The sequence below is a fragment of the Rhizobium sp. GR12 genome, from assembly GCF_036596185.1.
In the GTDB taxonomy this organism is placed as follows: Bacteria; Pseudomonadota; Alphaproteobacteria; order Rhizobiales; family Rhizobiaceae; genus Agrobacterium; species Agrobacterium nepotum.
The window spans coordinates 1-44711 of the sequence record NZ_JASXTH010000023.1 but is presented as its reverse complement, the minus strand read 5'-3'; the positions used below and the strand labels follow the sequence as shown (position 1 = coordinate 44711).

At 60.3% G+C, this 44711-nt stretch carries 55 protein-coding genes and 1 riboswitch; of the genes, 33 read left to right on the top strand and 22 right to left on the bottom strand.

Features of this window, described 5'->3' with window-relative positions; genetic code table 11:
* Positions 1–144 precede the first annotated feature (144 nt).
* Positions 145–804, bottom strand: a complete 660-nt coding sequence (locus QSK43_RS26125; RefSeq protein WP_045024205.1) for a glutathione S-transferase family protein — start codon at positions 802–804, stop codon at positions 145–147.
* A gap of 81 nt (positions 805–885) precedes the next feature.
* Positions 886–1401, bottom strand: a complete 516-nt coding sequence (locus QSK43_RS26120; protein WP_045024231.1) for a MarR family winged helix-turn-helix transcriptional regulator — start codon at positions 1399–1401, stop codon at positions 886–888.
* 144 nt (positions 1402–1545) lie between these two features.
* On the opposite strand from QSK43_RS26120, the gene QSK43_RS26115 reads away from it, so the two are divergent.
* Positions 1546–3078: an MDR family MFS transporter gene (locus tag QSK43_RS26115; RefSeq protein ID WP_045024203.1), complete on the top strand. Its 1533-nt coding sequence runs from the start codon at positions 1546–1548 to the stop codon at positions 3076–3078.
* 44 nt (positions 3079–3122) lie between these two features.
* Here the strand turns inward: QSK43_RS26115 and QSK43_RS26110 are convergent, their stop codons facing one another.
* Both QSK43_RS26110 and QSK43_RS26105 read right to left on the bottom strand, forming a co-directional pair.
* Positions 3123–3422, bottom strand: coding sequence for an addiction module antidote protein (locus tag QSK43_RS26110; protein ID WP_332305903.1), 300 nt, complete (start codon positions 3420–3422; stop codon positions 3123–3125).
* Positions 3419–3718 (bottom strand): type II toxin-antitoxin system RelE/ParE family toxin, encoded by a 300-nt coding sequence (locus tag QSK43_RS26105; RefSeq protein WP_045024201.1) that lies wholly within the window; start codon positions 3716–3718, stop codon positions 3419–3421. Before QSK43_RS26105 ends, QSK43_RS26110 begins: the two co-directional genes overlap by 4 nt.
* Positions 3719–3968: 250 nt before the next feature.
* Between QSK43_RS26105 and QSK43_RS26100 the strand changes: the two genes are divergently transcribed.
* From QSK43_RS26100 to QSK43_RS26090, 3 genes are all read left to right on the top strand, one after another.
* Positions 3969–4985 (top strand): ligase-associated DNA damage response exonuclease, encoded by a 1017-nt coding sequence (locus tag QSK43_RS26100; protein ID WP_332305902.1) that lies wholly within the window; start codon positions 3969–3971, stop codon positions 4983–4985.
* 1 nt (position 4986) lies between these two features.
* A complete protein-coding gene (locus QSK43_RS26095) occupies positions 4987–6612 on the top strand; it encodes a cisplatin damage response ATP-dependent DNA ligase (RefSeq protein ID WP_332305901.1) in 1626 nt (541 codons plus the stop codon).
* Positions 6613–6742: 130 nt separating this feature from the next.
* A complete protein-coding gene (locus QSK43_RS26090; protein WP_332305900.1) occupies positions 6743–7708 on the top strand; it encodes an alpha/beta hydrolase family protein in 966 nt (321 codons plus the stop codon).
* Positions 7709–7752: 44 nt separating this feature from the next.
* On the opposite strand, the gene QSK43_RS26085 is transcribed toward QSK43_RS26090, so the two are convergent.
* On the bottom strand, positions 7753–10443 hold the full coding sequence (locus QSK43_RS26085; protein WP_332305899.1) for a heavy metal translocating P-type ATPase: 2691 nt from the start codon (positions 10441–10443) through the stop codon (positions 7753–7755).
* A 167-nt stretch (positions 10444–10610) separates the two neighbouring features.
* On the opposite strand from QSK43_RS26085, the gene QSK43_RS26080 reads away from it, so the two are divergent.
* Both QSK43_RS26080 and QSK43_RS26075 read left to right on the top strand, forming a co-directional pair.
* Entirely contained in the window at positions 10611–11519 is a 909-nt protein-coding gene (locus QSK43_RS26080; protein ID WP_332305898.1) for a L,D-transpeptidase, read from the top strand.
* 159 nt (positions 11520–11678) lie between these two features.
* A complete protein-coding gene (locus QSK43_RS26075; protein WP_332305897.1) occupies positions 11679–12404 on the top strand; it encodes a L,D-transpeptidase in 726 nt (241 codons plus the stop codon).
* A gap of 53 nt (positions 12405–12457) precedes the next feature.
* Here the strand turns inward: QSK43_RS26075 and QSK43_RS26070 are convergent, their stop codons facing one another.
* A complete protein-coding gene (locus tag QSK43_RS26070; RefSeq protein WP_332305896.1) occupies positions 12458–12916 on the bottom strand; it encodes a MarR family winged helix-turn-helix transcriptional regulator in 459 nt (152 codons plus the stop codon).
* Positions 12917–13109: 193 nt separating this feature from the next.
* Between QSK43_RS26070 and QSK43_RS26065 the strand changes: the two genes are divergently transcribed.
* The 3 genes from QSK43_RS26065 (at position 13110) to QSK43_RS26055 (ending at position 14894) form a co-directional block, all read left to right on the top strand.
* Positions 13110–13532, top strand: a complete 423-nt coding sequence (locus QSK43_RS26065) for an organic hydroperoxide resistance protein (protein WP_332305895.1) — start codon at positions 13110–13112, stop codon at positions 13530–13532.
* Positions 13533–13789: 257 nt separating this feature from the next.
* Entirely contained in the window at positions 13790–14173 is a 384-nt protein-coding gene (locus QSK43_RS26060) for an MbcA/ParS/Xre antitoxin family protein (protein WP_332305894.1), read from the top strand.
* Complete coding sequence (locus QSK43_RS26055; RefSeq protein ID WP_332305893.1) at positions 14133–14894, top strand: RES family NAD+ phosphorylase; 762 nt, start codon at positions 14133–14135, stop codon at positions 14892–14894. Before QSK43_RS26060 ends, QSK43_RS26055 begins: the two co-directional genes overlap by 41 nt.
* Before the next feature lie 32 nt (positions 14895–14926).
* On the opposite strand, the gene QSK43_RS26050 is transcribed toward QSK43_RS26055, so the two are convergent.
* Positions 14927–16441, bottom strand: coding sequence for an ABC-F family ATP-binding cassette domain-containing protein (locus QSK43_RS26050; RefSeq protein ID WP_332305892.1), 1515 nt, complete (start codon positions 16439–16441; stop codon positions 14927–14929).
* Between the two features lie 98 nt (positions 16442–16539).
* Between QSK43_RS26050 and QSK43_RS26045 the strand changes: the two genes are divergently transcribed.
* Complete coding sequence (locus QSK43_RS26045; RefSeq protein WP_332305891.1) at positions 16540–16719, top strand: hypothetical protein; 180 nt, start codon at positions 16540–16542, stop codon at positions 16717–16719.
* A gap of 107 nt (positions 16720–16826) precedes the next feature.
* Here the strand turns inward: QSK43_RS26045 and QSK43_RS26040 are convergent, their stop codons facing one another.
* Together QSK43_RS26040 and QSK43_RS26035 are read right to left on the bottom strand one after the other, a co-directional pair.
* Complete coding sequence (locus tag QSK43_RS26040; protein ID WP_045024184.1) at positions 16827–17249, bottom strand: YciI family protein; 423 nt, start codon at positions 17247–17249, stop codon at positions 16827–16829.
* Positions 17250–17348: 99 nt separating this feature from the next.
* Positions 17349–17795, bottom strand: a complete 447-nt coding sequence (locus tag QSK43_RS26035) for a MarR family winged helix-turn-helix transcriptional regulator (RefSeq protein ID WP_045024181.1) — start codon at positions 17793–17795, stop codon at positions 17349–17351.
* 150 nt (positions 17796–17945) lie between these two features.
* On the opposite strand from QSK43_RS26035, the gene QSK43_RS26030 reads away from it, so the two are divergent.
* From QSK43_RS26030 to QSK43_RS26020, 3 genes are all read left to right on the top strand, one after another.
* Positions 17946–18674 (top strand): DUF899 domain-containing protein, encoded by a 729-nt coding sequence (locus QSK43_RS26030; RefSeq protein ID WP_045024179.1) that lies wholly within the window; start codon positions 17946–17948, stop codon positions 18672–18674.
* Positions 18675–18698: 24 nt separating this feature from the next.
* Positions 18699–19187 (top strand): DUF1579 domain-containing protein, encoded by a 489-nt coding sequence (locus QSK43_RS26025; RefSeq protein WP_045024220.1) that lies wholly within the window; start codon positions 18699–18701, stop codon positions 19185–19187.
* A 91-nt stretch (positions 19188–19278) separates the two neighbouring features.
* Positions 19279–20058 (top strand): VOC family protein, encoded by a 780-nt coding sequence (locus QSK43_RS26020; RefSeq protein WP_332305890.1) that lies wholly within the window; start codon positions 19279–19281, stop codon positions 20056–20058.
* 46 nt (positions 20059–20104) lie between these two features.
* Here QSK43_RS26020 and QSK43_RS26015 read toward each other — a convergent pair whose 3' ends face one another.
* Entirely contained in the window at positions 20105–21001 is an 897-nt protein-coding gene (locus QSK43_RS26015) for a LysR family transcriptional regulator (RefSeq protein ID WP_332305889.1), read from the bottom strand.
* Positions 21002–21123: 122 nt separating this feature from the next.
* Here QSK43_RS26015 and QSK43_RS26010 point away from each other — a divergent pair, with 122 nt between their 5' ends.
* Genes QSK43_RS26010 through QSK43_RS26000 form a run of 3 tightly spaced genes read left to right on the top strand, consistent with a single transcriptional unit; the run spans position 21124 to position 22680 of the window.
* Positions 21124–21846, top strand: coding sequence for an SDR family oxidoreductase (locus QSK43_RS26010; protein ID WP_332305888.1), 723 nt, complete (start codon positions 21124–21126; stop codon positions 21844–21846).
* A gap of 10 nt (positions 21847–21856) precedes the next feature.
* Entirely contained in the window at positions 21857–22333 is a 477-nt protein-coding gene (locus tag QSK43_RS26005; RefSeq protein WP_332305887.1) for a carboxymuconolactone decarboxylase family protein, read from the top strand.
* Positions 22330–22680, top strand: coding sequence for an Atu4866 domain-containing protein (locus QSK43_RS26000; RefSeq protein WP_045024169.1), 351 nt, complete (start codon positions 22330–22332; stop codon positions 22678–22680). Before QSK43_RS26005 ends, QSK43_RS26000 begins: the two co-directional genes overlap by 4 nt.
* A gap of 63 nt (positions 22681–22743) precedes the next feature.
* Here QSK43_RS26000 and QSK43_RS25995 read toward each other — a convergent pair whose 3' ends face one another.
* Positions 22744–24306, bottom strand: a complete 1563-nt coding sequence (locus QSK43_RS25995) for a helicase HerA-like C-terminal domain-containing protein (RefSeq protein WP_332305886.1) — start codon at positions 24304–24306, stop codon at positions 22744–22746.
* A gap of 303 nt (positions 24307–24609) precedes the next feature.
* Between QSK43_RS25995 and QSK43_RS25990 the strand changes: the two genes are divergently transcribed.
* A complete protein-coding gene (locus tag QSK43_RS25990; RefSeq protein ID WP_045024164.1) occupies positions 24610–25005 on the top strand; it encodes a hypothetical protein in 396 nt (131 codons plus the stop codon).
* Positions 25006–25014: 9 nt separating this feature from the next.
* Here the strand turns inward: QSK43_RS25990 and QSK43_RS25985 are convergent, their stop codons facing one another.
* On the bottom strand, positions 25015–25446 hold the full coding sequence (locus QSK43_RS25985; protein ID WP_332305885.1) for a winged helix-turn-helix transcriptional regulator: 432 nt from the start codon (positions 25444–25446) through the stop codon (positions 25015–25017).
* Positions 25447–25550: 104 nt separating this feature from the next.
* On the opposite strand from QSK43_RS25985, the gene QSK43_RS25980 reads away from it, so the two are divergent.
* The gene (locus QSK43_RS25980) at positions 25551–26309 is read left to right on the top strand and encodes an SDR family oxidoreductase (RefSeq protein WP_332305884.1); all 759 of its coding nucleotides are present in this window, start codon (positions 25551–25553) and stop codon (positions 26307–26309) included.
* A 240-nt stretch (positions 26310–26549) separates the two neighbouring features.
* Here QSK43_RS25980 and QSK43_RS25975 read toward each other — a convergent pair whose 3' ends face one another.
* A complete protein-coding gene (locus QSK43_RS25975; RefSeq protein WP_332305883.1) occupies positions 26550–27377 on the bottom strand; it encodes an aldo/keto reductase in 828 nt (275 codons plus the stop codon).
* Between the two features lie 196 nt (positions 27378–27573).
* On the opposite strand from QSK43_RS25975, the gene QSK43_RS25970 reads away from it, so the two are divergent.
* Both QSK43_RS25970 and QSK43_RS25965 read left to right on the top strand, forming a co-directional pair.
* Positions 27574–28284: a helix-turn-helix transcriptional regulator gene (locus QSK43_RS25970; RefSeq protein ID WP_332305882.1), complete on the top strand. Its 711-nt coding sequence runs from the start codon at positions 27574–27576 to the stop codon at positions 28282–28284.
* Positions 28285–28331: 47 nt separating this feature from the next.
* Complete coding sequence (locus QSK43_RS25965) at positions 28332–28703, top strand: VOC family protein (protein WP_332305881.1); 372 nt, start codon at positions 28332–28334, stop codon at positions 28701–28703.
* 185 nt (positions 28704–28888) lie between these two features.
* Here the strand turns inward: QSK43_RS25965 and tam are convergent, their stop codons facing one another.
* A complete protein-coding gene (gene tam, locus QSK43_RS25960) occupies positions 28889–29659 on the bottom strand; it encodes a trans-aconitate 2-methyltransferase (protein ID WP_332305880.1) in 771 nt (256 codons plus the stop codon).
* A gap of 397 nt (positions 29660–30056) precedes the next feature.
* On the opposite strand from tam, the gene QSK43_RS25955 reads away from it, so the two are divergent.
* A complete protein-coding gene (locus tag QSK43_RS25955; protein WP_332305879.1) occupies positions 30057–30938 on the top strand; it encodes a branched-chain amino acid aminotransferase in 882 nt (293 codons plus the stop codon).
* A 246-nt stretch (positions 30939–31184) separates the two neighbouring features.
* Here the strand turns inward: QSK43_RS25955 and QSK43_RS25950 are convergent, their stop codons facing one another.
* Positions 31185–32072 carry a LysR family transcriptional regulator gene (locus tag QSK43_RS25950; RefSeq protein ID WP_332305878.1) on the bottom strand — a complete coding sequence of 296 codons (888 nt, stop codon included), beginning with the start codon at positions 32070–32072 and terminating at the stop codon, positions 31185–31187.
* Positions 32073–32167: 95 nt separating this feature from the next.
* Here QSK43_RS25950 and QSK43_RS25945 point away from each other — a divergent pair, with 95 nt between their 5' ends.
* The gene (locus QSK43_RS25945; protein ID WP_332305877.1) at positions 32168–32710 is read left to right on the top strand and encodes a GNAT family N-acetyltransferase; all 543 of its coding nucleotides are present in this window, start codon (positions 32168–32170) and stop codon (positions 32708–32710) included.
* Between the two features lie 4 nt (positions 32711–32714).
* Here the strand turns inward: QSK43_RS25945 and QSK43_RS25940 are convergent, their stop codons facing one another.
* On the bottom strand, positions 32715–33059 hold the full coding sequence (locus tag QSK43_RS25940) for a hypothetical protein (RefSeq protein WP_332305876.1): 345 nt from the start codon (positions 33057–33059) through the stop codon (positions 32715–32717).
* Positions 33060–33280: 221 nt separating this feature from the next.
* On the opposite strand from QSK43_RS25940, the gene QSK43_RS25935 reads away from it, so the two are divergent.
* Together QSK43_RS25935 and QSK43_RS25930 are read left to right on the top strand one after the other, a co-directional pair.
* On the top strand, positions 33281–33883 hold the full coding sequence (locus tag QSK43_RS25935; protein ID WP_003511955.1) for a superoxide dismutase: 603 nt from the start codon (positions 33281–33283) through the stop codon (positions 33881–33883).
* A gap of 261 nt (positions 33884–34144) precedes the next feature.
* Positions 34145–34990 (top strand): metallophosphoesterase, encoded by an 846-nt coding sequence (locus QSK43_RS25930; protein ID WP_332305875.1) that lies wholly within the window; start codon positions 34145–34147, stop codon positions 34988–34990.
* Here QSK43_RS25930 and QSK43_RS25925 read toward each other — a convergent pair.
* Positions 34979–35689, bottom strand: coding sequence for a helix-turn-helix transcriptional regulator (locus tag QSK43_RS25925; protein ID WP_332305874.1), 711 nt, complete (start codon positions 35687–35689; stop codon positions 34979–34981). The two genes, QSK43_RS25930 and QSK43_RS25925, sit on opposite strands and share 12 nt — an antisense overlap.
* Positions 35690–35822: 133 nt before the next feature.
* On the opposite strand from QSK43_RS25925, the gene QSK43_RS25920 reads away from it, so the two are divergent.
* The 6 genes from QSK43_RS25920 to QSK43_RS25895 all read left to right on the top strand — a co-directional run bounded on the left by QSK43_RS25920 (position 35823) and on the right by QSK43_RS25895 (position 40091).
* Positions 35823–36467 carry a LysE family translocator gene (locus QSK43_RS25920; protein ID WP_332305873.1) on the top strand — a complete coding sequence of 215 codons (645 nt, stop codon included), beginning with the start codon at positions 35823–35825 and terminating at the stop codon, positions 36465–36467.
* A gap of 205 nt (positions 36468–36672) precedes the next feature.
* Positions 36673–37107: a c-type cytochrome gene (locus tag QSK43_RS25915; protein ID WP_332305872.1), complete on the top strand. Its 435-nt coding sequence runs from the start codon at positions 36673–36675 to the stop codon at positions 37105–37107.
* Between the two features lie 223 nt (positions 37108–37330).
* Complete coding sequence (locus QSK43_RS25910) at positions 37331–38251, top strand: c-type cytochrome (protein WP_332305871.1); 921 nt, start codon at positions 37331–37333, stop codon at positions 38249–38251.
* Positions 38252–38453: 202 nt separating this feature from the next.
* A riboswitch (cobalamin riboswitch) is annotated at positions 38454–38694 on the top strand.
* Between the two features lie 168 nt (positions 38695–38862).
* The gene (locus QSK43_RS25905; RefSeq protein WP_003494386.1) at positions 38863–39045 is read left to right on the top strand and encodes a CbtB domain-containing protein; all 183 of its coding nucleotides are present in this window, start codon (positions 38863–38865) and stop codon (positions 39043–39045) included.
* Positions 39046–39055: 10 nt separating this feature from the next.
* Positions 39056–39772, top strand: coding sequence for a CbtA family protein (locus QSK43_RS25900; RefSeq protein WP_332305870.1), 717 nt, complete (start codon positions 39056–39058; stop codon positions 39770–39772).
* Positions 39773–39776: 4 nt separating this feature from the next.
* Positions 39777–40091 carry a hypothetical protein gene (locus tag QSK43_RS25895; protein WP_332305869.1) on the top strand — a complete coding sequence of 105 codons (315 nt, stop codon included), beginning with the start codon at positions 39777–39779 and terminating at the stop codon, positions 40089–40091.
* A gap of 168 nt (positions 40092–40259) precedes the next feature.
* Here the strand turns inward: QSK43_RS25895 and QSK43_RS25890 are convergent, their stop codons facing one another.
* Positions 40260–40826: a type 1 glutamine amidotransferase family protein gene (locus tag QSK43_RS25890; RefSeq protein WP_332305868.1), complete on the bottom strand. Its 567-nt coding sequence runs from the start codon at positions 40824–40826 to the stop codon at positions 40260–40262.
* Between QSK43_RS25890 and QSK43_RS25885 the strand changes: the two genes are divergently transcribed.
* Positions 40825–40950 carry a hypothetical protein gene (locus QSK43_RS25885; protein ID WP_332305867.1) on the top strand — a complete coding sequence of 42 codons (126 nt, stop codon included), beginning with the start codon at positions 40825–40827 and terminating at the stop codon, positions 40948–40950. The genes QSK43_RS25890 and QSK43_RS25885 overlap by 2 nt on opposite strands.
* On the opposite strand, the gene QSK43_RS25880 is transcribed toward QSK43_RS25885, so the two are convergent.
* The 3 genes from QSK43_RS25880 to QSK43_RS25870 all read right to left on the bottom strand — a co-directional run bounded on the left by QSK43_RS25880 (position 40929) and on the right by QSK43_RS25870 (position 42536).
* Positions 40929–41417, bottom strand: coding sequence for a GNAT family N-acetyltransferase (locus tag QSK43_RS25880; RefSeq protein ID WP_332305866.1), 489 nt, complete (start codon positions 41415–41417; stop codon positions 40929–40931). The two genes, QSK43_RS25885 and QSK43_RS25880, sit on opposite strands and share 22 nt — an antisense overlap.
* 205 nt (positions 41418–41622) lie before the next feature.
* The gene (locus tag QSK43_RS25875) at positions 41623–42036 is read right to left on the bottom strand and encodes a MerR family transcriptional regulator (RefSeq protein ID WP_045018046.1); all 414 of its coding nucleotides are present in this window, start codon (positions 42034–42036) and stop codon (positions 41623–41625) included.
* Positions 42037–42185: 149 nt separating this feature from the next.
* Complete coding sequence (locus QSK43_RS25870) at positions 42186–42536, bottom strand: hypothetical protein (RefSeq protein ID WP_332305865.1); 351 nt, start codon at positions 42534–42536, stop codon at positions 42186–42188.
* 129 nt (positions 42537–42665) lie between these two features.
* Here QSK43_RS25870 and dmeR point away from each other — a divergent pair, with 129 nt between their 5' ends.
* Together dmeR and dmeF are read left to right on the top strand one after the other, a co-directional pair.
* Positions 42666–42938 (top strand): Ni(II)/Co(II)-sensing transcriptional repressor DmeR, encoded by a 273-nt coding sequence (gene dmeR, locus QSK43_RS25865; protein WP_045017253.1) that lies wholly within the window; start codon positions 42666–42668, stop codon positions 42936–42938.
* Positions 42939–43021: 83 nt separating this feature from the next.
* Positions 43022–44017, top strand: coding sequence for a CDF family Co(II)/Ni(II) efflux transporter DmeF (dmeF, locus tag QSK43_RS25860; RefSeq protein ID WP_332305864.1), 996 nt, complete (start codon positions 43022–43024; stop codon positions 44015–44017).
* A gap of 111 nt (positions 44018–44128) precedes the next feature.
* Here dmeF and QSK43_RS25855 read toward each other — a convergent pair whose 3' ends face one another.
* On the bottom strand, positions 44129–44401 hold the full coding sequence (locus QSK43_RS25855) for a hypothetical protein (RefSeq protein ID WP_045017247.1): 273 nt from the start codon (positions 44399–44401) through the stop codon (positions 44129–44131).
* Between the last annotated feature and the right edge of the window lie 310 nt (positions 44402–44711).

Sequence of the window (44711 nt, the reverse complement as noted above, 5' to 3'; positions counted from 1 at the left end):
AACCACCGCCCGAAACAACAAAAGACCTCCGCCAGATGCAGTTCAACTGGGAGCCGATTTAAACCGGACAGTAGTGGGCTTGTCCCGAGGATGACGTCGAGTGCGGAGAGAGGTCTGCCAACTATCCCCATCTATCTCCTTCGCTCACGCCGCCTCGGCTGTGCGGCTATCCCACATGGACTTGAAGGCCGTGCGGGCCTGGCAGCGCTCCAGCCAGGCTTTAAGCGCCGGATGGGCGTCAAACAGCGGCTGATGGCCCTGCGCGTAACGCACGATTTCCGCCGCGTTGAGATCGGCGACGGTAAAACGGTCACCCACCAGATAATCGTGGCTGGAAAGATGCTGTTCCAGCACCCGGAAGGGGCGCCTGAGCAGGCGCGCGGCGACATCGATCACCGCCCTGCCGGTATCGCCTTCCGACAGCCCTTCGGCGACGGCGGAGGAAATCTTCAGCGAATTGATTTCAACTTCGGTTGCGGCGAAGAAGGACCATTGCAGCATCGCCGCATCTTCCTTCAGATCGACCGGGGCAAGCGGCCCGCCATATTTGCGGGCGAGATAGAGATTGATGGCCATGGATTCGTAAAGCACCATACCGTCATCCTCGATGCAGGGAATGGTGCCCATCGGGTTGATGGCGAGGAAGGCAGGGGACAGCGTGTTGAGCGGCGCGTCCGTGGCCAGGGGATCGGCAAGGCGGCGGGCCTGCACGACAGGCACATGCTTGAATTCCATGCCCAGTTCCCCCGCAAGCCAGAGCGTGCGCGTGGCGCGGGAACGATAGACACCGTAAATCGTCAACATCGAAGTCACCCTTTTATCTTTTCGCTGGCGGCACGTTAAGGTCTCGTCCATTTAAAGTGAAGTTGCGGACGGCGGGGCCAGCTATGATTTTTTCTGATCCGTCAGGAAGTCTGCGTCCGGGGAGAGCCGGTGCTCGAAACGGTCGATGAACCGTTCGAAAAGGCGTGCGAATGTCTCGACATCCTCCGCCGGCCAGCCATCCATCACATCCTTGATGACGCTCATCTTGGTCCGGCGCATCTCTTGCAGCAGGCTGGTGCCAAGCGGGGTGATCTCGACGATGCTGCGGCGGGCATCCTCCTGCGAGACGCCGCGTTTGAGCAGACCGCGCCCGACCATATCCGCCACCACCCGGCTGCCGCGCGAGGGGTCGATGCGCATGCCCTCGGCAATCGCGCCAACGGTTACATCGCCTTCCGCGCGGCGCAATATATCAAGAACGTCGATATGGGAGAGTTCGAGACCCGGAGCCACCTTGGCAAGCGCCATGCGGCCGATCATGCGCCGTCCGATCATGATGCGCATGCGCGTCATCGTATTGCCGATACGCTTTATGTCTTCGGGCAGATCCTCGTTCCAGTCTTCCTCAGTCGCCACGCTCAACCGCTCCTTTCCTTGCCAATTTTGCGATCACATCTAGCGCTATTAGCGCATATGTCAAAAACTTGCTATTGACATATATATGCTAATAGCACACAAATTGTCCCGGCAAAACCGCCGAAACCCTACGAGATTTTTTTCATGGATATGTCCGCTGCCCCCGTGGCGCCGCTTGTGTCGGATCATCGGCGCAGGCTCATCGTCTTTCTGTTTCTGATGCTGGCCATGTTCATGGCGACGCTCGACAACCAGATCGTATCGACAGCACTTCCCACCATCGTCGGCGAGTTCGGCGCGCTGGAGCGTTTCGGCTGGATCGGCTCGGCCTATCTTCTGGCAACCAGCGCGGTCATGCCGGTTTATGGCAAGCTCGGAGACCTGTTCGGGCGAAAATACGTGATGATCGCGGCGGTCATCATCTTCACGGTCGGTTCGCTCGCCTGCGGGCTGGCCTGGTCGATGGATAGCCTGATCGCGGCCCGCGTACTTCAGGGCCTTGGCGGCGGCGGCATCATGGTCTCCATCTTCTCCGTCAATGCGGATCTGTTCGAACCGCGTGAAAGAGCCCGCTACCAGAGCTATTCCAGTCTCGCCATCATGGCGTCCGGCAGTGTCGGACCGATCCTTGGCGGCACGATGAGCGATCTGTTCGGCTGGCGCTCGATCTTCCTCATCAACCTGCCGCTCGGGCTTATCGTCATCACCGGCCTGGTTTTCCTGCTGCCCTATCGCCGTCCCGCACGCCAGCCGAAGATCGATTATCTCGGCGCGGTGCTGCTGGCAGCAACGATTGCAAGCGTGGTCTTCTGGGCCGATAGCAGCCAATTGTTCGGGTCGCTTATCGCGGGTCCCAGCCTCGGCATTATCGCTTTCGCCGTCATCGCCGCCTTCCTCTGGGTGCAGGTGGAACGCCGCGCGCCGGAACCCGTGGTGCCGCTGAGGCTGTTCAAGGACAGCACCTTTCCGCTGTTGATGATCGTTTCGCTGACCAGCGGCGGCATCGGCATCGGCATGGTCAATTATTATGCCCTGTTCCTGCAAACGACGACCGGCCTTTCCCCCTCCCATGCCGGGCTTTTCTTCATCGCGGTCACCGGCGGCATCGTCATGGGGTCGCTATCGGCCGGGCGGCTGATCTCGATCACCGGCGTCTACAAGCCGTTTTCGGTGGCGGGGCTGACGATCAATGTTCTCGCCATGCTTTGTTTCACGCAGGTCCATGCCGGAACGCCGCTGGTGGTGATCGGCGTGCTGATGCTGGTACAGGGTTTCGCCGTCGGCCTCGGCCAGCAGGCGCCGATCATCGGCGTACAGAATTCCGCACCGAAGGCGGATATCGGTGCTGCCAGCGGCGCGGTGACGCTGACCCGCATGGGCGGTGCCGCAATCGCCATCTCGGTCTATGGCGCGATCATCACCTCCAGTCTCAAGGGCCTATCCGCCAACATTCCCGGCGTCGGCAGGATTGAGGACTTGACGCCGAAGATGCTGTCCGAACTGCCCGCAGCCTCCCAGACAGCGGTTGCAGCCCTATATTCGGATGCCTTCACGCCGCTGTTCTTCGCAGCCGCCGCAACGGCCGCCATCGGCCTTGCCGCAGCATTGATGCTGAAACCGGTGCGTTTGCCGGCTGCAGTGCAGGCGGCGAAGCCGGCGGAGAGCGCGGGAGAGTGAGGGCGGGGACTTTTGCTTGGACAAGAAAATCCGGAATGCCAGCCTTACGCGGCATTCAACGATTTTTCGACGGCCAAGCGGAAGCCCAGCGCATGCACGACTTTCTGCACGGTTTCGTAGCGAAGCTTCGAACCCGGCTTGAGGGCCTTGTAGAGGCTTTCTCGACCCAGACCCGAAACATCCGCGATGTGCGACATTCCGCGAGCCTTGGCGACTGCGCCAAGGGCGGCAATGAAGACATCGGGGTTTTCATCTTCCATCGCGACGGCCAGATATTCGATCATGGTTTCATCGCTGTCGAGGTAGTCTGACACATCAAATTTGCTGAATTCCGTCATGGTCATTTCTTTCCGATTGTTTGTGCCATGTCGATTGCAAGCTTTATGTCCCGCTTATGGGAAGATTTGTCCCCGCCGATCAGAAGAAAATAAACTTTTTTGCCAATGCGGGTGAAATAGACCCAATAACCCGGGCCGTAGTGGATGCGCATTTCTGAAACGCCGCCACCTACCGGCTCGGAATCGCCGAAATTCCCGTGCTCGGCCGCCGTAAGACGGTGAAGGATCCGTACCTTTCCGGTGCGATCCTTCAAAGTCTTCAGCCATTCGTCGAACTCTGCTGATCTCTCGAAACTATTCACAACAATATGTATCCAGCTGGATACGTTTTGCAATCGCAAAAAACATGATTTCCCTCTGAAATAAGCGAACGGATCGTGCGCAGGAGTTCCCCCCTCGATCTCTATACCGGGACTGTGACACACGACCGCCGGTGCAACGCCGGAATGACGGAGAGGTGAGGGCGCAACAAAAACACCAGCCCTGGAAATTTAGCGCTCGTTCCGCGTTATGCTCACAGCACTTTACATTCGCGCGGGCGGCCTTATCTCAATGAATATGAAGCCGGAACAGCTTTTGAATTCCACGCCGAAGGGCCTCTATTGCCCGCCTGGCGACTTTTATATCGATCCCGTGCGCCCGGTGGCGCGCGCGCTGATAACCCACGGCCATTCCGATCACGCCCGTGCCGGCCACGGGTCCGTGCTAGCCACCCGCCAGACGCTCGATATCATGCGCATCCGCTATGGCGAGGATTTCTGCGGTGGCGAGCAGGCGGTCGCATTCGGCGAGACGGTGGAGGTGAACGGCGTGACCGTCGGTTTCCACCCGGCGGGCCATGTGCTGGGTTCGGCGCAGATCTCCGTGGAAATGAACGGCATGCGCATCGTCGCCTCCGGCGATTACAAGCGCGGCATCGATCCAACCTGCACACCTTTCGAGACGGTGCCCTGCGACGTCTTCATCACCGAAGCCACCTTCGCGCTGCCGGTCTTTCACCATCCGCTGCCGCGTGTGGAAATCGGCAAGCTGCTCACCTCCATCAAGCAGTTTCCCGAGCGCACCCATCTGGTCGGAGCCTATTCGCTCGGCAAGGCGCAGCGCGTCATCCGGCTCTTGCGCGACAATGGTTATGCCGAGCCGATCTACATTCACGGCGCGCTGGCCCGGCTTTGTGATTATTACGTCTCACAGGGCATCGATCTCGGTGATCTCAGGCCTGCAACGCTCGAAAAAAGCGATCCCGCCACCTTCAAGGGCGCCATCGTCGTCGGCCCGCCCTCGGCCTTTCAGGAACGCTGGGCGCGGCGCTTCAACGAGCCGCTGATCGCCTTCGCGTCCGGCTGGATGATGGTGCGGCAAAGGGCGAAACAGGGCGGCGTGGAACTGCCGCTGGTCATATCAGATCATTGCGACTGGCCGGAACTGCTGGAAACCGTCAAGGAAATCGGGCCGCAAGCTGTCTGGGTCACGCATGGGCGCGAAGAGGCGCTGGTGCGCTGGTGCGAGTTGCAGGGCATTGCCGCAAAGCCCCTTCATCTTGTCGGTTACGAGGATGAAGGGGATTGAGATGAAAGCCTTCGCCACCCTTCTCGACCGCCTTGTCCTCACCCCATCGCGCAACGGCAAGCTGAAGCTTTTGACCGATTATTTCCGAGATACGCCCGATCCAGACCGTGGTTACGGGCTGGCGGCCATTGCCGGCGCGCTGGACCTCAAAAGCGTCAAACCCGCCATGCTGCGCGAACTGGTGCTGGAGCGGATGGATGAGGTGCTGTTCCGCTATTCCTACGATTATGTGGGCGATCTTGCCGAAACGATCTCGCTGGTCTGGGGCAATATCGGCGGCGCGGATGATATGCAAGCGCAGGACCCGCGTCTCGGCGAAGTGGTAACGCTGATGAATTCGCTCGGCCGCACCGAGGTGCGCAGCGCGGTGCGCGATCTGCTTGACCGGCTCGATACCTCCTCGCGTTTCGCCTTCCTCAAACTCGCCACCGGCAGCCTGCGCATCGGCATTTCGGCGCGGCTCGCGCGTCAGGCGCTGGCGGATTTCGCCGGTAAGGACATCACCGAGATCGAAACCCTGTGGCACGGGCTGACACCGCCCTATACGCCGCTGTTCGCCTGGCTGGAGGGCAAGTCCGATCGTCCGGTACTGGCGACACCCGCCATCTTCCATTCGGTGATGCTGGCGACGCCCGTTGCCGATGGCGATCTCGATGCATTGGACCCGGCCGACTATGCGGCGGAGTGGAAGTGGGACGGTATTCGCGTACAATTGTCGCGGGCGGGGGATACGCGCAAACTCTATTCCCGCTCCGGCGACGATATTTCCGGTGCCTTTCCCGATGTGCTTGATGCCATCGATTTCGAAGGCGTGATGGACGGCGAATTGCTGATCGGCGGCACGGCGCGCTCCAACAATCTCACCCGCACCTTTTCCGACCTGCAGCAACGGCTGAACCGCAAGACGGTGACGGCCAAGATGCTGGACGATTATCCGGCCTTCATCCGCGCCTACGACCTGCTGTTCGATGGCGAGAGCGATATTCGTGCGCAAACTTATCTGCAACGCCGCGGCCGGCTATCGGATATCATCGAACGCGCCCCGCATGACCGCTTCGACCTGTCGCCGCTTATCGGCTTTTCAAGCTGGACGGAACTCGACAAGCTGCGTGCCACGCCGCCAGATCCGGTGATCGAAGGCGTGATGATCAAGCGCCGCGACAGCGCCTATCAGGCCGGGCGCGCCAAGGGGCCGTGGTTCAAGTGGAAACGCGATCCCTACAATATCGACGCCGTGATGATGTATGCGCAGCGCGGCCATGGCAAACGCTCAAGCTATTATTCCGATTTCACCTTTGGCGTCTGGGCGGAAGGTGAGGATGGCGAACAGCTGGTTCCTGTTGGAAAGGCCTATTTCGGTTTTACCGATGCGGAGCTGGAAGTGCTGGACAAGTTCGTGCGCGACAACACCGTGGAACGCTTCGGCCCCGTGCGGGCGGTGCGCGCCACGCCCGATTTCGGTTTCGTGCTGGAGGTGGCCTTCGAGGGCATCAACCGCTCCACCCGCCACAAATCCGGCGTCGCCATGCGGTTTCCGCGCATTGCGCGGCTCAGGGCCGACAAGTTGCCGGCAGAGGCGGATCGCCTGTCGACGCTGATCGCGATGATCGACGGTGTGGAAGGGTAGCAGGGTGCTTCCGTCCAGAAATTGCCACGATGCCTGCGAATACATTGTTGTCATTCGCGAATCCGTGACTGGACAGTATCCCGCCGCAGTGCTGAACTGCTTCTAATGTTTTGATTGCTCAGGTGCGCATATGCCAGACAAACGCTTTCTCTCCTCAACCTTCGGACAGGAAGAGAGCGGCGTGACCTCAAGGAGCCTGACGCGGCGTAACCTTCTTGCCGGTGCCGTGGGCCTGTCAGCGGCGGCACTTTTGCCGCCGGGCGCGAGAGCGGGCATTGCCGCGCCCGAGGTTCTGCCGCTGGAAAGGCAGGATTATGGCGAGGCGCGCAAACGTTTCCACACCCATCTGCTGCGCAAAATGGCCGCCCCGGAAAAATCATCGCCGCTCGGCACACCGCCCGGTGCGGAACGGGTGACCTATCGCGGCGGGCCGGATGGCTCCATCGAGCTTGTGGCCTGGCTTTCCCATTATCAGCCCTCGACGGTACTGAAACCCGCAGTGCTTTTCCTGCACGGCGGCAACGCCACCGGCGACGGCCATTGGGCGATGATGAGGCCCTATTGGGAGGCGGGTTTCGTGGTGCTTCTTCCGTCCTTCCGGGGGGAGAATGGTCAGAACGGCAATTATTCCGGTTTCTACGACGAAACATCGGATGCGCTGGCGGCGGCGACCTATCTGGAAAACCTGCCCGGCATCGACAAAAAGCGGTTCTTCATCGCCGGCCACTCCAATGGCGGCACGCTGACGCTTCTGGCCGCCATGAGCCGCAAGTTCCGCGCCGCCGCGCCGATCTCGGCAGGCGTCAATTCATGGCGTTATTTCAACCGCTATTCGGACGAACTTTGTTTCGACGAAACCGACGAGCGGGAATTCATCATGCGCTCCTCGGTCTGTTTCGGCCCCAGCCTCAAATGCCCGGCGCTGTTGCTGCGCGGCACGGAGGAGCGTCCGTTCGATGCCGATCACCAGCTTTTCGTCGATCGCGCTTTTTCCTCGGGGTTCAAGGTCGGCAAAAAACTGCTGCCCGGCACCCACAATGGCGTGGTCCCGGGCGCTGTGGCGGAAAGCATCCGCTTTTTCAATCAATTCACATAAAGGGGCCGAAAGCCGCTCCAGCAGCTTTCGGCCCCTTTCTTAAATCAGGCGCTCTTCTTGAAGTAACCGAGCAGCCGCATGGCATTGGCGGTGACGAGAACCGTCGCGCCGGTATCGGCGAAGACGGCGAGCCACAGGCCGGAAAGGCCGGTGACGGTCGTTACCAGAAACACCGCCTTCAGGCCGAGTGCGATCGTCACGTTCTGGCGGATATTGCGCATGGTGGCGCGCGAAAGGCCGATGAGGCGGGCCGCGTCGCCGACATTGTTGCGCATCAGCGCCGCATCCGCCGCTTCCATCGCCACATCCGTGCCGGAGCCGATGGCGACGCCGACGCTGGCGGCGGCAAGGGCTGGCGCATCGTTGATGCCGTCGCCCACCATCACCACGGTCTTCTTTTCGGCCAGCTTGCGGATTTCCTCGACCTTGTTCTGCGGCAAGAGTTCGCCGCGCGCTTCAAGCCCGAGCTTGGCACCGATGGCCTTTGCCGTGCGGGCATTGTCGCCCGACAGCATCAGCGAGGAGATACCCATGTCCTTCAGTGCCTTGATGCCTTCTGCTGCATCCTTGCGCGGTTCGTCGCGCATGGCGAAGAGGCCGCTTGCCGCACCCTCGGCCATGACGACGGCCACGGTCTTGCCTTCGCTTTCCAGTGCGGAAATGCGCTCTGCAAGTTCTGTGGAGAGGGTGCCGACCTCGGTTGCAAAGCGCGGCGCGCCGATGAACAGGCGCTTGCCGCCGACGATGCCCTGCATGCCGCGACCGGAAATCGCCTTGATCTCCGAACCGGACAGGGGTTTTACGCCAGCCTTGTTGGCATGGTTGACGATGGCTCTGGCAAGCGGATGGCTGGATTCGTTCTCGATGGTCGCAGCTTGCGCGATCAGTCCGGCCTCGTTGCCGTCAAGCGCCACCACATCCGTGACGACAGGTTCGCCGAGCGTCAGCGTGCCTGTTTTGTCGAAGGCGACGGTTTCGGTGCGCGCCAGCATCTCGATAACCGCGCCGCCCTTCACCAACATGCCGTGGCGCGCCGCAGCAGAAAGGCTGGAGGCGATGGCAGCGGGAACGGAAATGACGAGCGCGCAGGGGCAACCGATCAGCAGCAGCGCCAGACCGCGATAAATCCAGGTGTCCCAGTCGCCAAGGCCGACAAGCGGCGGCACGACGATGGTGAGCGCGGAAATCGCGACGATCAGCGGCATATAGTAACGCGAGAAGTTCTGGATGAAGCGCTCGGTCGGTGCGCGGGCATCCTGCGCTTCCTCAACCAGCGTGATGATGCGGGCAATGGTGTTGTCTTCCGGCGCGCGGTCGACCCGGATGCGCAGCGAACCGTCATGGTTGATCGAACCCGCAAAGACGCGTGCGCCCTTTTCCTTGGCGACCGGAATGCTCTCGCCGGTCATCGGCGATTCGTCGACGCTGGATGCGCCTTCCATCACCACGCCATCGGCGGCGATGCGGTCGCCCGGCCGCGCCACGACCACCTGGCCGATGCGCACCTGATCGGCGGCGATCTGCCGAAGCGCGCCGCTCTCCTCCACCAGTGCCGTTTTCGGCAGCAGGGAGCCGAGGGCCTTGATGCCCGAACGCGCACGCGCGGCCGCAAAGCCTTCCAGCAACTCGCCAACGGAGAAGAGCAGCACGACGATGGCGGCTTCTTCCGCCTCGCCGATGAAGATCGCGCCGAGGGCGGCAATCGTCATCAGCATTTCGATAGTGAAGATCGCGCCGAAACGCGCGGCATTGAAGGCATTCCGCGCGATGGGGAACAGCGTGACCAGCGTTGCGACGATGAAGGCGTAGCTGCCCCATGAGGGGAAACTGAGTTCCGCCGCATAGGCGACGGCTACAAGAAGAGTACCGGTGAAGGTGTTGCGGGCCTTTGCGGTGCGCCACCATGCGCCTTTTTCATCCGCGCCATGGGCGTGCCCGACCTCAGTGCTCTCGGCTACCGGTGCCGTCTGCGTATGGTCATGCGAATGCTTCGCGTGGTCATGGTCGTGGCCGCCGCAATTTGCGTGGTCGTGTTCATGATCCGAATGGTCATGTCCGGCGTGGTCGTGCCCCGAGTGATCGTGGTCGTGATCATGGCCGCCGCACGATCCGTGGTCATGATCATCTTCCACCTTTCCGCGTGCAGCCTTTTCCTGCGGCAGCAAAGCGGGTTTGAAGCCGAGTTTGCGCAGCGTGTCCTCGATTTTTTCGACCGGTGTTTTGCTCTCAGCGAGCGACAGGTTCAGTCTCTCTCGTGCAACGGACACCTTGACGTCGGCAACGCCGGGCAGACGCGAAAGCGCGGTTTCGATCTTCGCCGCGCAGCTGCCGCAATCCATGCCGCCAACCGAAAAGGTCAGGGCATTGTTCTGCTCAATACTCGGTGCGGCTTCCGCATGGTGGTGGCCGCCGCACGATGAATGGTCGTGGTCATGTCCATGATCGTGATGTTCCACCGCGACCTTTTCGCGGGGAGCCTTGTCCTGCGGCAGCAGAGCGGGTTTGAAGCCGAGCTTGCGCAGCGTGTCCTCGATTTTTTCGACCGAGGTTTTGTTTTCGGCCAGCGACAGGTTCAGTCTTTCGCGGGCAACGGACACCTTGACGTCGGCAACGCCGGGCAGGCGCGAAAGCGCGGTTTCGATCTTTGCCGCACAGCTGCCGCAGTCCATGCCGCCGACCGTAAAGGTCAGGTCTCCTGATTCCCCGTTCAAACTGCCGCGTGTCGAAATATTCATGATTTCCGCTCCTGAATTCCACTCGACAGCCAATCTGGCACCTCTAGCAACTAGAGGTTCAAGAGCAAAAATGCGCCTGTCCGATTTTTTTTGAAAGGCACACACCAGCCTCGCGCCAGCCGCGCCATGCATCATGCCGTCAAACTTGGTTTCATGAAGCGGTTCAGATGACAGCACTCCTATTGAAAAACTGCCGCCGGGCGGCCTCTCTGGCGGGCCTTACGCTGCTGCCTTTGCTGAGCGGCTGCCTTTTCGTGACGGATACGAGCCGGATGAACCCGGATGTCTTCGTGCAGGAAACGGCACCGGTCTTCAATTTCAATTCCGTAAGCTCCAATCGCCCGCCGGAACTGCCGCCGCAGCCGGGCCAGCTTTCGACACGGCCGCCGGACCTGTTCAGAACCCGCTTCCATCAGGAGTATGGCCCGCCAGTACGCGGACAGGGCCTGAACGCGCCGAGGGCATCGAGCCAAAGTGCGCCGCTGGCGCCGGACCGGACAATGACCTATGGCCTGCCGGTCTCCAATCCGCTGCATCGGGTCATGTATGGCCCGATCCGCGACGACGACCGTTCCCTGCCAGCCATTCCCTATGGTCGCATCGATCCGCGTTATCTGAGGCAAGAGGTGAGTTACCAGACGGCGGAAGCGCCGGGCACCATCATTGTGGATACCAAGCAACATTTCCTCTATCTCGTGCAGTCGGGCGGCAAGGCGATCCGTTACGGCGTCGGCCTCGGGCGTGATGGTTATGCCTGGTCGGGTCGCGGCAAGATCCAGTGGAAGGCGAAATGGCCACGCTGGACACCGCCGGACGAAATGGTCAAGCGCCAGCCGGAACTCACCTCCATCTCCGCTGCCAATGGTGGCATGACGCCGGGTCTCAACAATCCACTTGGTGCGCGTGCGCTTTATATTTTCAAGGATGGCAAGGACACGCTTTACCGCGTGCACGGAACGCCGGACTGGCAGTCCGTCGGCAAGGCGACCTCGTCCGGTTGCGTACGCATGCTCAATCAGGATGTAATCGACCTATACGAGCGGGTGCCGCAAGGCGCGCAGATTGTGGTTATCTGACCACTTTCTAAAAGAAAGCGCTGTACAGCGTCGTTCCTCCAGCGTCTTGTGACTGGCTTTTAGCGGTCGGTTAACTATTTTCGCAATACGCCTGTGCACGTGGAACAAACGATGTACAGCGGCGATTTAGCCGTTCGAAATGTGGGACAATCCGGCCTTATGACAAGCACCGACACAGATCTTTCCAGACGCACTTTCCTTTCCCTTCTGGGTGTTTCCTCCGCTTCGTTGCTGGCGGGTTGCGCTTCTTCCGGCACAGGCGAAGCCATTCGCCAGCAGGCGAGCAGCATCGGCAGCGATTTCCGCCAGATGTTTTCGTCTGGTGTCAGCGATGCGGAACTGGCCGTCATGTACGGTTCGGTCGAGGATGGCGGTTACGTCATTCCGGCAATCCCCTACCAGAAGATCGACCGGCGTTATTATCGTCAGCGCGTAGTCGATCCGACCGGCGAACGCCCCGGCACCGTCGTCGTGGATACGCGCTCGCGCTTCCTTTATGTCGTGGAGCAGGGCGGCAGCGCCATGCGTTACGGCGTCGGCATCGGCCGCGATGGTTTCGCCTGGTCGGGCGAAGGCGTCATCCAGTGGCGTCAGAAATGGCCGAAATGGACCCCGCCGGACGAAATGGTCGCCCGCCAGCCGGAACTGGTCAAATATTCCTCCAAGAATGGCGGCATGCCGCCGGGCCTCAAAAACCCGCTCGGCGCGCGCGCCCTCTATATCTTCCAGAACGGCAAGGACACGCTTTACCGCCTGCACGGCTCGCCGGAATGGAACTCCATCGGCAAGGCCGTCTCTTCCGGCTGCGTGCGCCTGATGAACCAGGACGTCATCGACCTCTACGACCGCGTGCCGCAGAAGGCGCGTGTGGTGGTGTGGCAGTAAGCCAGAGCCCATTCGGATGAAAAAGGCGGCCTCGTGCCGCCTTTTTTTTGGAACTACGGCCGGGTGATATTATCCTTCAGCGCATTCACCTGGTCTCGCAGCTGCACCAGTTCCTCCAGCCCGCAGCCGGTGGCGTCGCCGATTGCCGCCATGATCTTCACGCCCTCTTTTTTGAGTTCTGCGCCCTTCGGCGTCACAGTCACCAGCACCTGCCGCTCGTCCACGGTGCCGCGCTTGCGGGTGATCAGTCCGGCATGTTCGAGCCTTTTGAGCAGGGGAGAGAGCGTGCCGGAATCAAGGCCCAGCATTTCGCCGAGCGCCTTGACGGTGGCGGTTTCCTTTTCCCATAGCGCCATCATGACCAGATATTGTGGATAGGTCAGGCCGATCGGGTCCAGCAGCGGCTTGTAGGCGCGCGTGAAGGCGTGTGCTGCGCCATACAGGGCAAAGCATATCTGCTGGTCCAGCCTCAACAGGCTTTCCAATTTGGTGTTGTCGCCCTCTGCGCCCATTGTTTTGCTCCAAAAATCAACCGGGAAGGGAACAATCAGCCCTGCCTTTCGGTTCCTGCCGCATGGATGCGCGGCGAAATTTCGTGAAATTATCGCAAAAAACAATTTTTTATTCAATGCGCAAAATTATATTGCGCACAATTGAATTGCGCGTTATAAGAAGCCCATCACCAACCCGAAGGGAGTAAATGCCATGCCTATTCTCTACACGACCAAAGCATCCGCCACCGGTGGCCGCGCCGGCCACGCCAAGTCCGAGGACGGCGTTCTCGACGTTACGCTGACCGTTCCGAAGGAACTGGGCGGCGATGGCGCCGTTGGCACCAATCCGGAGCAGCTTTTCGCAGCCGGTTATTCCGCCTGCTTCCTGGGCGCGCTGAAATTCGTCGCAGGCAAGGAAAAGGTAAAGATTCCTGAAGACACGACTGTGACGGCGACCGTCGGTATCGGCCCGCGCGAAGACGGCGGCGGTTTCGGCATCGAAGTATCGCTGAAGGCCAATCTTCCGGGCATCGAGCGCGAAGTCGCCGAAAAGCTGGTTGCTGCCGCTCACATCGTCTGCCCCTATAGCCACGCCATGCGCACCTCAACGGAAGTCCCGGTCTCGGTGGCTTGATAAAAGCGGGGCCAAGTTTATTTCGGCCTTGGGGGTGATGACAAAGTTGCCCTCACACTCGACGTCATCTTTGGGCTTGTCCCAAGGATCCAATCACGTCGCATAAAATCAAGACGTTGCAGATGCTCGGGACAGGCCCGAGCATGACGGAAGAAAGCTTTCAGGATTTTGTCATCACTCTCAGGCCGGGTTCATCCCGGCCTTCTTGTTTATAGAAAGAAATATGCTATATTCTTTCCAGGGAAAGGATGCGCGCCATGAATCTTCATGCCAAGACCGCCAGTGATCCTGCGGCGCAGGGCAGGGTCGTCACCAAGGCCGTTATGACCGCTGCCGAGCGGCTGGGCCTGAATGCTGCCCGCACGGCGGATATTCTCGGCGTTTCCGCCCCTACGGTGTCGCGCATGAAGCGGCTCGATTTCCTGCTGGAACCGGGCGCTAAGTCATTCGAGCTTGCGGTGCTGCTGATCCGGGTTTTCCGCTCGCTGGATGCAATCGCCGGCGGCGATGAGGCGGTGGCCAAAAACTGGCTGCGCAATCACAATACGGCGCTCAACGCCATGCCTGCCGAGAGGCTAACCACCATTACCGGATTGATCGATGTCCTCTCCTATCTGGACGCCCGACGCGCTCCTGTCTGAAAAACGCGCCGCATCGGGAAAATACTGGCGGCTGGTGGAAGCGCAGCATCAGGTTTCCACCATGAAACTGGTGGATACGGTGGAGGAGCAATCGCTGCTGGAAGATATTCTGGAGGCGAGCAAGCGGCCGTTTCCGCCGGAATGCGCCGGGTTTGACTATCTTCTCGCCACGCCCTTCCGTTATGGCGCTGCCTATCCGCATGGTTCGCGTTTCCGCCGGGCGGGTTTTACCGAGGGCGTCTATTACGCCGCCGCGAAGGTGGAAACCGCACTCGCCGAAATGGCCTTCTACCGGCTGTTGTTTTATGCAGAATCCCCCGGCACGCCGCTGCCCGCCAATCCCGCCGATTATTCCGCCTTCGCCGCCCGTATCTCGACGGATGCGGCGCTGGACCTGACGAAACCGGAACTGAGCCGGGACGAAGCCTTGTGGACCGATCTGCAAAATTACGAGCCATGTCAGGCGCTGGCCGAACAGGCGTGCCTGGCAAAGGTTGAGGCCATTCTCTATCGCTCGGTGCGCGATCCCGCAGGTGGCCTCAACATCGCCATCCTGTCGCCAAAGGCCTTTGCCGAAAAAATGCCGGTGGAACGGATGAGCTGGCGCATCCGCCTGTCGAAAACCGGGGTGCAGGCACTCTGCGAATTTCCGATGCGCAGAACGGGGTTTGCGATCTCGGATTTCGCCGGCGATCCACGCCTCGCCAGCCTGCTGGGTTGACCTGCTGGGCTGGCGGGCGTTTTTAAAAGGCATCATGCCGAGGCGAAAAACGCTTCGGGATCGTCGACTTCCACCAGCTTGCGCCTGTCGATCAGCCAGAAACGGGTTCCCACCGCCCGCACGAAACTCCTGTCATGCGAGACGAGCACGCAACTGGCCTCACGGCTGATGATTTCCGCCTCCAGCGCTTCCTGCCCGTCTATATCAAGATGGTTGGTGGGTTCGTCCAGCAGGTAGAAGTTCGGTTCCGCCAGCCGCAGCGCCAGCATGGCAAGCCGCGCCTTCTGCCCGCCGGAAAGCGTGGCGATGCGGCGTTTCTGCATTTCCATGTCGATCCCGGCGCCCGCGAGCAGACCGTGCATGCGCTGGTCGCCAATGTCGAAACGGCGTGTCAGTAGCGTCATCGGCGTGCTGTTGTCATCGATTTCGGCCAGTGACTGATCGACATATCCGGCCACCAGCGAAGGCGTGGCCTTTATGCCGTCCTGTATTTGGCCCGCACCCGTCACCGCTGCCTTCAGAAGCGAGATCAGCCGCGTTTTGCCGACACCATTGCGGCCAAGAATGACGATGCGGTCGCCCTGGCGGACAAAATGACGGCCGGTGCGAAACAAGAATGTCCCGTCCGGTGTCGAGACAGGCACATCTTCCAGAGTGACCAGAACCTTGGCATGGGTGCCGCGATTGGCGAGCTGGATTTTGCCGGCGGATCGCTCGCTATGGGCCGGCCGCGCATTCTCCTCCAGTTTCTCGGCACGCTGGCGCAATTGCTTGGTCTTGACGGTCAGAAGATCGCTGCCGGAATTGATGCCGATATTGTTGAGCTTCGCGGCCTGCCGGCGCAATTGCTGCGCGGTTTTCATGTCGCGCTGGAAACGCCGCTCATCGGCCGCATCCTCCTCTTCGAGTGCTAGCCGCGCGTGGCCGTAGGGCAGCCGGAACAACGCTGAATTTTCCGGCCGCAGGAACAGCGTGGTTTTCGTGACATTGTCGAGAAAGGCGCGGTCGTGGCTGACGATGACGACCGCAGTATCGCGCGGCAATTGCGTGAGCCAGCTTTCCAGCACGTTGATTTTTTCGAGGTCGAGATGGTTGGTCGGCTCATCGAGCAGGAGGATATCCGGCTCGGTGATCCATGCCCGCGCCAGCATGGCAAGCCTCTGCCAGCCACCGCTCAGCTCTTTCAGACGGCGCTGACGATAGGGTTCCGGCACCAGCATCGCGTCGAAAATAATATCGGCGCGCCAGCTCTCGCTGTCGATCGTGTCCGCAGGTAGGGCGGAAAGCACGGCGTCCCGCATTGTCTGCTCCATAAGCGGGGAGGGCAGATGCTGGTGGACGATGGACTGCGTCAGCCCGCGCAGCCGGGTGAGATCGCCACTGGTGGCGTCCAGGTCTCCGGTAAGGCAATTGAGCAGGGTAGATTTGCCGTGGCCATTCGCAGCGACGATGCCGATGCGGTCCCCGGCATTCACGGTGAGGTTGAGATTGGAAAAAAGCGGCTTGCCCAGAATGATTCCGAGGTTTCGAAGCGTGATAAGGGTCATAAAATTGTCTCTGGCAAAACGGACCCGTAACGAACCGTGGTCTGCAATATGCAGTACGGGGTTTCGGTTCGCGGTGATCCGTCGTGAAAACATGCGCAATGGCAGACAAGCTGCATCCTGCGCGGCCTTTTGGGCAAACCAGAGTTTTGGTGTTCCGGTCAGCCCTGCAAACGCGTCTGCAGGGCAAAAAGGTGGCAGAGCTGACGATTGCGCCAGAAGCAGGAAATATCCATGCGAAGCCTCCTTTCTTGATACGGGTTGAACCACTCGACAATTAACAGCGGTGGCTGTTCGAGGCAATGGCTTTTGCAGCAGGGGGGCTTATGCCGGAGAATGCGGCAAGCCACACCCTCCCGTTTCAATCCAGCCCTTAACCTCTGCGACCTTATTGCTTCGCCACACGCTCGCGCAGTTTTTCCACATGTTCGGCGATTTCAGGTGTCACCGCATCGCCGAAATCTTCCATTTCGAACATCGGGCGAATTTCGATTTCACTGCGCTCCAGCATCGGGTTGGGGCAACGTTTCACCCATTCCACGGCCTCGTCCATGTCCTTCACATTCCAGAGCCAGAAGCCGGCAACCAGCTCGTTGGTGTGCGGGAAGGGGCCATCGACGACGGTGCGGCTGTCGCCGTCGAAAATGACCCTCTTGCCCTTGGAGGAGGGGTGCAGGCCGTCACCGGATTGCATGATGCCGGCATTGACCAGCTCCTCGTTGAATTTCCCCATTGCCTCCATGAGTTCGGTCGTGGGCATGACGCCATCTTCACTGCTCTTGGTGGCTTTTACAAAAACGATTGCACGCATGATCTTTCCTCCTTGATCGCGTTTTCCGTAGTTTCGCTCCCCGGCACGACGGCCAGATGACATTCTTGTCGACAAAAGTGGCGCTATGCCGTCATCCGGTCAGCCGAGATCGATAAGGTCGCGGCGCAGCCGGTCGGGGTCGCCGCTGCCGATGCGGCCCTCTATTTCGGCATGGGTCTGCTGCCAGATGGGAAAGCCGGCGGCGAGCACGGCCATGCCTTCCGCCGTCAGCCGCAGGCGCTTGCCGCGCTTGTCCTTGGGGTCCTGTTCGATGCTGACCAGTCCGCGCCGTTCCAGCGGTTTCAGCGCTGCCGTCAGCGTCGTACGGTCCATGGCGAGAAGATTGGCGACCGGTCCCATCGGCGGCGGCTCCGGCCGGTTGAGCGACATCAGCAGTGAAAACTGGCCATTATTGATGCCGACAGGCTTCAGCGCATTGTCGAACAGCCGCGCCAAAGCCCGGGCAGCGCGTTGCGCATGCAGGCAGAGACAGGCGTCCCGCACGAAAAGAGTTGTCGAAAAAGGAATCACGCTGGTGTTTGACATGGTATAAATATGTTGATATCAACCTAAATAGTCAAGCGGAACTTGTCACCTTGCTGATGGTTTCCTTGGCTTTCAATGCGAAAATATGCGGCGCCCACCGCTTGAGCGGAGCGGCGCCATGGTGAAAGACGGATCCAAGGAGGAAAGATCATGTCTCATCCCGTCGTTTCGAATGAGGAGTGGCTTGCGGCCCGCCGCGATCTGCTGGTGAAGGAAAAGGAACTGACCCGCGCCCGCGACAGGCTGAACGACGCGCGGCGCGCATTGCCTTGGGAAGAGGTGACGAAGGATTATATTTTCGATGCGCCTTCCGGCCCGAAATCGCTGAAGGAACTGTTCGGCGATTGCAGCCAGCTCATCGTCTATCACTTCATGCTGGCGCCCGACTGGGAGGAGGGCTGCACCGGCTGTTCCTTTTTCGCGGATCATGTCGATGGCGCGCTCATTCACCTCAAGCATGGCGATGCGAGTTTCGCGGCAGTTTCGCGCGCGCCGCTTGAAAAGATCGAAAGCTACAAGCGGCGCATGGGGTGGAAATTCCCCTGGGTTTCGGCGGAAGGTACTGATTTCAATTATGATTATCAGGCCTCGTTTCGGGACGACGATATGGCCAACCGCGCGATCACTTACAACTACCGCGAAATGGAGCCCTATGGCGACCTGAAGGATCTGCACGGTATCAGTGTGTTTGCCAAGGGTGAGGACGGCAAGATCTACCACACCTATTCCACTTACGCCCGCGGCGCGGAACAAACGCTTGGCACGCTGATGCTACTCGATCTGGTGCCAAAAGGCCGTAATGAAGAGGGTGTAATGGATTGGGTGCGCCGGCACGACCAGTATGAGGACGCGCCGAAGGCAGCAGCCTGCTGCCACTGAACCATGGACGAGGAGGAGACGAAAATGGAGAATGCCAAGCCACAGAAAGAGCACGAGTTCCTGTCAAGGATCGTCGGCGACTGGGTCATGACCTCCAGTACCGGCCATGACGGTTACGATCCCGACGATCCCGCCCAGCGGTTCACCGAGACTGTCAGTTCCATTGGCGGGCTGTGGATCATCGGGCATGGCAGCGGCAAGATGCCTGATGGCACGGAGATGACGGCCGTCATCACGGTGGGTTTCGACCCGGCCAAGGGAAATTTCGTCGGCACCTGGGTGGGATCGATGATGACCAATCTCTGGGTCTACAAGGGCTGGCTGGAAGATGACGGCAAGACCCTGACGCTTGAGGCGGAAGGACCGGCCTTCGACGGTTCCGGCCGCATCGATACCTATCACGATGTGCTGGTGCTGCATGACGATAACAACCGCAGCTTTTCCGGCAGCGTCCGGCAGCCGGACGGCACCTTCAAGACCTTCATGACATCGGAGTTCCAGCGCAAGGCCTGATGCCCCGCCGGAACCACGCCGAATAACGCGCCGCCGCGTCCTGCGGCGGCCGATCGCCAGAAAACCCACGCCATTACTCCGGAGAGAGAAAATGTCCGATACACACGGAAAATTCATATGGGTCGAACTGATGACACCTGACATGGAGGCGGCCGCCCGCTTTTATGGCCATGTCGTCGGCTGGCAGACCAAGGATTTCGGTTCGCCGGAAATGCCTTATCTGGTGCTTGAGGCCGATGGCAAAGGCATGGGCGGTATCATGGAACTGACCGAAGAGCACAAGGGCCAGGGCATTCCGCCGAACTGGACCGGCTATGTCGATGTCGACGATGTGGATGCCACAGCAAAACTTTTCGCAGAAAAGGGCGGCTCCGTCATGCGTCCGCCGCAGGATATTCCCGAGATCGGCCGTTTCGCCGTGGTGGCGGATCCTTTCGGTGCGGTTATCTGCATCATGACGCCGCAGCCGATGGAAACCGGCGGCTTCCCCGAGGATGCCCAGAACAAGCAGGGCCATGTCGGCTGGCACGAACTCTTCACCGACAATGTCGATGAGGCGGCCGCTTTTTACGGCGAGGTGTTCGGCTGGACCAAGGACCATGATTTCGACATGGGCGAAATGGGTCCGTATCGCATCTTCGCCCATAATGGCAAAGCCATCGGCGGCATGATGAAACGTATGCCGCAGATCCCCGTCTGCCATTGGGGTTATTATTTCAATGTCGACGGCATCGATGACGCCATCACCCGCATCAGCACCGGTGGCGGCAAGGTCGTCAACGGTCCGATGGAAGTTCCCGGCGGAAGCTGGATCGTTAATTGCCAGGACCCGCAGGGCGCCTACTTCTCGCTGGTCTCGCTAAAGAAGTAACCTTCTTCTTCTGACATACCGATCTGCCGGAGGCCGCTCCGGCAGATTACCGGTTTCCCGGCAGGCGAACGTGATCGATAAAAGCGCGAAGCTTCGGCGCAAGATTGCGACGATTGGGATAATAGAGATAAAATCCCGCAAAGGTCGGAGAATGGTCTTCCAGCATGGAAACGAGTTGGCCGCTCTCCAGATAGGGACGGAACGTCTCTTCCATTCCGAAGGTGATTCCGGCACCGGAGCAGGCCAGCTTTATCATCAACTGCATGTCGTTGGTGGTGAAATCGGGCTGCACCGCAACGGCGAACTCGCGGCCATTTTCCGCAAACTCCCACCGGTAGGGTGCAACGCCCGGACGAGGCCGCCAGCCGATGCATCGGTGATCGACCAGTTCGCGGGGCTGCGTCGGTAAGGCGAAGCGAGCGCGATATTGCGGCGAGCAGACGGCGAGCTGCCGCTGCGGACCGGAAACCGGAACGGCGATCATATCCTGCGCGATCAACTCCCCAAGGCGCACGCCGGCATCGTAATGTTCGGCAACGATATCGAATTCCTCATCCGTCACGACAATATCGAGCTGCACCTCGGGATGTGCCGCAGCGAAGCTCGCAAGCAATTGCCCCGACAAAAAGCGTTCCGCTATGGAGGAAACCGCAAGCCGCAATTGCCCTCGCGGGGTTCCGCTCAGCAAAGAGGCGGCCTGTGTCGCCTGCACGAGATTGCCGATGGACGGCGAAACATCCGCGTAAAGCTGTTGTCCCGCTTCCGTCAGGCTGACGCTGCGCGTCGTGCGCTGCACAAGCGCTATTCCCATTGTTTCTTCAAGTCTGCGGATGGTCTGGCTGACGGCGGACCGCGTAACGCCGAGCCTGTCCGCCGTGGCGCGGAAACTGCGCTCCTCGGCAACCATGCAGAAAATGGAAAGTGCGTTGAGATCGACATTCATTGGTTAGAAAATCTATCCATAAGGTTCATGATTGAGGCTGTTATCACGACAATGGCAAAGCTTTATCTTTCCTGCAACGGCCGCTCCTCAAAAAAGCGGACCGTAACGCGAAGGAGAAAACCATGACATTGAACAAAGTTGTTCTCATCACCGGTGCGTCGAGCGGGATAGGCGAGGGTATCGCAAGGGAACTTGCCGCCGCCGGCGCGAAACTGGTTCTGGGCGCACGTCGCATGGACCGTTTGCAGGCCCTGGCCGATGAACTGCGCCAGACGGGCGCCGAGGTTGTCGTCCATCCGCTTGATGTAACGGAAAGGCGCAGCGTTGAAGCTTTTGCCGAGGCGGGCCGTGAGGCTTTCGGCCGGATCGACGTCATCGTCAACAATGCCGGCATCATGCCGCTTTCGCTGATGTCGTCTCTCAAGGTCGATGAATGGGACCGGATGATCGACGTCAACATCAAGGGTGTGCTTTACGGGGTTGCCGCCGTTCTGCCTGAGATGACCGCGCGTGCTGCCGGCCACATCGTCAACATAGCGTCCATCGGCGCACTGGCCGTTTCCCCGACGGCTGCCGTCTATTGCGCAACGAAACATGCGGTACGCGCCATTTCGGATGGCCTGCGACAGGAAAACCGCGACCTGCGCGTCACCTGCATTCATCCCGGCGTGGTGGAAAGCGAACTCGCCCATACCATCACCGATCCGGCCGCCGCCGAATTGATGCAGACCTATCGGGCCATAGCGTTGAAGCCCGACGCCATCGGCCGTGCCGTTCGTTACGCCATCGAGCAACCCGACGACGTCGACGTCAATGAAATCGTCGTCCGTCCGACCGCAGCTTAAGGAGGCTGAAATGAAAGCGATTTTTCCAACCGTGCTTGCGATCGCCATGCTTGCGGGAAATGCCGCCGCAGTCGCAAATCCGCAGCGCCTGGACGACCGGTTGAGGCGTGGCGATGAAGTCATACGCAGCCTCAATAACGGCAAGCCGCAGCCCAATCTCGAAGGTTTGCGGCAGGAGTTTCCCTTCCTTGCCGAAGCGACCGAGGGTTACGCCCTGGGGGAGGTCTGGTCCCGGCCGGGACTGGATAACCGGACCCGCCAACTGGCCGCCGTTGCGGTCATGGCAGCCCTTGGTGAGCGCGATCTGATGAAGGTGCACGCGGCTTACGCGCTCAATGTCGGCGCGACCGACGAAGAGCTGAAGGAAATGGTCTATCTGATCACGGTTCCCGCAGGTTTTCCCAAAGCCATCGCCGCATCCCGGACGCTTGCGGAACTGTTCGAGGAACGCCGCGCCAACGCCGCATCGGGAGGGCTGGTGGAATGAACATCCTCTCGACATCCGTCGCTCTTGTGCTGGCAACGGCCGCTGTCGATACCAGTCCCCACAAAGGGAGTGGTGTCGTGAAAGCGAATACGGCCGAAATGGCGGACCTCAAAAGCCACCCCTATATCGGCATGTGGGTCACCGGCGACGGCCATGTTCGCCAGGAGCTTTTGCCTGATGGCCGGTATGATGAGGCGCGCGGCCAACGCAAAAGCGCTTATCAGGGGCGTTACGAGGTGAAAGGCAGCCATATCGACTATTGGGACGATACCGGCTTTACCGCCGACGGCGAATTCGTCGACGATGTGCTCTACCATGGCGGCATGATCTTCTATCGCGAGAAGTAAACCTTCACGTCAACGAGCAGAAAGCGCCACCCGGCCCCATCAAGGCCGGGCGGCATATCTGTTTTACCGTTTCAGGCTTCCCAGAATTCCACGCACGAGGGCGCGGCCGACCGAGGTGGCGACGGAGCGGGCAGCACTTTTCATTGCCGCCTCGACGACCGATTCGCGCTGGTAACCGCTCGTCTTGCGGGCGCCGGTGGTGGAGGCCTTCGTCGGTTCCTCGTCGCCGAAGCCCGGCAGGCGCCAGCGTCCCGAGGCGCTGTCGGACTGGCCGGCGGCGTTCTCCTCTTCCGCACGCTTGGCGGCTTCGGCTTCCGCCGCCTTCTGAGTGCGGGCAGCAAGGATTTCGAAAGCCGATTCGCGGTCGAGATCCTCGTCGTATTGACCGGCGACCGGACCCGTGTCGATCAGCGATTTGCGCTCCGCATCGGTGAGCGGCCCGACGCGGCCCGATGGCGGCCGCACAAGGGTGCGTTCCACGATGGAGGGCGCGCCCTTGTCGTGCAGGGTGGAAATCAGCGCTTCGCCCGTGCCGAGCGTGGTGATGATGTCGGCCGTGTCGAAGGCCGGGTTCTGACGGAACGTGTCGGCGGCCGTGCGCACCGCCTTCTGCTCGCGCGGTGTATAGGCGCGAAGCGCATGCTGCACGCGGTTGCCCAGCTGGGCGAGGACGGTTTCCGGCACATCCAGCGGGTTCTGCGTCACGAAATAGACGCCGACGCCCTTGGAGCGGATAAGCCGCACGACCTGCTCCACGCGCTCCACCAGCACCCTTGGCGCATCGTTGAACAGAAGGTGCGCCTCATCGAAAAAGAACACCAGACGCGGCTTTTCCGGGTCGCCCACTTCCGGCAGTTCCTCGAAGAGTTCCGAAAGCATCCACAACAGGAAGGTCGCGTAAAGGCGCGGGTTCATCATCAGCCTGTCGGCGGCGAGAACCGAAACCGTGCCGCGCCCATCCGTGCCGACGCGCATGATATCGGCAATCTTGAGCGCGGGCTCGCCGAAGAAGTTTGCTGCACCCTGCTGTTCGAGAACCAGCAGTCCGCGTTGCAGCGAACCGACCGATGTCTTGGAAATCAGGCCGAACTGGCTGGAGAGCGCACTGGCGTTCTCGCCCATGTAGTTCAGCAGCGATTGCAGGTCTTTCAGATCGAGCAACGGCAGCCCGCCCTGGTCGGCGATCTTGAAGGCGATGTTGAGCACGCCTTCCTGCGCTTCCGAAGCATCCATCAGCCGGGCCAGCAGCAGCGGGCCCATTTCGGCGATGGTGGCGCGCACGCGGTGGCCTTTTTCACCGTAGAGATCCCAGAAGATCACCGGCGACTTGCCATAGGAAAAATCCGTGAAGCCGATCTGTTCGGCCCGTTTCTGCACCCAGTCCTTGACTTCGCCCTGTGCGGCGATGCCGGAAAGGTCACCCTTGATATCGGCGCAGAAGACGGGAACGCCGGCCTGCGAAAAACCTTCGGCGAGAACCTGCAGGGTCACGGTCTTGCCCGTTCCCGTCGCGCCGGTGATCAGGCCGTGGCGGTTGCCGAATTTCAGCTCCAGATATTCACCCTTGTTCAGGCTGTCGTCCGGATTACGGCTGGTCCCGATATAGATCTGTCCGTCCTGCAACATCGACCATTTTCTCCTGCGACTGACGCATGACCCTTAAAATCGGGATCGATTTAACGAAGGCCATGTCGAATTGAACGTTTTTCGGCATCCTTTGGCCGCTGCTGCCAAAGCGGCCTTTTCATAGTTTGGTTGTGATGATCTTATAAGGACAGTTTCAAGGCGCAACAACTGCTTGATGGCGATGAGGAAAAACCGCTTCATGAAAGTTGCCGCGCCGCCCGCTTGAATGCGGAATGAGATTGTTTTACGTTGACGTTAACGTCAGTTATTCGATGTTGCGTCGTTTTTCAACAGGAGGCAAGAATGAACGAAGTCGTGAGCCAGATCGCCGAGAAGGCGGGAATTAGCCCGGAACTGGCCGAGAAGGCCGTTGGCATGATTCTCGGTTTTCTCCAGCGCGAGGCGGCAGACGGTCCGATCGCCCGGATGATCGAAGCCATTCCGGGCGCCAGCGATCTCGTGGCGCAGTATAATGGCGAGGGCGCCGGTAACGGCGGCGGTCTGCTGGGCGGTCTGATGAGCGCGATCGGCGGCGGCGGCATCATGGGCCTCGGCCAGCAGCTCATGAGCCAGGGCATCGGCATGAGCGAAATTTCCACGCTCGCCAAGGAAACCATCTCCGTTGCCCGCCAGCACGCCGGTGATGAGGTCGTTGATCAGGTGATCGCCTCGGTTCCGGGCCTCAGCCAGTTCGCCTAAGGCGAATTTTTACTCGATAGCGGGGCGCGGCGGTTGTTCGTTGAACAGGCGCCGCGCCTCTTCTATTTCCGCATGGTGGGTTTCAGCCCATATCCACACGCCGCAAAAAGCGCTGCCGAGCGTCTTGCCGAGAGAGGTGAGATCGTAATCCACATGCGGCGGAATGACGGGATGCACGGTGCGGCGCACTAGCCCGTCGCTTTCCATCTGCCGCAGCGTTTTCGTCAGCATCTTCTGGCTGATGGTGCCGACCAGCTTGCCGATCTGCGTGAAACGAAGCGTGCCGTGCTCTTCCAGCACTTCCAGAATCAGCATCGTCCATTTGTCCGCCACTTTCGCGATGATATCCTGAACCAGCGCCTCGATGACCGGATCGGTTTCAGTGGGCGGCGGAACCTTGCGCCTGTTCTCGATCATGGGATCGGCGGCGTGCCGTTTCATCTTACACTCTCCTTTGGGTAAGTATAATTCTTTTGGGTGCCTACTTACGAATGGAGAGTATAGCCGTTAATTTCCCCTCATCCAACAGCGATAAGGATTTTCCGATGAAAACGACAGGCAACACCATTCTCATCACCGGCGGCGGCTCTGGCATCGGGCGGGCGCTGGCGGAAGCGTTTCACCAGCTCGGCAACAGGGTCGTCATTTCCGGCCGCCGCCAGAATGTGCTGGACGAAGTGACGGCCGCCAATCCCGGCATGGCTTCGATGGTGATGGATGCGACCGACGCCGAAGGTATCCGCGCTTTCGCTGATAATCTCGTCAAGGCGCATCCGGCGCTCAACGCCGTCATCAACAATGCCGGCATCATGCGGCCGGAAGAAATCGTTTCCGCGCCGGATTATCTGGATACGGCGGAAGAAACCATCGCCACCAACCTGCTCGCGCCCATTCGTCTGACGGCGGCGCTGCTGCCGCATTTCCTCAAACAGCCCGACGCCACGGTGCTGACGGTGTCCTCTGGCCTCGCCTTCGTGCCCATGGTGGTGACGCCCACCTACAGCGCCACCAAATCGGCTATCCACGCCTATTCGGTCGCTCTGCGTGAACAGCTGAAGGAGACGTCGGTGGATGTCATCGAAATCGTGCCGCCCTATGTGCAGACGACGCTGATGGGCGAAGGTCAGGCGAGCGACGAAAGAGCCATGCCGCTCGAGGCCTTCATTTCCGAAGTGATGGATATTCTTGACCGCCGCCCGGACGAAAAGGAAGTGGTGGTGGAGCGCTGCATGCCGCTGCGTTTCGCGGCGCAAAACGGTAATTTCGATCAGGTGTTTTCCATGGTCAACGGCATGCATCCCTGATGGTTTCTGGATGCTGAGCGCACTTTGTTTTGACCGGGCCGAGAAACCCCCGGTCAAAACCAGGCTGTCAAAATGCAAAACGGGAGGAGACGGCGACTGACGGGTCGTTGTCGACGACGGCTCCGTCGTCACCAAAGCGGTTCACTAGATCCATGAAATTTGGAGAATACTAACTGGAGTAACTGACGCAAAACTTACGGTGGCCCCGCTCATATAGCTATAAGCGAGGCCGTCCCCGCCTCAATCGTCCCAATCGGGCGCGAGGTGGCCGGGGTTGACGATGCGGCCATCCGGTTTGGCGAGTGCGTGGATCGCCCGCATCTCCTCTTCCGTCAGGGTGAAATCGAATATGTCGAAGTTCTCTTTGAGGCGGCTTTCCGTCGCGGTTTTGGAAAGCGCCACGACATCCGGCTGCTGCACGGCCCATCGCAGGGTAACCTGCGCCGCCGTCTTGCCGTGCTTCGCGCCGATATCCTTCAGAACCGGGTCGTTCGGCACCCGGCCATCGGCCATCAGGTAATAGGCGGTGATCGACAGCCCGTGTTTGCGTGCAGCGGCGACCACCTTCGTCTGGTCGAGATAGGGGTGGTATTCGATCTGGTTGGTGGCAAGCGGCGTATCGGAGAGTTTCACCGCCTCTTCCGTCAGCGCCACGTTGAAGTTGGAGGTGCCGATATTGCGCACCTTTCCGGCCTTGCGCACGGCGTTCAGCGCGCCGATCCTTTCGGCTAGCGGCACATCGCTTTGCGGCCAGTGCAGCAGCAGGAGGTCGACATAATCCGTCTTCAGCTTCTGAAGGCTTTCATCGACCGAGGCGAGGAAATCGGCGTGGCGGTAGCGGTCCACCCAGACCTTGGTGGTCAGGAAAATATCGTGCCGGGAAATGCCTGATTGCGCGATCACCTCACCGACAGCACCTTCGTTCTTGTAGATCTGCGCGGTATCGACATGGCGGAAACCGAGTTTCAGCGCTTCCGGCAGAATGCGCCTGACATCGTCTTCCGGAATGCGGAAGGTGCCGAAACCGAGGGCGGGAATATTCGCGCCGTTCGCGTTGACGTGATACATGGATGTCTCTCCTGTTTCCTGAAAACATGGCCGGCAAGGAATGCCGGGTGGTGAAGCCGTCTTTTATTAACTGGTGTCCGCGCCATCGGTTTCAAGCATTTCGACCTATCGTTTCCAAGACGCCATTGCGAGCGGCCGCGCGCGACGTTACCAGTCGGTCGTAAAAAGACATGATCGGAATGTGGAGGATTGTCGCGTGTCGCGCTCACAACGGCTTCTTGATCTGTTGCAGATCCTGCGCTCCCACCGCATGCCGGTCAGCGGCACGACGCTTGCGGCGCAGACCGGCGTCAGCCTGCGCACGCTTTACCGCGATATAGCGACGCTTCAGGCGCAAGGTGCTGACATCGAGGGCGAGGCGGGCGTCGGATACGTGCTGCGTCCCGGCTTCCTGCTGCCACCGCTGATGTTTTCGCCGCAGGAGATCGAGGCACTGGTGCTCGGATCGCGCTGGGTGGCAGGTCGTGCCGATGAGGGGCTGGCCGAGGCGGCCCGGGCCGCACTCGTCAAGATCGGCGCTGTCTTGCCCGATGCCCTGCGCGAGGAACTCGACAATTCCACACTGCTGATCGGCCCTGGGCAGGCCATGGTGGCCATTCGCGTCGATCTGGCGCTCATTCGCGATATTATCCGCAGGGAGAGCAAGGTCGCGATGACCTATCGCGACGAAAAGGGCGAACTGACGGAGCGGGTGATCTGGCCCTTCGCACTCGCTTTTTTCGATCTCGTGCGGGTGGTGCTGGCATGGTGCGAGACGCGGCAGGATTTCCGCAGCTTCCGTGCGGACCGCATCGAGAGTTTTCACCCGCTGGACAAGCGGTATCCCCGCCGCCGCCAGGCTCTGCTGAAAGAGTGGCGCGAGCGGGAAAAACAAAGGCGGCGGCAAGGCCATGCTGACAGAAACTGACAGTATGCGGGTCTAGAACCTGTTCATCCGCAACAAGGAGAACAGCCATGACGATCCACCCCGATTTCACCATTCTCTACGTCGACAACCCGCCCGCCAGCACGGAGTTCTACAAGGCCCTGCTGGGTGCGGAGCCGGTCGAAACCTCCCCGACATTCTCCCTGTTCGTGCTCCAGAACGGCATGAAGCTCGGCCTCTGGTCGCGGCATACGGTGGAGCCGAAGGCATCGGTCACCGGCGGCAGCGGCGAGCTGGCATTCCGGGTCGAAAACGATGCGCAGGTCGATGAAGCCTTTGCTGGCTGGAAGGCGAAGGGCATTACCATTTTGCAGCAGCCCGGCACGATGGATTTCGGCTACACCTTCACCGCCAGCGACCCCGATGGCCACCGCCTTCGGGTCTATGCCTTCGCGGGTTAGAGATAATGCATTGAGGCCGATTGGCCAAATTTAAGATCGGCCTCCGCGTTCTCCTCATCCCTGTGCTTGTCACAGGGATCCAGCCAGCCCAAGTCTTTGGGCTGAGAGGACTCTTTTCGCCGCGCAGACGCGCGTCCGCTGGATTCCTGTGACAGGTACAGGAATGAGGGGAGGCGAAAACGACGCTACTTCTTCACCGCCATCACGAACAGGCGTGGAAAACGCAACAGCAGCCGGCCGTCCGCCATGGGCGGATAGGCGGCTGCGATGCGCCTTGTATAGTCGGCAAGGAAGGCTTCGCGGTGTTCCTCTCCGGCGCCGGCAAGATAGGGGCGCAGGCCGGTGCCCTTGACCCATTCCACGATGCTTTCCGCATCCTTCATGGGGTGGTTGTAGATGGTGTGCCACACATCCACCCGCACGGATTTCGGCGCCAGCGCCTCGAAATAGGCTGATGGGGCGGGCAGGGGTTTGCGGTGCAGCCCGCCGTCCGAGAACGTGTTCTTCCAGGGACCGTCCGCCGCCGTCTCGCGCATGGCGCGATGCGTCGGCTCCTCCAGATTATCAGGCATCTGCACGGCAAGAACGCCGCCGCTTTCCAGCTGATCCATCAGTTGCGAAAGAACGGCGAGATGATCCGGCACCCACTGGAAAACCGCATTGGCGTAAAGCAGGTCCGCCTTCTGGGTGGGCCGCCATTCGCCAAGGTCGGCCTTGCCGAAACGGGTGTTGGGCAGCCGGTCCGCCGCCTTTTCCAGCATGTCGTCGTCGCTGTCGATGCCGGTGATGACGTTGACGCCGTAACGGTCGGTCAAAAGCTCGGTGGAATTGCCGGGGCCGCAGCCCAGATCGTAGCCGTTCAGCACGCGCTCCAGCGGCACCTGCGCCAGAAGATCCCTTGCGGGACGTGTCCGCTCGTCTTCAAATTTCAGATATTGGTGGGCGGACCATGCCATGATTTCCTCCTGCGGAAACGTCGCATCCGAATGGGCGAACGGGGACGGGCAGAGGGCGCTGCAAGCGCCGTCAGACCATCAGCATCGCATGTGCGAAATCGCGCCGCCATCATCCGATGCATGAATTATTGTGATGGATCTATTCATCAACCTTTTGTTTCGCCTCATAAAACGTCCTTGTCAGGGCCCCCGTTTGTTATTTTCCATCAAAATCAGACATAGCAGCAATTAAAACTTGACCTCATTCGGTCGTAGGCATTCACTCCGGCCGATTTTCAAAGCATTGCCAGCAAAAGTGCGAAGCGATTTTGTGCCCGGACATGCGCCAAAGCAAAATAGATGGAGCGTTTTCGCTTTTCGGAAGAAAATGCGGGAGCGTTCAAGACAGGAGACCATTATGAGCGTCGATACCGCACCCCGATCAACCACCTGGACCTATGTTGACGGTCAATGGCTGCCCGGCAATCCGCCGCTCATCGGCCCGACCTCGCATGCCATGTGGCTGGCCTCCACGGTGTTCGACGGCGCGCGCTGGTTTGATGGCGTGGCTCCCGATCTCGATCTGCATTGCCAGCGCGTCAACCGCTCGGCCACCAATATGGGCATGAAGCCGACCATGACGGCGGAAGAGATCGAAGCATTGGCGCTGGAAGGCGTCAATAAATTCGACGGCAAGACCGAGATTTACATCAAGCCGATGTATTGGGCCGAACACGGTTCGCCGGGCAGCGTCGTCGCGCCCGATGCCAATTCCACCCGTTTTGCGCTGTGCCTTTTCGAAGCGCCGATGAATGCCGGCCAGCCGCTGACGCTCACCGTCTCGCCGCTGCGCCGCCCTTCGCCGGAAACCGCGATGACGGATGCCAAGGCCGGCAGTCTTTACCCCAATAGCGGCCGCGCCATTCTGGAAGCCCGCTCGCGCGGTTTCGACAACGCCCTCATGCGCGACATGAACGGCAATGTCGCCGAATCGGCCTCTTCCAACATCTTCATGGTCAAGGATGGCGTCGTCTTCACCCCGGTTCCGAACCGCACCTTCCTTGCCGGCATCACCCGTTCGCGCGTGATGGGCCTGCTGCGTCAGGCTGGTTTCGAAGTGCGCGAAGCGACCCTGTCGGTCGAGGATTTCCGCGAGGCGGACGAAATCTTCTGCTCGGGCAATTATTCCAAGGTTTCGCCAGTGGTGAAGCTGGATGACCGCGAGCTGCAGGCAGGCCCGGTCGCCCGCAAGGCGCTCGATCTTTACATGGATTGGGCGCGTCTGGGCGCGGACGTCTGAGGGCATGGTGCCGCCATGGTCGAGGAAATGAAGACCGCCTGCGCAGACCGTGAAAGGTGACGACTGGACGGAGTTCTGAGGTTCGCAAGTGGAGCTCGTGTCATCAAATGATGCGGGTTCACCAAATTCGACGTCATCCTCGGGCTCGACCCGAGGATCCACGGTCGCTCCAAGTTATGGGTCCTCGGGTCAAGCCCGAGGATGACAGAGGAGAGGTCAAGCCCGCGCCTGAATCCGGCGCGGGCCTTATCGTTTCTGCAAGCTCGGTAATGCAGCGGCGAGCGCCCGCAGCGGCGCTGTCATATGCTTGTCGCGCCTGAGCGCAAGGGCGATCCGCCGTTCGAGCGGCGGTTCGAGCGAGCGCCATTCAAGCCCCGAGGCCGTGCTTTCATGCTCCATCGCCATGCGCGGCACGATGGCTAGGCCAAGGCCGGCACCCGCCAGTTTCTTGATGGCCTCGACGCTGCCCAGTTCCATGGCGGGCTGCACGGTGCGTCCGCTGGCTGAAAACCATTGATCCACAAGTTTGCGGGTATTGCCGCCCTCGTAGAGCAGCAGGGGCTGTGTCGAAAGTGTCTCCGCGTTCAGGACCGTTGCGTCAGGAACGGAGCCACGCGGGAAAACCGCGACCAGTTCGTCGAGATGGATATCGCTGATATCGAGGCTGCGGCCGCTGGCGGGCAGGGCCACCACCGCTGCGTCGATCGTATTGGCCTCGAGAAGCCTCAGTATATCGTGGGTATTGCCGGTCTGCACGACGATTTCGATACCCGGCATCGTCTGCCGGATTTTGCCCAGCACCGGCGGCAGCAGATAGATGCAGGCGGTGGCGCCTGTGCCGATGCGCAGGCGTCCCGTCACCCCGCTGCGATGCGGCGCTACGGTATCGATGGCATGCGCCACTTCCTCCGCGATCCGTCTTGCATGGATGAGAAAATCCCGGCCCGCCGCCGTCGGCTGCGCGCGCCTGCCGACCCGTTCGATCAACCGCACGCCGAGCTGCTTTTCGAGAAGCCGGATATGCAGGCTGATGGCCGGCTGCGTCAGCCCCGCCTTGTCGGCGGCGGCGGAAAAGCTGCCGAGATCGGCTACATCCATGAAGCTGCGCACCTGCCGCAGATCGAGGTCCATCATCAAAGAAAACCTTATCGTTTGTATAAGATAGATAATCTTTATTTTGATTGAGCCGCAATGCACAATGGCGCTGTGAACGATCGCAGGACAAGAGAATGACCCTTCCCACAGTTTCAAGCCTTATCATCCGCCCTTGCGAGGAAGCGGATATTCCAGCCATTACCGAAATTTACCGGGACGCCGTGCTGCACGGCCGCGCCAGCTTCGAGATCGATCCGCCGGGCGTGGAGACGATGCTTGAGCGCCGCCGTCTGTTGGTGGAGGGCAATTATTCGTATCTCGTCGTCGAAATCGACGGAAAGATAGCCGGATACGCCTATGCCGGGGCCTATCGTCCGCGCCCGGCCTATGGTGCTGCTGTGGAAAACTCCGTTTATGTCGATCCGGCCATGAAAGGCATGGGGATTGGCCGCAAGCTGCTCGATGCGCTGATCGAGGACGCGACCGCGCGTGGTTTCCGGCAGATGATTGCGGTCATCGGCGATAGCGCCAACGCCGCATCCATCGGTGTGCACCGCGCCGCCGGTTTCGAGCATGTCGGCACGTTCAGGTCCATCGGCTGGAAACACGGCCAATGGCTGGATACGGTGCTGATGCAGCGTGCGCTGGGCGAGGGCGATACCACGCCGCGCTATTGAGACTTCAGGGCTTGGTGGAGCCGGGAATTTCAACCTTCAGTGTATCGCCGGCAAGCTCGCTGCCGAGTTCGACGGCCTTGGTTTTCTTGTCGTAGACGCAGATATGGCTGATCGTCGCATCCGCGCCTTTGGCCTTGCCGGTGAGGATGGCGAGGCCGTAATTCTCCCTGCCGACCGGATCGACGACCACCTTGGCGTCCTCGATCATGTCTTTGCTGGCGCTGAGGCACGCCGTCTGCACATCCGCGACGAATTCCTTCCACGCATCGTCCGACGACGCGGCGGCGGGTAGGGCAAGCGAGGAGAAGGCGGCGAGGAGCAGCGCGCGTTGGATCCTGGGGTGGGTCATGGAATTTCCTTCCTGCAATTTCATCAAAAAGCGAACCGATAGGGTGGAAAACGGTACGCCTGGGTTGTGAAACAAATGTGGTGGCGGCTGCCACAGGAGGAATTTTCTCTTTTGGCGGAACATTTTGATATTTCACAGGTTGCCCAAACAGAGCTTCGCTCCTATGGTCCGCTCACACGGTTTCTAGGAGCGGTAACCCGCTGCAAAAAGGAGTAAAAACCATGGCCTTCGAACTTCCTGAACTCCCATACGACTACGACGCGCTTGCACCCTACATGTCGCGCGAGACGCTCGAGTTCCATCACGACAAGCACCACAAGGCATATGTCGACAACGGCAACAAGCTGGCAGCGGAAGCCGGTCTTTCCGACCTTTCGCTCGAGGAAGTCGTGAAGAAGTCCTTTGGCACCAATGCCGGTCTCTTCAACAATGCGGCCCAGCATTACAACCACGTCCATTTCTGGAAGTGGCTGAAGAAGGACGGCGGCGGCAACAAGCTGCCAGGCAAGCTGGAACAGGCTTTCGCCTCCGATCTCGGCGGTTACGACAAGTTCAAGGCTGATTTCATCGCTGCCGGCACCACACAGTTCGGCTCCGGCTGGGCATGGGTTTCCGTCAAGAACGGTAAGCTCGAAATCTCCAAGACCCCGAACGGCGAAAACCCGCTGGTTCATGGCGCAGAACCGATCCTCGGCGTCGACGTGTGGGAACACTCCTACTACATCGATTACCGCAACCTGCGTCCGAAGTACCTCGAAGCCTTCGTTGATAACCTTATCAACTGGGACTACGTGCTCGAGCGTTACGAAGCGGCTTCCAAGTAAGGTGCGCGAAAAGCGTGGTTGCTGTCAGTCAAGACGGCCTCTCCACGCGTGACGTCATCCTCGGCCTTGTGCCGAGGATCTGCGGATGTCTCCTGAAACGCGACGTCAGCAGATACTTGGGGACAGGCCCGAGCATGACGACGATAGGTTTACGCTTGCCTCCATTCAACACCCGGCCGAAATGCCGGGTGTTTTGCTTTTGCGGCCTTGGTTTTCCACTTGTCACAAGCCTGTCATCAGCCCGGTTTATCGCGGCGCATCATGACTGAAAAAACCAGCCCTCTCTTCTCCTTCGGCATCGTTGCCGATCCCCAATATGCCGATGCCGATCCCCGCCCGGAAATGGGCCGGTATTATGCCGAAAGCCCGAAAAAGCTGGCGGAGGCCATCGATGCCTTCAACAGCGAGGAACTGGCCTTCGTGGTGACGCTCGGCGACATCATCGACCGTGGCTTTGAAAATTTCGACGCGATCCTCAGTGTTTACGACGGGCTTCGCCACCCCTCGGTGATGCTGCCGGGTAATCACGATTTTGCAGTCGCGCCCGAGCATCTGCCCACCATCCATGCCCGCCTCGGCATGGCGTCGCCCTGGCACGATTTCACCATCGGTGAGATACGTTTCGTGGTGCTTGACGGTAACGAGGTAAGCCTGTTTGCCCCGCCGCCGGACGATCCGCGCCGCGCGCTTGCGCAAGACCGGCTGAAGCACCTGCAAGAAACGGGCGCGATCAATGCGCAGGACTGGAACGCGTCGCTCAGCGACGAGCAATTCGAATGGCTGCGGAGCGTTCTGCAAAAGGCGGATGCGGCGGGCGAAAAAGTGGTCGTTCTCTGCCACTATCCGATCTATCCGCAAAACGCCCATAATATGTGGGATGCGCCGCGCATCCTCGATCTTCTGGGCGCGCATCCTTCGGTTGCCGCATGGTTCAGCGGTCATAATCACGATGGCAATTACGGCCTGCTGGGCAGCACTCACTTCGTCAATTTCAAGGGCATGGTGGATACGCCGGACCAGAACACCTTCGCCATCGCCGATGTCTTCGCCGACCGAATCGCAATACGCGGTTTCGGGCGTGAAGCGGATCGTCTTTTACGGTTGTGAGGCGGGGCTTGCCGGCTGGTTGCTCTGCCAGCCGCTCATCCACAATTGGCGCAGCCTTTCGCCTTCCATCTTGAAAAAATTGCCCGTTGTTTCGCAGGCGAGCACCCGGTCCGAGCGGAAGTTGCGGATCGCCTGTCGCAATTCGCACCAGGCGACGACATTGGTCGTTTCCGAATAATAGATCACGGCAATGGGCCGGATCTGTCGCCGGGTTTCCGCACCCGCCTCATCGCGATAGGTAATGTCCAGCCTCTCCTCGTCGCGCACCGCCCGCCTGACGGTGGCAAGATCGATGCCGGCGGGTGAGGGTGCGACGCTGCCCCAGGCATGCAGGGCATTGGCGCTCAGGGTTTTCGACAGGGGTTCGGGCAGGGAGGCGGCGATCTTGTCGCTGACCTTTTTCGCCGCCTGCCGCAATTCGCTATCGCCGGTGCGGGCGACCATGGCGAGCGCCAGCACGATCGCCTCCGTCTCCTCGATGGAAAACATCAGCGGCGGCAGGTTGAAGCCGGGACGCAGGATGTAACCGACGCCGCGCTCCCCTTCGATCGGCACGCGCATGGTCTGAAGGGCCGAGATATCGCGATAGACCGAGCGCACCGTGACCTCCAGTGCCTCGGCGATGGTCTGCGCGGTGACCGGCCTGCGCGCCACCCGCAGGATCTGGATGATCTCGAACAGTCTCGATGCCTTGCGCATTGCCGTTTTTCCCGGTTGCTTCACCACGCAACTGACACAACGCTGTCAGTTGGCTTTTCCTATAAACAGCAAAACACATTGAGAAACTTAAGCTTTCCCGAATGTGCCGTAAACTGTCTTGGGAGATACTGACATGAGTTACGCCGAAAATCTCTGGCTTTTCTTTCTGGTCCTGTTCGGCATCATCATCCTGCCGGGCATGGATATGCTATTCGTGCTGGCAAGCGCGCTGACCGGCGGCCGTAAAACCGGCCTCTCCGCCGCAAGCGGCATGAGCGCCGGCGGCATCGTACATTCGCTTTATGGCGCGGTCGGCGTCGGCATGCTTGCCGCTTGGATGCCGTCGCTGTTCCTGCCGCTTCTCGTCGCAGGTGCGGCTTACATGGTCTGGATCGGTATCGGCCTGATGCGCAGCGCGATTGTCGTGAACGGTGATGAGGCGCAAGCGAGCGCCTCGGTCAGAAAGGCCTTCTGGCGGGCGGTGCTGACCTGCCTTTCCAATCCGAAAGCCTATCTGTTCATGATGGCGATCTACCCGCAATTCCTCAAACCCGCTTACGGTCCGATCTGGATGCAGGGGCTGGTGATGGGCGCGATGGTGGCGGTTACGCAGTTTACGGTCTATGGCGCGCTGGCGCTGACGGCCGACAAGAGCCGGGCATGGCTCGTTTCCTCGCCTGCCGCCACGATCTTCATCGGCCGCGCCGCCGGTTTCATGCTGATTGCCGCAGCCCTGCTGACACTCTTTGAAGCCCTGTCCTGGAGCGGCGGGCGATGAAATGGATCAGGTCCCGCCGCTCCAGGTTTCTGTTTCAGCATCGGACGATCCGAAAACCGCGCACACTTTTCGGTCCGATGCCCTAGACTTCTGTTTTCACGAAGGAATTCACCGCAATGTGACTTCTTTTCGCCATGCGGAAAGGGCATCCTCGCGCCGTTGCATCTAGCGTCCGGTGTGCCTGCCGGAATCAAGGAGAGAGTGTATGAAACTGAAAACCATCGCGGCGGCCATGCTTTTCGGCTGTCTTTGCGCCGGAGCGGTCTACGCTGCCGGCGAAGTCGAAAAGCGTGAAGGCATGATGAAGCAGATCGGGGGCTCCATGGGTGCGCTCGCCGCCATCTCCAAGGGTGAAAAGCCTTACGACGCCGATGTCGTCAAGGCTGCCGTCACGACCATCAGCACCAATGCCAAGGCTTTCCCCGACCAGTTCCCGCCCGGCAGCGAGACTGGCAGTGCTGCGGCCCCCGCCATCTGGGAAAATTTCGAGGACTTCAAGGCCAAGGCCGCCAAGCTCGGCACGGATGCGGATACGGTTCTCGCCGGTCTCCCTGCCGATCAGGCCGGTGTCGCCACCGCCATGAAGGCGCTGGGAGCCGATTGCGGCGCCTGCCACCAGACCTATCGTCTAAAGAAATAATGTGTCGGAAGACCGCTTTCGAGCGGTCTTTTCCCGGTCGCGGGTAGGCCGTGAACCGCTCCCGCGTCATCCTCGCCCCTGAGGCGAGGATTCATAAGCCGTCGAATTGTGGATCCTCGGGTCAGGCCCGAGGAAGACGTCCAGCAAGCGGGAGGGCTATCGATAATCTCGACCGCCTTCGGGCGGCCAAACATGCTCGGTCGGGCAAAAGGGGAGAGGGGTCATGTCTTCCATCTGGACGAAGCTTGCGGGCGGGATCGCGGTTGCGGCCATTGCGGGTTACGGAATTTTCGCGTGGGTCACTGCCCCTCAGCGGCTGGCGCCCAGCCATTGGGTCAGCCTTGGCGAGCCGGATCTGGCCAATGGCGAAACGTTGTTCTGGGCGGGCGGCTGCGCAAGCTGCCATGCGGCGCCCGATGCCAAGGGCGATGCGCTTTTGACGCTTTCGGGCGGGCAGGCGCTGAAAAGCCCCTTCGGCACCTTCCATGTACCCAATATTTCCTCCGATCCGCAGCATGGCATCGGCGGCTGGACGCTGGCGGAATTCGGCGATGCCATGACGCGCGGTGTCGGCAGGAACGGCGAACATCTTTATCCCTCCTTTCCCTATGCCTCTTATGCCCGCATGACACAGAAGGATATCAACGACCTCTACGGTTATCTGCGGGTTCTGCCCGCCAGCCCGAACGACGCGCCGGATCATGATCTGCCGTTCCCATTCAATATGCGGATCGCGCTGGGCGGCTGGAAATTCCTCTATTTCGATACGTCCGCGCCGCCCCGCGTCGAGCTTGCGAATGCCAATGCCGAATTGCTGCGCGGCCAATATCTGGTGGAAGGACCGGGCCACTGCGGCGAATGCCACACGCCGCGCAACGCGCTCGGCGGTTTTCTGGAAGGAAAATGGCTGGCCGGCGGCCCCAACCCGGAAGGCGAAGGCCGCATTCCCGATATCACGCCCGGCTCCGAAAGCATCGGAGCATGGGCGGCGGCCGATATTGCCAGCTATCTGGAAACCGGCTTCACCCCGGAATTCGACAGCGTCGGCGGCTCCATGGTCAAGGTGCAGCAGAACATGGCGCATCTGACCGCAGATGACCGGGATGCGATTGCCGCCTATCTGAAGGCCATTCCACCGCGGTAGATTTGGGGTCGAAGACACGACGACCCGTCATGCCGGACTTGATCCGGCATCCAGCCACGGCGCGTCTGCGCCGTGAGAAGAGTCTTTCGCGATCAAGGACTTGATCGCGCTGGACCCCGGATCTAGTCCGGGGTGACGGAGGTGGAGGCGACGGCGCGCAGTTCGAACGAGAGCCCGCCATTGACTCCCGCACCCACCCGTCGGATAACAATCCTGTGATGGTTCCTTCCGGGCGTTCCGGAAGGTGAAAAGGGAACACGATAGGGAGACATCCTCATTCGTGGCTGCCCCCGCAACTGTGAGCGGAGAGCCTGAAACGAAATGCCACTGGTAAGCCATCTCGCCGGAAACCGAGGTTTCCGATTGGGGCGAGGGTGATGCCGGGAAGGTGTTTCAGGTTTTGACCCGTAAGCCAGGAGACCTGCCATCACGGAAATGTCCATGCCGGCGGGGTGTCCGGAAGAGCGGAATTTCAGGGTGACCAGGCACAAGCTGCCTCCCTGTGTCAGTCTCGTTATCCCCGTGGTGAAGTGTATCGCATGCGGCTGCGCGGCTTTTTCGCCGTTCTGCCGCATCTAAAGGCGCGGGGTCGCGCCGCAGGAGGGGTCACCATGTCCATCAACCAGAATACGGCGAATGCCGCCGTTTCAGCAAAAACGGGCAGCTTCGCGCAATCGCTGACGGCGATCGTGCTTGGCCTGTTCGTCGTCGGTTTTGTCGGCTTTTCGCATGTGGAAGCCGTTCACAATGCCGCGCATGACACACGTCATGCCAATGCTTTCCCTTGCCATTGAGGGGTGAAGCATGTCGTTTTTTCGTAATATCGTTTTCACCGCCATTCTCGTCGGCATCGTTGGCGGTTTCGCCGTCTCCGCCATGCAGGCTTTCGGCACCACGCCGCTGATCCTGAAGGCGGAAACCTATGAAAATGCCGGCGGCGAAGCGCCCCACAGCCATGATGCTCCGGCCACGACCGGCGCTGCGGTTCCCGCGCACGAACATAATGAGGAAGCCTGGTCCCCGGCCGATGGCTTCGAGCGCACCGCCTATACGTTGGCCGCCAATATCCTGACCGCCATCGGTTATGCGCTGGTGCTGACGGGCCTCATCTCGCTGCGCGGCACCAATGCCGGCTGGCGCGAAGGTCTTTTGTGGGGTGTCGCCGGTTTTGCCGCCGTCATGCTCGCACCGATGATCGGCCTGCCGCCGGAATTGCCGGGCAGCCCGGCCGCAGCGCTTGAGGCGCGGCAGATCTGGTGGCTCTCGACGGTTGCCGCAACCGCGGGCGGCATCGCGCTGATCTCGTTCCGACGCGAACCCTGGGCAATCGTGCTGGCGCTGGTGCTGATCGTTGCTCCACATGTGGTGGGTGCGCCGCTGCCGCCGGAAGGCGAACATGCGCTGGCACCGCTGCCGCTGGAGCGCCAGTTCATCGTTGCCGCCACCGTGACCAGCTTTGTTTTCTGGGCTCTGCTCGGAACACTGAGCGCATTTTTCCTGAAACGCTTCCAGTCGGCTTGAGACTATGCAGGACGCAGCCGAATGGAGTGACGAACTCGATGCGCTGCGTTTTGCCGTTCCCGGTCACGGCGCTTTCTGCGCCGTGCACCGCCTTGCCTTCAAGGCAGTCCTCGGCGCCAGCCCCGAACGGGAAACGGCGCTTGCTTTTTTCCACGATCATGAGGCCGCTTTTACGGCCGCAGCGCTTGCCAAGATAAAACGCGCGGGCCTGCCCGCCGGTCGCAGCCTGCATTTGAACAGCCGCGATATCCGCCGGGCGATTGCGGGCGAGGGCGGTGAGGCCGCCGCCCGTGTCTGCCGTGTGCTTGATAGAGGGTAATACCTGGTGAACTTTCTTCCGTCATGCCGGCCTTGGGCCGGTATCCAGCCGAAGCGCGTCTGCGCGGCGAAAAGAGTCTTCTCAGCCCAAAGACTTGGGCTGGCTGGATACCGGCTCAAGGCCGGCATGACGGAGGGAAGGTCCGCAAACCATCCAGCCCATTGCGCCTCACCGATGTTCCGCCGCAAAAGTTCCAAGTTCCGCCTCGGCTTCCGGACCAAAGAGGCCGAGGTTTTTCAGAATTTCCACAGCGAAACTGACCGGCGCACTGCCGGCCGCCGTGACGATGCCGCCATCGCTGACCGCCTTTGGCTGATCGCGATAAAGCCCTTCACCGCGATAGGCCGGATAGGCCTTGTGTGACGCAAGCGAATTGCCGGTATGCGCCACATCGTTGAGGACGCCCGTGCCCGCAAGCGCGCTTGCTGCCGCGCAGATGCCGGCAACCAGCCGATCCCTGTCGCGAAACCGATGCACCAGACCGTCAAGATCGACAGCCGTCCCCTTTTCCCAGCTCATACCGCCAGGAATGACGAGCGCATCGATGTTATCAGGATCAAGCGCATCATAGGATGTGTCGGGCGTAACATCGAGCCCACCCATCGAAATCACGGGTCGTCCGTCCGGGGTGGCGTAAACGATCTCGACGCCGAGATAGCCGCGCGCCGCCGCAGCAAGCAGCGCCGGTTCCCAGTCCGCAAAATCCTGCGCGAGCGCAATGGCGATCCGTGTCATGTCCGTCTCCGTTGGTTTCAATCAGGCGATGGGCTTGCATGTAACGCATGCCGGTGACGAGCATATGGCAATCCGTGTCATGTCTGTCTCCGTCGGTTTCAATCAGGCAATCGACTGCATGTAGCGCATGCCGGTGACCGGCCGGGGCGCGAAGTCCATGCTCTCGTAGAAACGATGCGCGGCCACATTGCCGGTCGTGGCGCTGACGGAAAGATAGTCGCAGCCGAGACGCCTGGCGATATCGCGCGCGCGGGAAACGAGGTGCTGGCCGGTGCCATGGCCGCGATGGCCGTCACGCACGAAAAGATGGTGCAGTTCAAGCCCGCGCCGGCCCTCCTGCGCCCTGTAGAGCGGCAGCATCAGCGCGTAGCCGATCAGTTCGCCGTCGGCTTCCGCCACGAGACCATGCACCCAGGGAAGCGGGCCGAACAGGTCGCGCTCGAGCTTCGCCGGCGTAATCGCCGCCGCATCGCCGTGGTAGGTGGCAAGCAGCGTGATCATCTCGTTCAGCTCAGGCAAATCCGTCTTGCGCGCGCCGCGTATGATGACGACAGGCGGTCTTTCCAGTGTAAGGGAGCTATCTTCGGTCATTTTTCTGGTCCTTCGGTTTTATCGGTGCCGTCAGGACGCTTGAAAAACAACAAAGCCGCCTAACGGCGGCTTGTTGACAAAATGATCTGTCGAGCCGCCCTTTACAGGTAGGCCCAAAAGTACGAGCAGGAGATGGGTGCGCGTTCGTTGATCATGCCAATGCAATGCGCCCGAATCTAAAATCTGTCAAGCCTGCTCTTCAGCCTCAATGTTCGCCCTCGCACATGCCGTGGTTGGAAAGCGCGCGGATGACGTAACAATCCTCGATCGAGTGGCCGTCGCAATGGGCGACGATGCGCTCCAGTTCGTATTCCAGCTTCTTCAGCTTGGCGATTTTTTCGCGCACATCGGCCAGATGTTCGGCGGCAATACGGTCCGCACCCTCGCATGGCATCTGCCGGTGCTGGCTGAGCGCGATCAGTTCGCGGATCGCGTCGATGTTCAGGCCGAGATCACGCGCATGGCGGATGAAGGCCAGCCTTTCGAGGTCGGATTTTTCGTAGCGGCGCTGGTTGCCGTCCGAGCGGTCCGCCTCGCGGATGAGACCCATCTGCTCGTAATAGCGGATCGTCGGCACCTTGACGCCGGTGCGTTTGGACAGTTCGCCGATGGACAGCATGGCTTTCTCCCTATCTCCAGAGCGGCGGAAAACGGGTCCGATGCTCCAGATTTTTGTTTGAGCATCGGGCTGAAAACCCGCGTTACGCTTTTCGGCTCAATGCTCTAGTCTCTAGAGATATAGCTTTTCTGCCTGCCGTTCAATGGGTGTCAGGCGGTCTCGTCCACGCCGAGCGCCTGGGCCAGGGCCTTCAGGACTTCCGTCTCGATACCGGATGCGGCTTCAGGCTGCGCGGAGGCGGTCATCTCCAAAGCGGGATCGGCTTTGGCGGGCGCGCCGCTGTCGAGGTTCCACAATGCGGCGGCAAGGCCGGCGGAAGCGCTGGCGGCGGCCGGTGCGATTGTCGTGGCGCTCTCGGTGCTTGAAATGGCGCGATGGGCCGCGCGGGTCAGTTCCAGCAGGGCCTCGGTGGCGGAATGGGTTTCCCTGTTTTTAGTCGGCTCAAGGGCCCGGACCGGAGTTGCGTAATAGCTGCTGATGCTTGCTGCGACAGTCGTCATGACTGATTCCCCCTAAATTCTGATGGGCTATTTCTAGGGTCCGAAACATTCGCGAAGATTGCGTCGCTGAGGGCTTGAACAAAAAATCGTCGCAATATAGTATACCCCCCTATAGTATATGAGGCACTGATGTCCCATACGATCCGCAACAAGGAAAAGCTTCTCGCCCGCATCCGCCGCCTGAAAGGGCAGATGGAGGCGGTGGAGCGTGCATTGGGCGATTCCAAACCGTGCGGCGAGGTGCTGCAATTGCTGGCCTCGGTGCGCGGCGCGCTTTCCGGCCTGACGGGCGAGGTGATGCAGGAGCATCTGCATGAGCACGTCGTGCATGCCGAAAACGAAGAAGAGCGGGCGCGGGCGGCGGAAGAGCTGGCCCAGGTGCTGAAGACCTACATCCGCTAGCATGTCTCCCAAGAGTCCCCGCGGTTTTGGGAAAAAGACACGCGCAAAACAAAATGCTCTAAAAATCGAACAGGATTAGCGACATGACGACGACATCCGAATTTCCCACTGCGGCCGGCCACGACCATGTTTTTCTCGGCCGGAACCATGAGCGCAACGAAAAGCGCGTGTGGATGGTGATTGCGCTGACGGCCGTCATGATGGTGGCCGAGATCGTCGCCGGTCACTGGTTCGGCTCCATGGCGCTGACGGCGGATGGCTGGCACATGTCCACCCATGCGGGCGCGATGCTTATCTCGGCGCTGGCCTATCTTTATGCCCGGCGCGAGGCGCGCAATCCGCGCTTCACCTTCGGCACCGGCAAGTTCGGCGATCTGGCAGGTTTTGCCAGCGCCATCGTGCTGGCGGTGGTGGCGCTGCTCATCGCCGTCGAAAGCGCTATGCGCCTCTTCAATCCGGTCGACATCGACTTCAATCAGGCGATCTTCGTCGCCATTATCGGACTTGTCGTCAATCTCGTCAGCGCCGTGCTGCTGAAGGACGATCACGGGCATGACCACGGACATGGACACGGGCACCATGCCCATGGCTCGCATGCCCATCACGATCATGGCTCCCACGCGCATCACGATGACAATGGTGCAAAGGGCGGCAGGGACAATAATCTGCGTGCGGCCTATCTGCATGTACTGGCCGATGCGCTGACCTCGGTTCTCGCCATCGTCGCGCTGCTGCTCGGCAAATGGAACGGTTGGTCCTTCCTCGATCCGGCGATGGGTATCGTCGGCGGTCTGGTCATCGCCCGCTGGTCATGGGGTTTGATCCGCTCCACCGCGACGACGTTGCTCGATGCGATGCCGCAGGCCGAGGACTTGCCGCAGGAAATCCGCCAAAGCGTGGAAACGGATGAGGATCGCATCACCGATCTGCACGTCTGGCAGGTCGGTCCGGGGCATCACGCCGCCATCGTCGCCATCCATTCGCAGGCGCCGAAGGCACCGGCCTTCTACAAACAGAAGCTTGCCGCCATCCATGAACTCTCGCATGTGACAGTGGAGGTCAGCCCGGCAAGGGCCTGATAGGAATCGTCTATTTCAGTTGAGTGATGAAGGCGCTTGAATCCCACCGCGTCATCCTCGGTCAAGCCCGAGGATGACGGAGAGTGCGATAGAGGCTTCGTATTAAAAAGCCTATTCGGTATATTCAGAATAGGCGCTGCGCACCCATTCCGCTTTCGCTTCCACCTCGACTTCGGCAGACGCCGCAGCCGGCGCGCTGCCATTGCCCACTGCCCACAGCACATTTGCCAGCGAATGGGAAAGAATGGTGCTGGAAACGGTCGGGTTGCCGGGGCCGCGTTTTACGGCCTGTTCCTCGGGCGCGTTTTGCGCGCTGCCGGGTTTTTCGATGTCGCGGACACGAGCCTGATAATTGTATCCGCCAATATTGCTTTCGATCTGCATGCTGGTGATTCCGCGTTCAAAAGTTAACAAATGGTTAACGGCGGCGGCTTGCCCGAAACTTGCGCTTGCTGCATTGCAACGACGTTCCCGGCTTGACAGGCGGCAAAGGGGTGCTTCGTTTTTAGGTGGGGCGCAGATATGCGGGGGAGATTTGTGCGACGGAGACGAGGGAGGGGGACCCTGGCGTGGACAGGTCTTGCGCCCTACACTCGACGTCATCCTCGCCCTTGAGGCACTACTGTCCGGTTTAAATTTTGTAGACAAGGCGCACGGTGTTGATTCTACTTATGTTCGAGCGTTTGGCGACGAT

Bases quoted from the DNA above. Each gene is read 5' to 3' on its own strand.
- QSK43_RS26125 (WP_045024205.1), bottom strand. From the start codon at position 804: ATGTTGACGATTTACGGTGTCTATCGTTCCCGCGCCACGCGCACGCTC.
- QSK43_RS26115 (WP_045024203.1), top strand. From the start codon at position 1,546: ATGGATATGTCCGCTGCCCCCGTGGCGCCGCTTGTGTCGGATCATCGG.
- QSK43_RS26110 (WP_332305903.1), bottom strand. From the start codon at position 3,422: ATGACCATGACGGAATTCAGCAAATTTGATGTGTCAGACTACCTCGAC.
- QSK43_RS26100 (WP_332305902.1), top strand. From the start codon at position 3,969: ATGAATATGAAGCCGGAACAGCTTTTGAATTCCACGCCGAAGGGCCTC.
- QSK43_RS26095 (WP_332305901.1), top strand. From the start codon at position 4,987: ATGAAAGCCTTCGCCACCCTTCTCGACCGCCTTGTCCTCACCCCATCG.
- QSK43_RS26090 (WP_332305900.1), top strand. From the start codon at position 6,743: ATGCCAGACAAACGCTTTCTCTCCTCAACCTTCGGACAGGAAGAGAGC.
- QSK43_RS26085 (WP_332305899.1), bottom strand. From the start codon at position 10,443: ATGAATATTTCGACACGCGGCAGTTTGAACGGGGAATCAGGAGACCTG.
- QSK43_RS26080 (WP_332305898.1), top strand. From the start codon at position 10,611: ATGACAGCACTCCTATTGAAAAACTGCCGCCGGGCGGCCTCTCTGGCG.
- QSK43_RS26075 (WP_332305897.1), top strand. From the start codon at position 11,679: ATGACAAGCACCGACACAGATCTTTCCAGACGCACTTTCCTTTCCCTT.
- QSK43_RS26070 (WP_332305896.1), bottom strand. From the start codon at position 12,916: ATGGGCGCAGAGGGCGACAACACCAAATTGGAAAGCCTGTTGAGGCTG.
- QSK43_RS26065 (WP_332305895.1), top strand. From the start codon at position 13,110: ATGCCTATTCTCTACACGACCAAAGCATCCGCCACCGGTGGCCGCGCC.
- QSK43_RS26060 (WP_332305894.1), top strand. From the start codon at position 13,790: ATGAATCTTCATGCCAAGACCGCCAGTGATCCTGCGGCGCAGGGCAGG.
- QSK43_RS26055 (WP_332305893.1), top strand. From the start codon at position 14,133: ATGTCCTCTCCTATCTGGACGCCCGACGCGCTCCTGTCTGAAAAACGC.
- QSK43_RS26050 (WP_332305892.1), bottom strand. From the start codon at position 16,441: ATGACCCTTATCACGCTTCGAAACCTCGGAATCATTCTGGGCAAGCCG.
- QSK43_RS26045 (WP_332305891.1), top strand. From the start codon at position 16,540: ATGGCAGACAAGCTGCATCCTGCGCGGCCTTTTGGGCAAACCAGAGTT.
- QSK43_RS26040 (WP_045024184.1), bottom strand. From the start codon at position 17,249: ATGCGTGCAATCGTTTTTGTAAAAGCCACCAAGAGCAGTGAAGATGGC.
- QSK43_RS26035 (WP_045024181.1), bottom strand. From the start codon at position 17,795: ATGTCAAACACCAGCGTGATTCCTTTTTCGACAACTCTTTTCGTGCGG.
- QSK43_RS26030 (WP_045024179.1), top strand. From the start codon at position 17,946: ATGTCTCATCCCGTCGTTTCGAATGAGGAGTGGCTTGCGGCCCGCCGC.
- QSK43_RS26025 (WP_045024220.1), top strand. From the start codon at position 18,699: ATGGAGAATGCCAAGCCACAGAAAGAGCACGAGTTCCTGTCAAGGATC.
- QSK43_RS26020 (WP_332305890.1), top strand. From the start codon at position 19,279: ATGTCCGATACACACGGAAAATTCATATGGGTCGAACTGATGACACCT.
- QSK43_RS26015 (WP_332305889.1), bottom strand. From the start codon at position 21,001: ATGAATGTCGATCTCAACGCACTTTCCATTTTCTGCATGGTTGCCGAG.
- QSK43_RS26010 (WP_332305888.1), top strand. From the start codon at position 21,124: ATGACATTGAACAAAGTTGTTCTCATCACCGGTGCGTCGAGCGGGATA.
- QSK43_RS26005 (WP_332305887.1), top strand. From the start codon at position 21,857: ATGAAAGCGATTTTTCCAACCGTGCTTGCGATCGCCATGCTTGCGGGA.
- QSK43_RS26000 (WP_045024169.1), top strand. From the start codon at position 22,330: ATGAACATCCTCTCGACATCCGTCGCTCTTGTGCTGGCAACGGCCGCT.
- QSK43_RS25995 (WP_332305886.1), bottom strand. From the start codon at position 24,306: ATGTTGCAGGACGGACAGATCTATATCGGGACCAGCCGTAATCCGGAC.
- QSK43_RS25990 (WP_045024164.1), top strand. From the start codon at position 24,610: ATGAACGAAGTCGTGAGCCAGATCGCCGAGAAGGCGGGAATTAGCCCG.
- QSK43_RS25985 (WP_332305885.1), bottom strand. From the start codon at position 25,446: ATGAAACGGCACGCCGCCGATCCCATGATCGAGAACAGGCGCAAGGTT.
- QSK43_RS25980 (WP_332305884.1), top strand. From the start codon at position 25,551: ATGAAAACGACAGGCAACACCATTCTCATCACCGGCGGCGGCTCTGGC.
- QSK43_RS25975 (WP_332305883.1), bottom strand. From the start codon at position 27,377: ATGTATCACGTCAACGCGAACGGCGCGAATATTCCCGCCCTCGGTTTC.
- QSK43_RS25965 (WP_332305881.1), top strand. From the start codon at position 28,332: ATGACGATCCACCCCGATTTCACCATTCTCTACGTCGACAACCCGCCC.
- tam (WP_332305880.1), bottom strand. From the start codon at position 29,659: ATGGCATGGTCCGCCCACCAATATCTGAAATTTGAAGACGAGCGGACA.
- QSK43_RS25955 (WP_332305879.1), top strand. From the start codon at position 30,057: ATGAGCGTCGATACCGCACCCCGATCAACCACCTGGACCTATGTTGAC.
- QSK43_RS25950 (WP_332305878.1), bottom strand. From the start codon at position 32,072: ATGATGGACCTCGATCTGCGGCAGGTGCGCAGCTTCATGGATGTAGCC.
- QSK43_RS25945 (WP_332305877.1), top strand. From the start codon at position 32,168: ATGACCCTTCCCACAGTTTCAAGCCTTATCATCCGCCCTTGCGAGGAA.
- QSK43_RS25940 (WP_332305876.1), bottom strand. From the start codon at position 33,059: ATGACCCACCCCAGGATCCAACGCGCGCTGCTCCTCGCCGCCTTCTCC.
- QSK43_RS25935 (WP_003511955.1), top strand. From the start codon at position 33,281: ATGGCCTTCGAACTTCCTGAACTCCCATACGACTACGACGCGCTTGCA.
- QSK43_RS25930 (WP_332305875.1), top strand. From the start codon at position 34,145: ATGACTGAAAAAACCAGCCCTCTCTTCTCCTTCGGCATCGTTGCCGAT.
- QSK43_RS25925 (WP_332305874.1), bottom strand. From the start codon at position 35,689: ATGCGCAAGGCATCGAGACTGTTCGAGATCATCCAGATCCTGCGGGTG.
- QSK43_RS25920 (WP_332305873.1), top strand. From the start codon at position 35,823: ATGAGTTACGCCGAAAATCTCTGGCTTTTCTTTCTGGTCCTGTTCGGC.
- QSK43_RS25915 (WP_332305872.1), top strand. From the start codon at position 36,673: ATGAAACTGAAAACCATCGCGGCGGCCATGCTTTTCGGCTGTCTTTGC.
- QSK43_RS25910 (WP_332305871.1), top strand. From the start codon at position 37,331: ATGTCTTCCATCTGGACGAAGCTTGCGGGCGGGATCGCGGTTGCGGCC.
- QSK43_RS25905 (WP_003494386.1), top strand. From the start codon at position 38,863: ATGTCCATCAACCAGAATACGGCGAATGCCGCCGTTTCAGCAAAAACG.
- QSK43_RS25900 (WP_332305870.1), top strand. From the start codon at position 39,056: ATGTCGTTTTTTCGTAATATCGTTTTCACCGCCATTCTCGTCGGCATC.
- QSK43_RS25895 (WP_332305869.1), top strand. From the start codon at position 39,777: ATGCAGGACGCAGCCGAATGGAGTGACGAACTCGATGCGCTGCGTTTT.
- QSK43_RS25885 (WP_332305867.1), top strand. From the start codon at position 40,825: ATGTCCGTCTCCGTTGGTTTCAATCAGGCGATGGGCTTGCATGTAACG.
- QSK43_RS25890 (WP_332305868.1), bottom strand. From the start codon at position 40,826: ATGACACGGATCGCCATTGCGCTCGCGCAGGATTTTGCGGACTGGGAA.
- QSK43_RS25880 (WP_332305866.1), bottom strand. From the start codon at position 41,417: ATGACCGAAGATAGCTCCCTTACACTGGAAAGACCGCCTGTCGTCATC.
- QSK43_RS25875 (WP_045018046.1), bottom strand. From the start codon at position 42,036: ATGCTGTCCATCGGCGAACTGTCCAAACGCACCGGCGTCAAGGTGCCG.
- QSK43_RS25870 (WP_332305865.1), bottom strand. From the start codon at position 42,536: ATGACGACTGTCGCAGCAAGCATCAGCAGCTATTACGCAACTCCGGTC.
- dmeR (WP_045017253.1), top strand. From the start codon at position 42,666: ATGTCCCATACGATCCGCAACAAGGAAAAGCTTCTCGCCCGCATCCGC.
- dmeF (WP_332305864.1), top strand. From the start codon at position 43,022: ATGACGACGACATCCGAATTTCCCACTGCGGCCGGCCACGACCATGTT.
- QSK43_RS25855 (WP_045017247.1), bottom strand. From the start codon at position 44,401: ATGCAGATCGAAAGCAATATTGGCGGATACAATTATCAGGCTCGTGTC.